Here is a 57,671-nt window from a genome sequence, read left to right on the forward strand (position 1 = left end):
CACCGGCAGCGCCCACAGCGCCAGCCACAGCAGCACGCCGCGGCTCACCAAGGCCTGCGCACGCTCGATCGCGCCGGCATCCGGCGCGGCGCCTTCGCCCAGCAGCGGCCGCTGTTCCCAGACGCCGTGATACGGCGCCGCGCCGCCCAGGCGCACGCGCAGGGCGCCCGCACCGGCGGCCATCACCGGCCCGGCATTCGGACTGTCCCAGGCCGGCGCCTGCGCGCGCCAGCAGCGCAGCGCGCCGGCCGCGTGGCCGAGAACGGCGTAAGTCAACGCGGTCAGGCGCGCGGGCAGATAGTTGAGCGCATCGTCGATGCGCGCCGCGGCCCAGCCGTAGCGTTCGTAGCGCGGCGTGCGATAGCCCCACATCGCGTCCAAGGTGTTGGCCAGGCGGTACAGCACCGCGCCGGCCGGGCCCAGCAGCGCGAACCAGAACAAGGCGCCGAACACGGCGTCGTTGCCGTTCTCCAGCACCGACTCGGTCGCCGCGGCGGCCACGCGCTCGGCGTCCAGCGCCTGCACGTCGCGGCTGACGATGCGGCCGACCGCCGCGCGCGCGGCGCCCAGATCGTTCGCGCGCAAGGCGCGCGCCACCGGCGCCGCGTGCTCGCCCAGACTGCGCAGGCCCACGCAGGCGTACAGCACCACCGCGGCGAACGCCGCAGCCGCCCACGGCGACCAGCGCGCCAGCGCCAGTTGCAGCGCCGCGGTCAGCGCCGTCGCCGGCAGCACGGCCAAGCTCCACGCCAGCACGCCGCGTAGGCGGCGGTCGCCGTAGCAGGCGCGCTCGATCGCCTGGGCCAGGCGGCCGAAGCCGACCAGCGGGTGCGCATGCCGCGGCTCGCCGAGCAGGCGGTCCAGCAGCAGCGCCGCCAACAGCGCGGCATAGGCCCATAGCGCGCTCATGGCGCCAACAGGCGCAGCGCCGCGTCCGGGTTGGACGGGAAATAGAAGTGGACGAAGCTCGCGGTCATGCGCCGGTCGCGGTACACCGCCTCGCGACTGGGGCCGCCATTGGGATTGCGCGCCAGGGCCAGGGGCGCGGCGGCGATCTCGGCCTGGGCGTAGTGGAAGGTGTGGCCGCGCAATTCGCCTTCGGGCAATTCCACGGCCTGCAGGCCCAAGCCGGCCAGGCGCGGTTGCAAGCGCGCGTGACCGGACAGCAGACCGGCCATCTCGCCGCGCTGTCCGTCGCGGTCGGCCAGCGAGTCCAGCGCGTACAGCAGGCCGCCGCATTCGGCCAGCAGCGGCTTGCCGGCGTCGCGGTGCGCATGCAGCGCCAGGCGCAGATCGTCGCGGCGCGACAGCGCGTCCAGGTGCAATTCGGGATAGCCGCCCGGCAGCCAGACCGCATCGCAGTCGGGCAACGCATCGCCGGCCAGCGGCGAGAAGAACGCGAGTTCGGCGCCCGCGGCGCGCAACAGGTCCAGGTTGGCCGGATACAGGAAGCAGAACGCGGCGTCGCGGGCGATGGCGATGCGGCGGCCGCGCAACAGCGGTGCGACTTGCGCGCTGGTTGCCGGCGCGAACGCGACCGGCGGCGGCAGCGCCGCATCGGCATGCGCGGCCCAGGCATCGGCCAGCACGTCCAGGCGCGCATCCAGATCGCCCAGTTCCTGCGCGGCCACCAGACCCAGGTGCCGTTCGGGCAGCGACAGCGCCGGATCGCGCGGCAGCGCGCCCAGCCATTGCAGCGACGGCGGCAGGCTCTCGCGCAACAGCTGCGCGTGATAAGCGCTGCCGATACGGTTGGCGGCCACGCCGTACATGCACAGGTCTTCGCGGTAGTTCGCCAAGCCCAAGGCCAATGCGCCGAAGGTCTGCGCCATGGCCGAACCGTCCAGCACCGCCAGCACCGGCAACCCCAGCGCGATCGCCAGATCGGCACTGCTGGGCTTGCCGTCGTACAGGCCCATCACCCCTTCGACCAGGATCAGGTCGGCCTGGCCGGCGGCCTGGTACAGGCGTGCGCGCACGTCGTCCTCGCCGCACATCCACAGGTCCAGCTGCTGCGCCGGCGCGCCGCTGGCGCGCTCGTGCACCATCGGGTCGAGGAAGTCCGGGCCGGTCTTGAACACGCGCACGCGGCGGCCTTGGCGGCTGTGCCAGCGCGCCAGCGCGGCGGTGGCGCTGGTCTTGCCCTGGCCCGAGGCCGGGGCCGACACCAGCAAGGCGGGACAGTGGCGGACGGCGTCGCTCATGCGCTTACAGCTCGATGCCTTTCTGCGCCTTGATCCCGGCCTTGAACGCATGCTTGACCACGCGCATCTCGGTCACGGTATCGGCCGCTTCCACCAGCGCATCGGGCGCGCCGCGGCCGGTAACGACCACGTGCTGACGCTGCGGCCGCGCGGCCACCGCGGCGAGCACCGCCTCGAGTTCGATGTAGCGATGGGCCAGGGCGATGTTGAGCTCGTCGAGCAGCACGAAATCGAAACTCTCGTCGGCCAGCATCGCCGCCGCCTTGGCCCAGGCGGCCTGTGCGGCCGCGATGTCGCGCGACTTGTCCTGGGTTTCCCAGGTGAAGCCTTCGCCCATGACGTGATAGGCCAATTGCTCGCCTTCGAACAGGCGGAAGAAGGCCTCCTCGCCGGTGGAGAAGCTGCCCTTGATGAACTGCACCACGCCGCAGCGGAAGCCGTGACCCAGCGAACGGGCGAGCATGCCGAAACCCGATGAGCTCTTGCCCTTGCCGTTGCCGGTGTTCACCACCAGCACGCCGCGCTCGATGGTGGCGCGCGCGATCTTGCGGTCCACCAGCTCCTTCTTGCGCTGCATGCGCTCGCGGTGGCGTTCTTCCGGACTGAGTTCGGTCTGGCTCATGCGCGGGCTCCGTGCTGGGCGGCGCGACCGGCGCCCAGCGCGCGCACGCTCGCCAGCAGCGCGAACGCGGCGCCGACGTAGCCGGCCAGGGTGCCCAGGTTACGCGGATAGTAATGGGCGATGCGCTCGGCGAAGCCGGTCAAAGTGGGATCGGGGTAGCGGCCGGAGAAGAAATAGAAGCCGCCGCCGGAGCACAGGTAGGCGACCAGCGCGGCCAGGGCCAGCATCAGCGCCAGCTTGGGCACGGTGGACCAGCGCTCGCGATGCAGGCGCGAGTAGTGGAAGCCGGCCAGCCACAAGGATGCGTAGGCCGGCGCGAGCGCCCAGTAGGCCGGCGACAGGCACCAGTCGCTGATGCTGCCGGTGCCCAGGCTGATCATGTCCAGCAGCGAGGCCAGCACGAACAGCAACGGCAGCATCCACATCGGCCGCAGCAGCGCCCCGGCGAGGAAGAAGATCGCCCAGGACGCGCTGGGCAAGCGGTCGACGGTGGCGAAGTGCTGGCCGCGGGTGGCGATCATCAGCGCGGCGAGAGCGACGCCAACGGCGATCTGGACCTTGCGCGAACTCAAGGGCAAGGTGGCGGCGGACAGGGTGGTGGCTGGGGACATGGCGGCGGCTCCGGGTTCAGGCCTGCGCCGCGCGCGGCGCGGTGCGGGCGGCGGTGAGGCGGGCGACGATGGCGTAAGCGGCCAGGCCGACGGCGATGTAGCTCAGCGTGGTGCGCACGAACAGCGGACCCCATTGCCAGACCCGCGACAGGTACTGGGCGAAGTTCGGGTCTTCGTAGCGCCCGCCCAGCCAGTAGAAGGCGGCATTGGAGATCAGGAACGAAACCGCCGCCGCGGCCAGGCCCGCGACCAGCGCGCCGAACAGCGCGCGCGGCGTGGTCTGCAGGCGCGGCGCGTACCAGCGCCCGCCGTACCACAGCGCCGCATAGGCCAGCAGCAGAAAGGCGTAGGACGGCGTCACGCAGTAATGCGCGAAGAAGCTCTTGCCCTGGGCCTGGATCGCGATCCAGTCGATCGCCACCGCCACGGTCAGGAACGCGGCGAAGCCCAGGTGCCGGCGCAGCCAGAGGCCGCCGAGGAAGAACACCGCCATCGACGCGTCGGGCAGATGCAGCGCGTTGCCGAAATGATGGAAGCGGGTGGCGACCATCAGCGCGGCGAGCGCGGTGAACAGACTGTAATAGACGGATCGGGCGGGTACGTTCATCGGCGGCCTCGGTGGCGTGGACGGGTCGGCGGGACGGCGATCAGTTCGCCGGGCGGTAACGCAGGGTCAGCAGGTAGTTGCGGCCGGGCTGGTTGTAATAGGCCGCGGTTTCGAAGCGTTGGTTGAACACGTTGTTGGCCGCCAGCTGCAGGCTCCAGGTGTCGTCGAAGCGCCAGCCCACGCGCAGGTCGGTGGCGGCGTAGCCGTCCAGGCGGCGGGTGTTGGCCAGATCGTCGTAGCGGCTGCCGGCCACGTAGACGCTGCTGCCCAGCGAGAACCGGCCGTAGCGACGGTCGGCGTCGAAGCGGGCGCTTTCGCGCGCGCGCCGCGGCAGGATCTTGTCGCGGCTGCTGCCGCGGCTGTCGTTGCGCGGATCCAGCCAGGTCGCGCTGGCACGCAGGTCCCAGCCGGCCAGGGTGGTGTCGACGGCGGCTTCGGCGCCGCGGATGCGCGCGCGGTCGATGTTGCCGGGCAGGCCGATCGACGCATCGAACGCGATCAGTTCGTCCACCCGGCTTTCGTAAGCATTGAGCGACCAGCCGCCCCAGGCGTGCTCGCCGCGCAGGCCCAGTTCGAAGCTGCGCGATTCCTCGGGCTTGAGCGCGGCGTTGCCGAAACCGGGAAAGTACAGTTCGTTGAAGGTCGGCGCCTTGAACGCGGTGCCGTAGCTGGCGGTCAGGCGCAGCTGCTCGCTGAAGTTCCAGCCCCACAGCGCGCTGCCGGTGGTCTGGCCGCCGAACTGGCCGTCGTCGTCGCGGCGCAGGCTGGCCTGCAGCGAGTGGGCGCCGAAATCGCGCTGGTACTGGCCGAACAGGCCGCGGTTGATGCGCCGGTTCTCGGCGTAGCGGGTGCTGCTTTCGATCTCGTCGCGCTGCCAGTCGTAGCCCAGGCTGAGCAGGCCGCCGCCCAGGCCGACATCGCCCTGCAACGAACCCAGTTGGCGGCGGGTGTTGAAGGTGCTGGAGTAGACGCCGTTGCGGTAGTTGTCGCTGAGATCGCTGCTGCGGCCCAGGTTCAACGTCAACGTGGCGCGCTCGCCCGGCGCGTAGCGCAAGCGCGCGCCGGCGACCTGCTGCACGCTGTCGGTTTGATTGTTGGTGCTGCCGTCGTACTCGTTGCGGCCCTCGGCGCGGAACAGCCGCGCTTCGGCGTCCCAGGCGTCGCTGAAGCGATAGCCACCCTGCGCGGTCAGCGACAGGTTGCGGTAGCCGTCGCGGTCGGGCGAGTTGGTGAAGCAACCGGCGCCGCCCGGCGAAGGCTTGCCTCGGCAGGCGTTGATGCCGTCGGTGTCTTCGCTGGCGGCGTTGACCGAGTACCAGCCGCGCTCGCCCTTGCCGCCCACGCCCACCGCGCCGCGCAATGTGCTCCAGCTGCCGACGGAGGCGCTGGCATAGGGCGCGAACGCGCCTTGCGGGCGGCGGGTGAAGATCTGGATCACGCCGCCCAGCGCTTCGGAGCCGTACAGGCTGGAGAACGGACCGCGCACGATCTCGATGCGTTCGACCTGTTCCGGCGGAATGTCCTGCAGCGAGGCGCCGCCGCTGGTGGCCGAGCCCAGCTTGATGCCGTCCACCAGCACCAGCACGTGGTCGGATTCGGTGCCGCGCAGGAACAGCGAGGTCGACTTGCCGGGGCCGCCGTTGTTGACGATCGACAGGCCCAGGGTGCCGCGCAGCAGGTCGGGCAGGTTGCCCGGCTGCAGGCGCTCGATGTCCTCGCGGTCGATCACGGTGACCGAGGCCAGGGTCGCGTCCTGGGTCTGGGCGGTGCGGGTGGCGGTGACCACGACCTGGTCCAGGTCGGTGGCGGCGTCCTTGGCCCAGGCGGGCGCGAACGCGGACAGCAGCGCCGACGCCAGCGCGCAGCGGCGTACGACGGAAACAGTGGAATTCAAAGCATGGCTCCTGGTCCGCGCCTACCCGCGCGGAATCGATGGGTCGGAGACAGGCGGGGACAGGGACGTGGGGCGGCGGAGCGCGGACGCAGGCAGCCCCATGACAGCGCCCACCGCGTGTCGGGTCAGCCTCAGGCCGGTCTCCGGGCTTGCAAGCGAGGGCCTCCAGCCCTCCGGTCCGCGCCTTCCCATGCCTGCGCACAGTGGCTTCGTTGCGGATCGTTCGTCTTGCTTACCGTTGCGGGGGCAGCTCCGGACTGGCCGCCGCTCCGTTCGGAGGGCTGGCGCACCGGATTCCCGTTTCAATCGCCGGCAGGGCCGGCAATCACCTCAAGCCCGGCCATGTTAGCAGCCGGCGCAAGCTCGCCCGCATGACGGTTCGGCATGAGCGCGGGGCCCTCGCCGGCGGCCCGATGAGCCACTGGACGGCACCTGGGCACACCCAATGTTCAAAACCATGACGTACGGCCATTTCCTCATAACCCTTCGCGTTTGACCCGATTGTTATGACCGTGTTAAACCCGAATGACATCGTTACCAATCCCATGCCGCAAGGAGCCGCGCACCATGTCCGTAGTCTTTCGCGCCGTCCGTCGTCCGCTCGCACTCGCCCTGCTCGCCGCCCTGACCGCCCCCGCCTACGCCCAGGACGCGGCCCCCGCAGAACCCGCCGCCGAGGCGCACAACCTGGATCAGGTGATCGTCACCGGCACCCGGGTCAGCGACCGCACCGTGGCCGAGTCCAGCGCGCCGATCGACATCATCACCCCCGAGGCGCTGGAGGCCACCGGCACGGTCGAACTGGCCACCGCGCTGGCGCGCGCCCTGCCCTCGCTGAACTTCCCGCGCCCGGCGATCACCGACGGCACCGACGCGGTGCGCCCGGCGCAGCTGCGCGGCCTGGCCCCGGACCAGGTGCTGGTGCTGGTCAACGGCAAGCGCCGCCACACCACCGCGCTGATCAACCTCAACGGCAGCCAGGGCCGCGGCTCCTCGCCGGTGGACCTCAACGCGATCCCGATCGCCTCGATCGAACGCGTGGAAGTGCTGCGCGACGGCGCCTCGGCGCAGTACGGCTCCGACGCGATCGCCGGCGTGGTCAACGTGGTGCTCAAGGGCAGCGACCACGGCGGCAGCATCGCCGCGCGCTACGGCCAGTACAGCGCCGGCGACGGCGAGCAGTACCAGCTTTCCGGCGACGCCGGCTTCAAGCTCGGCGACAACGGCAAGCTGCACCTGGCCGCGCAGGGCGGCCACCAGGATCAGACCAACCGCGCGCGCCCGTTCCAGGGCGTGGTCGAACAGCGCTACGGCGATCCCGAGATCGACCAGGGCGCACTGTCCTACAACGGCGAGTACAACCTGGCCGACTACCTGACCCTGTATTCCTTCGGCAGCTACAGCAAGCGCGACGTGCTCTCCAACGGCTATTTCCGCTTCGCCGCCGACCCGCGCAACATCCCCTCGATCTACCCCAACGGCTTCCTGCCGCAGATCCACAACATCAGCAAGGACCGCGCCGCCGTGGTCGGGCTGCGTTCGGAAACCGCCGGCGGCACCCAGATCGACCTGAGCTACAACTACGGCCATAACGAGCTCAGCTTCGACATCGAGAACACCCTTAACCGCAGCCTGGGCCCGACCTCGCCGACGCAGTTCTACGCCGGCGCGCTGGAAGTCACCCAGCACGTGTTGAACCTGGACTTCGCCAAGCCGGTGGATTTCGGCTGGCAGTACCCGGTGACCTTCGCCTGGGGCGCGGAATGGCGCGGCGAGGAGTTCACCCAGCACGCGGGCGAGCCGCTGTCCTACGCCAACGGCGGCGTGGCCGCGCCCAACGGTCAGATCATTCCCGGTGCGCAGGTGTTCTCCGGCTTCCGCGCCAGCGATGCCGGCGATTTCGACCGCCACAGCTATTCGCTCTACCTGGACGTGGAAGCGGACCTGACGGACAAATTCTCCGCAGGCATCGCCGCGCGCTTCGAGAGCTACAGCGATTTCGGAGACACCACCTCGGGCAAGCTGTCGGCGCGCTACGCCTTCACCGATAAGGTCGCGCTGCGCGCCACCGCCTCCACCGGCTTCCGCGCGCCCTCGCTGCAGCAGCAGTTCTTCCAGTCCATCGCCACCAACTTCATCAGCGGCGTGCCCTACGAGATCGGCACCTTCCGCGTCGACAACCCGGCCGCGGTCGCGCTGGGCTCGGAGTCGCTGAAGGCCGAGGAATCCACCAACTACAGCCTGGGCCTGGTGCTGCAGCCGCGCGAAGGGCTGTACATCACCGTGGACGCGTACCAGATCAAGGTCGACGACCGCATCCTGCTGTCGGAAAACCTGACCAGCACCGCGGTGCGCAACTACCTGCAGGCCAACGGCTATCCGGGCATCGGCGGCGGCCGCTACTTCACCAACGCCGTGGACACCAAGACCCAGGGCGTGGACCTCATCGCCACCCAGGCCTGGGAACTGGCCTCGGGCAAGTTCGACCTGACCTTGGGCTACAACTACTCCAAGACCGAGATCGAGCACATCGCGCCCAACCCGGCGCGGCTGACGGCGATCGACCCGGCCGCGGTGCGCATCGGCCGCACCGAGATCGGCCGCATCACCAAGGGCGCGCCCAAGGACAAGTTCTTCCTGGCCGGCGACTGGGACACCGGCAACTGGAGCTTCAACGCCACCGCCACCCGCTACGGCGAGTTCACCGAACTGCACGCCACCAACCCGGCGCTGGACCAGACGTTCAGCGCCAAGTGGACGCTGGACCTGGCCGCCACCTACCACCTGGGCAGCTGGGACTTCACTCTGGGCGGCGACAACGTGCTAGACGAATACCCCGACGAATCCAAGCTGGTGCTGGGCACGCGCAACTACCTGCCCTACAACACCGCTTCGCCGTTCGGCTTCAACGGCGCCTTCGTGTACGTGAAGGCCGGTTACAAGTGGTGAGTTGAACGGCGCAGGCAGCGCGCTACGGCAAGCTCCGACGGCCCGGCACCCCGGGCCGTCGTCGCATGAGCGGCCTGAGGGTTCGCAGTACCGCTCCACACCCCGTCATTCCGGCGCAAGCCGGAACCCGATCTTGCTCGGCCGCACGCCGTCGTGGCGGCAAAGCAAATGGGTTCCGGCTTGCGCCGGAATGACGGGAGAGGTGGCGGCGGCGGCACCCCGCTCAACCTTTGGCACGCCTGCGCGCCGCTGCGGATCGGCTATAAGAGGTAACCCTGCCGTGCCCGGCGCCGGGTTGCCGGCGCCGCCCGCGGCTGCGCCCAAGGAGGGCCGCCATGCGCGTCGCCGCTAGCCTGCTGCTGTCGTTCGCCTTGCCCGCCGTACTCGCGCTTTCGATCTCCGACGCCCTGGCCGCACGCCGCGAACAGCTGGTGCTGATGCAGGGCAACGTCGCCGGCAAACAGGTGGTGGACACCGCCGCCGACGGCAGCGTGCAGGTCGAATACCACTACACCGACCGCGGCCGCGGCGACCGCAGCAAGACCCGCTGGAAGCTCGCGGCCGACGGCACCCTGGCCGAGTACGAGGGCAGCGGCAACGACTACCTGCTCAATCCCTTCGAAGAGCGCTACAGCCAGCGCGACGGCCTCGCCAGTTGGAAGAACCCCAGCGAACAGGGCGAACGCGCGCTGGGCGCGCCGGCGTTCTTCCTACCGCTGCAATCGCCGCCGGAAATATCCGGCGCGCTGGCACGCGCGCTGCTGCGCACGCCCGGCCAACGCCTGCCGGTGCTGCCGGCGGGAGAAGCGCGGCTGGAAACCGTGGGCCAGTACGAAGTCGCCGGCAAGCAGGGCCCGGTCAAGCTCAGCCTGCAGCGCATCAGCGGCCTGGATTTCACCCCGAACTCGGCCTGGCTGCACGAAGACGGCTCCACCGCCGCGCTGATCTACGCCTCGGGCTGGTTCGTGGTTATCGACGAAGACCTCAAGGACGCGCTGCCCAAGCTGATGGAGCTGCAGGAACGCGCCGACGCGCAATGGGGCGCGCAGTTCGCCCAGCGTCTGACTCACGCGCCCAAAGGGCCGGTGCTGATCCGCAATGCGCGACTGTTCGATCCGCGCGATCTCAGCGCCACGCCCGGTACGAGCGTGCTGATCGAAGGCGAGCGCGTGATCCGCGTGGGTCCGGATGCGCAGGTCAAGGCGCCGGCCGACGCCGAAGTCGTCGACGCCGGCGGTCGCTTCCTGATGCCGGGCTTGTGGGACGTGCACAAGCACTACTCCTCGATCGCCGACGGCGCGTTGGACATCGCCAACGGCATCACCAGCTCGCGCGACATCGCCAACAACTTCGACACCTTCCCCGAGCGGGTCAGGCGCTTCGACGCCGGCAGCGAGATCGGCCCGCGCGTGCTCATGGCCGGCTTCATCGACGGCCCCGGCCCCTATGCCGGTCCGACCAAGATGTTGGTGGACACGCCCGAGGAAGCGATCAAGGCGGTGGATTTCTACGCCGACCGCGGCTACATGCAGATCAAGACCTATTCCTCGCTCAAGCCCGAGCTGTTCCCGCTGATCGCCGACCGCGCCCATGCGCGCGGACTGCGCGTGAGCGGGCACGTGCCGGCCTTCATGTCGGCCAGGCAGTTCATCGAGGCCGGCGCGGACGAGCTGCAGCACTTCCTGTTCGTCGAACTCAACTTCATGTACCCGCGCGTGCAGGACACCCGCACCAAGGCGCGCCTGACCGAGGTCGGCGAGCACGCGCACGAGTTCCCGCCGTCCAAACCGGAAGTGCGCGAGTTCATCGACTTCCTCAAGCGCCACCACACCGTGCTGGACCCGACCATGGCCTTGGCCGAAGACCTGTACGGCGGCGATCCCGACGCCAAGACCCCGCCCGGCCTGCGCGGCGTGGCCGAGCGCTTCCCGGCGCAGGCGCAGCGCAACCTGAGCTGGGGCGCACTGAAACCGCCGCACGGCAAGGAGGAGGCCTACGAGCAGGCGCTGCCGACCATGCTGCAGCTGTTGAGGGCCGTGCACGAGGCCGGCGTAACCATCCTGCCGGGCACCGATGCGCTGGCCGGCTACATGCTGCACGCCGAGCTGGAGGTCTACGCGCGCGCCGGCATTCCCAATGCCGAGGTGCTGCGCCTGGCCACGCTGACGCCGGCGCAGGTGCTGGGCGTGGACAAGGACCGCGGCGTCATCGCGCCCGGCAAGCTCGCCGACCTGGTCCTGATCGACGGCGATCCGCTGAGCGACATGCGCGACATCCGCAAGGTCGACGCGGTGTTCAAGGGCGGCAAGCGCTACGACCCGGCGGAGATCGAACGGGCGCTGGGGATCGTGCCCAGGAAGGAAGCGAAGGCGCAGGGAGGCGCTGCGCCGTGAGCGAGGACGCGTTCGATCTGGATCGCGCGGTGATGGAGTATCTGCGCGAGGACTACGGCCGCCATGGCAGCCGCATGGTGCCGGTCCAGGTTATCGCGCAGGCCCTGGAGCAGCGGCATCGGCGCGATGTCCTGGCCGAAGACGTCGCCGCCGAGGCGCTGCGCACGCGCTATGCGCAACGCGCCGCCGACGGCTCCGTGACCGGCATTTCGCCCTATGGTTTCGGCTTTCGGCTGGATCCACGCGCGCCGCATAGTGTGCAGTTGATGGCCGATGCGTATGAGCGTAGGGCGAGTTACGGGTACTGAGCGGGACTGCGTTAGCGACGGGGAGTTGCGCCTGCCCTCACCCCAACCCCTCTCCCGCAAGCGGGAGAGGGGCTAAAGCAGCAAGCGGCGTCGAATGTATGCCCTCTCCCGTTCACGGGAGAGGGCTAGGGTGAGGGGGTGAGCGCGAAGCGCGAATGCTCTTGATCGGGTGCCGAACTTGCAGTCCGAAATGAAGACCCAGAGGGCGGCGCACAGGATGTGCGCCGTTTTTCGCTGGCACAGGATGTGCCATCGAAAAATCCCCGCGCCAACTCCGCTCTCGCACGGGAGCTCTGGCGAAGCGTTTTTCTTTGGTTACTTTCTTTTGACGCTTATCAAAAGAAAGTGACCCGGCCGCTTGCGGACGGAAGCTGTTGTTGTTGCTCCTAAGCAAGAGCAACAGCCAAAGCAAATCCCCCTCAATCCCCCTTTTTCAAAGGGGGAAGACAAGCAAAGGCGGAAGAGCAGAGATGCGCCGCAGCTGCGGATTCGCGGTCGCAGCTTGCGCAGCTCCTACACGGATTTTGCGGCTTGCGCCGTTTCAATATCGAGGTCGCCGCCGCTTTCCGGACAGGGCTCGCAGCCTCACCCGCACCCTACGCCGCCGTTCATCGCCTGCCGCCGAGCGAGCGCGTTGGCGATCACAGATCGTCATGACGGGAGCCGATGCCAGGTCGCATGATGCGCCGCGCCAATGGCTAGCGTCTGGCGCTCCCCCGCACCCATCCCAAGGACGATCCCACATGAAACCGCAATCGCAGTTCCGCATCGCCTGCCTGGCCCTGGCCCTGCTGGCCGCGCCGGCCGCCGCCACCGAATGGAGTTACGAGCACGGCACCGAAAGCTGGGGCGCGCTAGATCCGGCCTTCGCCGCCTGCTCCTCCGGCACCCAGCAGTCGCCGGTCGACGTGGTCACCGGCAAGGCCCACAGCGGCACCCTGCCCGCGCTGAGCTTCCACTACGCCAGCAGCGCCGATTTCCACGTCGACCACCTCGGCCACACCGTTCAGGCCGCCGTACCGGCCGGCAATACGCTGACCATCGGCAGCAAGACCTACCAGCTGCTGCAGTTCCACTTCCACACGCCCAGCGAGAACTTCATCGACGGCGAGCAGTACCCGCTGGAGCTGCATCTGGTACACCGCGCCAGCGACCAGTCGCTGGCGGTGGTGGCGATCCTGTTCGACGAAGGCGCGGCCGATCCGCAGCTGCAAAAGATCGTATCGGTACTGCCGCAGGAAGAAGGCCAGTCCGGCACGGTCAGCGGTTTCAACCTGCGTGCGCTGGTGCCGCATGGGCGCGTCTATCGCTTCAAGGGTTCGCTGACCACGCCGCCCTGCAGCGAAGGCGTGTCCTGGCATGTGGTCAATGCGCGCCGCAGCGCGTCGCTGCCGCAACTGGCGGCGTTCGCCCAGCTGTTCTCCGGTCCGCACTTCCCCGGCGGCAACCGCCGCCCGGTGCAGTCCTTGCACGGCCGCCGGCCGAGCTACCGCAGCGGCGAGTGAGGCGCTACCCGGCATGGCGGATCGCTCCGCCATGCCGGTACCGGCGGCTCAGCCTTTGCGGAACACCAGGTGGCCGCCCTCTGCGTCCACCTGCACGGTATCGCCGCTGACGAACTCGCCGGCCAGGATGCGCTGCGCCAGCGGATTTTCCAGTTGCTGCTGCACCGCGCGCTTGAGCGGCCGCGCGCCGTACACCGGGTCGAACCCGACGTTGCCGATCAGCGCCAGGGCCTGGTCCGACAGCGCCAGCTTCAGCCCGCGCTCGGCCAGGCGCTTGTCCAGGCCGTGCAGCTGGATGCGCGCGATCTCGCGGATCTGCGCCTTGTCCAAGGGGTGGAACACCACGATGTCGTCCAGGCGGTTGATGAACTCCGGACGGAAGTGCGCCTGCACCACGCCCATCACCGCGGCCTTCATCTGGGTGTAGCCCTCGGCGCTGTCGTCGCCGCCCAGCTCCTGGATCATCTGCGAACCCAGGTTGCTGGTCATCACGATCACCGTGTTGCGGAAATCCACGGTGCGGCCCTGGCCGTCGGTGAGGCGGCCGTCGTCCAGCACCTGCAGCAGGATGTTGAACACGTCCGGATGCGCCTTCTCCACCTCGTCCAGCAGGATCACGCTGTAGGGGCGGCGGCGCACGGCCTCGGTCAGGTAGCCGCCTTCCTCGTAGCCCACATAGCCCGGAGGCGCGCCGACCAGGCGGCTGACCGAGTGCTTCTCCATGAACTCGCTCATATCGATGCGGACCATGGCGTCGGCGGAGTCGAACAGGAACTCGGCCAGCGCCTTGCTCAGCTCGGTCTTGCCCACGCCGGTGGGGCCCAGGAACAGGAACGAGCCGCTGGGGCGGTTGGGATCGGACAGGCCCGCGCGCGAGCGGCGCACGGCGTCGGAGACCACTCGGATCGCCTCATCCTGTCCGACCACGCGCCGGTGCAGCACCTGCTCCATCTTCAGCAGCTTTTCGCGCTCGCCTTCCAGCATCTTCGACACCGGAATGCCGGTCCAGCGCGCGACCACTTCGGCGATCTCCTCGGCGGTGACCTTGTCCTGCAGCAGCTTGAAGCCTTGGGTCTCGGCTTCCTGCGCGGCCTTGAGCTGCTTCTCCAGCTCCGGCAGCCGTCCGTACTGGATCTCGCTCATGCGCGCGTAGTCCTGCTGGCGCTGCGCCGCCTCCAGGTCGAGCTTGGCCTGCTCGATCTGCTCCTTGATCTTGGTCGCGCCCTGCAGGGTGGCCTTCTCGGCCTTCCACACCTCTTCCAGATCGTTGAACTCGCGCTCCAGGGTGGCGATCTCGGCTTCCAGGTCGGCCAGACGCTGCTTGGACGCGTCGTCCTTCTCCTTCTTCAGCGCCTCGCGCTGGATCTTGAGCTGGATCAGGCGGCGTTCCTTGCGGTCCAGCTCCTCGGGCTTGGAGTCGATCTCCATGCGGATGCGCGAGGCCGCCTCGTCCATCAGGTCGATGGCCTTGTCCGGCAGCTGGCGGTCGGCGATGTAGCGGTGCGAGAGCGTGGCCGCGGCGACGATGGCCGGGTCGGTGATCTCCACGCCGTGGTGCACGGCGTAGCGCTCCTTCAGGCCGCGCAGGATGGCGATGGTGTCCTCCACCGAAGGCTCGCCCACGAACACCTTCTGGAAGCGGCGCTCCAGCGCGGCGTCCTTCTCCACGTACTTGCGGTATTCGTCCAGCGTGGTCGCGCCGATGCAGTGCAGCTCGCCGCGCGCCAGCGCCGGCTTGAGCATGTTGCCCGCGTCCATGGCACCCTCGGCCTTGCCGGCGCCGACCATGGTGTGCAATTCGTCGATGAACAGGATCACCTGGCCTTCGTTCTTGGCCAGGTCGTTGAGCACGGCCTTGAGCCGCTCCTCGAATTCGCCGCGGAACTTGGCGCCGGCGATCAGCGCGCCCATGTCCAGCGACAGCACGCGCTTGCCGCGCAGGCCTTCGGGCACCTCGCCGTTGACGATGCGCTGCGCCAGGCCTTCGACGATCGCGGTCTTGCCCACGCCGGGCTCGCCGATCAGCACCGGGTTGTTCTTGGTCCGGCGTTGCAGCACCTGCACGGTGCGGCGGATTTCCTCGTCGCGGCCGACCACCGGATCGAGCTTGCCGGACTCGGCGCGCGCGGTCAGGTCGATGCAGTACTTCTCCAGCGCCTGGCGCTGATCCTCGGCGTTTTCCGATTGCACGCTTTCGCCTCCACGCAGTTTGTCGATGGCCGGTTCCAGCTTGGCCTTGTTCGCGCCGGCGGCCTTGAGCGCGCGGCCGGCGTCGCCGCCGTCGTCCAGCGCCGCGAGCAGGAACAACTCGCTGGCGATGAAGGCATCGCCGCGTTGCTGGGCCAGCTTGTCGGCGACGTTGAGCAGGCGCGCCAGATCGTTGCTCAGCGACACGTTGCCGGCCTGGCCGGACACCTTGGGCAGCTTGTCCAGCGCCTCGCCCAGGCGCTCGCGCAGCAGCGGCACGTTGACGCCGGCCTGGGCCAGCAGCGGGCGGGTGCTGCCGCCGCTCTGGTCGAGCAGGGCCGCCAGCAGGTGCACGGGTTCGATGAGGCTGTGGTCGCGCCCGACCGCCAGCGATTGCGCGTCCGCCAGGGCCTGCTGGAAGCGCGAAGTCAGCTTGTCCATCCGCATGGAGGGTTCTCCGAAAGGTAGGTGGCGGCTGCGGCGCGAGTGTCGCGCGGGGACCGCGAATGACCTGTTAATGCGGGCTGTGGCGGGTGTTTCAAGGCGCGGCGAGACGCGGGCGAGGCGGGGCTTCAGCGAAGGTGAGCTCGCCCATTCGCCCCTTTGGGAAAGGGGGCAGGCGCCTGGCGTTGAGGGGTGCAGGCAAGAGCGGCTGCGCGGGGGATTTGCTGTTTGCGGCGCTAAGAGCAAATCCCCCCTAGCCCCCCTTTTTCAAAGGGGGAGGGAACAAAAAGCGGGGAAACTTACACACGGCTCGTGGGCTGCAGGATTTCGACCCAATAGCCGTCCGGGTCCTTGATGAAGGCGATGTCCTTCATGCGCCCATCGGTGAGGCGCTTCTGGAACGGCACGCCGAGTTCCTCGAAGCGCGCGCAGGCCGCCTCCACGTCCGGCACCGACACGCAGATGTGGCCGAAGCCGCGCGGTTCGCTGTTGCCGTGGTGGTAGGCGAAGTCCGCGTCGTCTTCGGTGCCGTGGTTATGGGTGAGTTCGAGCACGCCGCGCTGGCTCAGCAGCCATTGGCCGCGGGCAGGCTCCTGCGCCGGAATCTGCGCCGGGTCGCCGACCAGCACCAGGAAATACAGGCTGAACTTGGCCTCGTCGAAATCGCGCTTGCGCACCAGGGTGAAGCCGAGCACGCGGGTGTAGAAATCCAGCGATGCGCGCGGGTCCTTGACCCGCAGCATGGTGTGGTTGAACACGAAATCGCGGGTGGCGGCATCGGGACGGGCGGTCACGCCGGGCACGGCGTCGAGTTCGTTCTGCAGGGACATGGCGCGGATCGCTGTCGTGGGGGTAGGCGGAAGCTGGGGCCGCGGCGCCGCGCTCTCAAGCCGGCGGCGGCGCCGGCACCGGGTCGCGCTGGAAAGACAGCAGCAGCAGCAAAGCCGCCAGGCCCAGGTAGGCGCCGATGAACTGCCAGGCGATGGTGCGCTGCAGCCCTTCCAGCGCCCAGGGCAGGTAGACCCCGCCCTGCGGATGCACCGAATGGATGATGCCGAACAGGCTCAGCGCGGCGCCGGCGAGCAGGAAGGCGGCGGCGCGGCGCAAGCGGCCGTCGACCATGGCCGCCACCGCCGAGGTCCAGATCATCGAGGTCATGATGAAGCCGTTGCCCAGGGTCACGATCACCGCCAGTTCGGGCAGGCCGTGGCCGTCCAGCGCGCTCATCAGCTGGGCATGGTGCTCCGGCGCGATCCAGCCGGGATTGCCGGTCTTGATCGCCAGCATGTAGGCCACCGAGGGCAGGAAGCCGAACACCATCGCGGTGGCGTGCTTGCTCGGCGTGGCCTGGAAGGCCTGAGTGGTGATGTCCAGGGCCACGTAGACGATGATCGGCGCCAGCACCGCCAACGGCAGCCACTGCACCAGCCCCGAGACGATGCCCAGGATGCCGCCCAGGCCGACGAACAGGCCGGTGAGCAGGGTGTAGCCGCTGCGCGCGCCCATGTGTTTGTACGCGGGCTGGCCGATGTAGGGCGTGGTCTGGGCGACGCCGCCGCAGACGCCGGCGACCAGGGTGGAAAAGGCCTCGGCCAGCAGGATGTCGCGGGTGCGGTAGTCGTCGCCGGCCGCGCGCGCGCTTTCGCTGACGTTGATGCCGCCCACCACCATCAGCAGGCCGAACGGCAGCAGCAGCGGCAGGTAGGGCACCGTCGCCGGCAGGCCCTCGACGAAGCCCAGGTTCGGCCAGGGCAGCACGATGCTCAGCGGCACCGCCTGCGGCCAGTGGAAACCCGGCGCGCCCAGACCCAGCGCGCCCAGGCCGTAGTAAAGGACGGTGCCGAACACGAAGGCCACGAATACGCCCGGCAGCCGCACCGGCAGGCGGCCCTTGGCGATCAGCACATACAGCAGCAGGCCCAGGGTGACGAAGCCCACCAGCGGCGAGCGCAGCGTCTCCACCAGCGGCAGGAAGCCCATCAGCACCAGGGCCACGCCGGCGATCGAGCCGAGCAGACCGGCGCGCGGGATCAGCCGGGTGACCGCGTCGCCGGCGAAGGACAGCACGAACTTGAGCACGCCCATCACCACCAGCGAGGCCATGCCCAGGTGCCAGGTGGCGATGGCCGCCGCCTGTTCGTCCAGGCCCTGCTGCTTGTAGGCGACGAAGGCCGGGCCCAGCACCAGCAGGGCCATGCCGATGCTGGTCGGCGCGTCCAGGCCCAGCGGCATCGCGGTCACGTCGTCGCGGCCGCTGCGTGCGGCCAGGCGCCGCGCCATCGCGGTGTAGATCAGGTTGCCCACCAGCACGCCGAAGGCGGTGCCGGGGAACATGCGCGTGTACACCACCTCGGCGGGGAAGCCGAAGATGCCGATCAAGGCCGCGGCGATGAAACCCAGGATGGACAGGTTATCCACCACCAGGCCGAAGAAGCCGTTGAGGTCGCCGGCGACGAACCAGCGGCGCGGAGCAGTAGCGGACATCGGCGGTTCCCGGGCGTAGCGTGGACGATGCGGTGATTGTGCGGGCTGGCGCGCCCGCGCGAACAGCACCCGGCTTAGAACGAAACGTCCGCCCGCTGCCGCGACCACAGCACCGACTGGTGGCCGGTGGCGCGCTTCCAGGCCGCGCGGATGGCCTCGATGTCGGCGCTGCGCGCGGCGCTGTCCTCGTGCAGCACCACCAGCACCTTGGCGCGCTGGCGCTCGGGCGCGGCGGCGCCGCGGAACAGCCATTGGCCGTAGCCGTCGAACACGGTCAGGCCGTCGGGAAAACGCGGGGTGACCTCGCGGTCCAGGAACGCGCGCCATTGCGCCTCGTCGACCTGGGTCTGCGGCTGGCCTTCGCTGCCGACGCTGAAGTACAGCTCGCTGCGGATCCAGGCCTGGGCCGCGGCCGGGCGCGCGGCGTCGCCGCGCAGGGCCGGATCGGTCGCGCCCGGCGGCAGCCAGGCGCAGGCGGCCAGGGCCAGGCACAGCGGCAGCAGCAAGGCGGGGCGCATGGCAGCGGCTCCAGTGGCGATGCCGGCATGGTTGCCGCCCCGTCGCCGTGGCGCAAGCCGCATCAATCGAGAAACCGCGCGACGTGCTCGGGCGCGGGCAGCAGGCACTGCTGGTGCCGGCCGAACCAGCGGTAGCGGTTGCGCGCGACCCAGCGGTACAACGGATCGCGCAACGCGCGCGGCAGCCAGGCCAGCGCGCGTGCCAGGCGCCAGACGCCGCCCAGGCCGGACAGCACGCGCGCGATCGCCTCGGTGTCGGTCCAGGCGCGGTCGCCGTCGACCAACAGGAACGACACCGGATCGTCCGGGTCCAGCCCATGCGCGGCCAGCAGCGAGCGACCGTGCGCGCCCTGCATGGCGGCGTAACGGTAGCGCCCGGTGCGGTCGCGGCGCAGCAGGAAACGCACCCAGCCGTTGCACAGCACGCAGATCCCGTCGAACACGATCACCGGGCCGGCGGCGGACACATCAGTCGACATCGAGCCAACCCCGGTAATGCACCAGCAGGCCGGCCAGCGGCAGCGCCGCGCGCACGTCGTAGCGGTAGCGACTTTCGCTTTCCGATTCGACGGCGCTCACTCCGTCGAACCAACTCAGCGGCAGAGGGATGCCCAGGGCATGCACCTTCCGCACCCGCCACCGCACCGCGCCGTGCTCCACCTCGAGCGCGAAGGCGAACCGCAGCAGGCCCAGACGCTCGCACAGCCAGCCGTCCTGTGCCCACAGCCGCGAGGGCATGGCGTGGCCGCCGAAGCGGCGCACCCAACGCTCGCCGCGCGCGTCGGCTTCGATCTCGACCTCGATCGCGCCGGCGGTGTCCGGCGGCAGCCGCGCGGCCCAGCAGCACAGGCGTGCGAGCCCGCTACGGCCGCGCACGGCGACGACTTCACCGCGGTAGCGCTGCAGCCCCGTGCGTTCGTGCAGCGTGCGCACGCGCGGCGACAGCTGGCGCATGCGCTCGCCCAACAGGCTCGGGTACAGGCCCTCGCCCGCGGTTTCCGCCTGCGCTGGCGCCACTGCGTTCAATCGCGCTTGCGCGCCGGTAGCGCGTACTGGCGGCCGTCGTAGGCCAGGCGCTGGCGGTCGCTTTCTTCCGAGTCCACCACTTCGTCGCATTGCCCGCCGCGCCAGACATTGCGCGTGACCTTGCTGACGCTGCGCAGGATCAGGCCGGCGTAGCCGTGGTCGCGCTTGGCGTCCACGGCCAGGGTGCTGCGGTCGCTGTGGAATTCGCCGGCGCACTGGGTGTCCCATTCGCCGCCGTCGGAAGCCACCTCCAGGTCGCGCAGCACCGGCCGGACCCGGTCGCCTTCGACTACGTACAGGCTCAGGCGCGTGGCGCTGTAAGGATTGGGCCGCGAGGAGTTGGCCACCGACACGCGCACGCCGAAGGCGGTGGTGCGCTCGTCCAGGCGGTAGCGCGCGGTGTCCAGGGCCACGCCTTGGACGGCGATGGCGTCGGAGAACAGCGCATCGTCCTCGCGGTAGCGCGCCAGGATGCGCGGGCGCGCGCTGTCGGCCACCAGCAGCTCCAGGTCGGCGCTGCCCTCGTCCGAATAGGCGGTCTGGTGCTGCAGGCGCACCGCCAGCAAGGTTTTGTCCGGCGCGGCCGGCCAGACCTTGCATGCCACTTCACCGAGCACGATCCAGCGCGGCTGCGCGCCCGGCAGGCGCAACAGCTCGCCGTTGTCGCCGGTTTCGCCGACCGCGTCGGGATAGGCCGCCTGCAGCAGGTCGTAAACGCGAGTTTCGCAGTCCTCCGCCGCGGCGGCCGCAGCCGGCAACGCGAACAGGCACAGCGACAGGGCGAGCGGGCGCAGGCGCATCAAGGGTCCATCCAGATCAGGCTGGCCATGCGCCCGGTGCGCTGGTCGCGGCGGTGGGAGTAAAAGCGTTGCGGGTCGGCGATGGTGCACAGGCCGCCGCCGTGGATGCGCTGCGGCGTCAGGCCGGCCGCGGTCAGACGCCGGCGCGCCAGCGCGTACAGGTCCACGCGCCAGTGCTGCGGGCGGGTCGCGGCGAAGGCGTGCTCGGCGCCGCGGTCGGCGGTCACGAAGGCGTCGAATACTTCGGCGCCCACCTCGTAATGCTGCGGACCGGCGGCCGGACCCAGCCAGGCCAGCAGGCGCGCCGGCGGCGTGCGCATGGCCGCGACCGTGGCCTCCAGGGCGCCGGCGGCCAGCCCGCGCCAACCGGCATGGGCGGCGCCGATCTCGCTGCCGTCCTCGGCCGCGAACAGCACCGGCAGGCAATCGGCGGTGAGGATGGCCAGCACCGCGCCGGGCAGTGCGGTAACCGCGGCGTCGGCCTCGGGCTCCTCGCCTTCGGGCGCCAAGGTCTCGACGCGGTGCACGCCCACGCCGTGCACCTGACGCAGCCAGTGCGCCGGCGCCGGCAGGCCGGCGGCGGCGATCAACGCGGCGCGGTTATGGGCCACTGCCGCTTCGGCATCGCCGGCGCGCGCGCCCAGGTTGAAGCGGTCGAACGGCGGCGCCGAAACGCCCGGCCCGCTGCGCAAGGTGGTCAGCCCATGCACGCCAGGCGGCGCGGGCCAGTCGGCGTGCAGCCAGTCGCCGGCCATGGCTCAGCGCGCCTTGGCGGCGGCCGCGACGCTGTCCTCGCGCAGCACGCGCACGAGTTCGCGCATGTCCGCCGGCACCGGCGCGCTGCAACGCACCGGCGCGCCGCCGATGGGATGGGCGAATTCCAGCGTTTCGGCATGCAGGGCCTGGCGCCTGAAGCCGCGCAGCGCCTCCACCAGCTCGTCGCTGGCGCCCTTGGGCAGCTTGAGCGGGCCGCCGTACAGCGGGTCGCCGACGATGGGGTGCTTGAGGTGCTGCATGTGCACGCGGATCTGGTGGGTGCGCCCGGTTTCCAGGCGGCACTCCAGCAGGGTGTGGGCGCGGAAGCGCTCGCGCAGGCGGTAATGGGTGACCGCGTCGCGGCCGTCCTCGCGCACCGCCATGCGGATGCGGTCGCGCGGGTGGCGGTCGATGGCGGCGTTGGCGGTGCCGCCGGAGACCAGCGCGCCCACCACCACGGCCAGGTACTGGCGGTGGACCTCGCGCGAGGACAACTGCTCGATCAGCGCGGTATGCGCCGGCAGCGTGCGCGCCACCACCATGACCCCGGACGTGTCCTTGTCCAGGCGGTGGACGATGCCCGCGCGCGGCAGCGCCGCCAGGCCCGGGTCGCGGTGCAGCAGGGCGTTGACCAGGGTGCCGGCCGGGTTGCCGGCGCCGGGGTGCACGACCAGGCCGGCGGGCTTGTCGATCACCAACACGTGCTCGTCCTCGTACAGCACGTCCAGGGCGATGTCTTCGGGCGCCGAGTGCGTCTGCGCCTCCAGCGTCACCTGCAAGGACACGGTCTCGCCGCCGCGCACCGGGTCGCGCGGGCGGACCTCGCGGCCGTCCAGGCGGGCGTCGCCGGACTTGATCCAGGCGGCCAGGCGCGAGCGCGAATAGTCCGGGAACAACTCGGCCAGGACCGCGTCGAAACGGCGCCCGGCGGCGCTGTCGGGGACCGTGGCCAGGAGGGGGTTTGCGGACTCGTTCATCGGATGGGCAGGATTCAGGGGCAAGGCGTCGGGACTGCTATTATCGGCGCTTCGTGCCTCCGGCGCCCGCGACCCCTGCCATGACCCTTCGTTCCGCCCGCTCCGCTCGCCTGCTCTGCCTGCTGCTGCTCGTCGTCGTCGCCGGTACCGGCTGCGGCCGCCTGGGCAAGATGTTCAAGGACAAGGACGCGGACGAGGGCCAGCCGGTGGAGGCGTTGTACGACAAGGCCCACACCTCGATGACCAACGGCAACTGGGCCGGCGCCGAAGCCACCTTCAAGCGCCTGGTCGCCCAGTACCCCTACGGTCCGTACACCGAGCAGGCCCTGGTCGAGACCGCCTACGCCCAGTTCAAGTCGGGCAAGCACGACGACGCGATCAGCAGCATCGACCGCTTCATCCGCACCTACCCGACTCACCGCTACGCCTCCTACATGTACTACCTGCGCGGCCTGGTGAACTCCAGCCGCGACACCGTGTTCCTGCAGCGCGTGTGGCGCCTGGATGCCAGCCGCCGCGACCTGGCCACGCCCACCCAGGCCTACAACGACTTCGCCATCGTCGCCGAGCGCTACCCCAACAGCCGCTACGCCGCCGACGCGCGCCAGCGCATGATCCGCCTGCGCGACATGTTCGCCCGCCATGAACTGGACTTGGCCCTGTACTACCTGCGCCGCACCGCCTACGTGGCCGCCGCCGACCGCGCCAAGTACCTGCTCGAGACCTACCCGCAGAGCAAGTACCAGAACGACGCGGTGGCGACCCTGGCCGTGGCCTACCACGGCCTGGGCAACGAGGCCCTGGCCAACGACGCCAAGCGCGTGCTGCAGCAGAACGAGCCCGAGCACGCCTTCCTGCGCAACGAGCGCAACTGGCCGGACTACCCGTCCAACTGGCGCAAGCTCAACCCGTTCGCGGGCGAGAAGTCGGCGCTGGACAACGTGGATCGCGACCAGGACTGAGTCGCGCTGCCGCCGTTATGGAAAACGCCGCCTTCGGGCGGCGTTTTTGTTTGGGGTGTGGCCTCAACCGTAGCAAGAGCAAATCCTCCCCAGCCCTCCTTTTCCCAAGGAGGGAGCAAGGCGCAAAGCAGAGAGCGACGAGCCGCTCTGGTCTCCCCCTTTGAAAAAGGGGATTAAGGGGGATTTGCTTTTACCCGGCCAGCACAAGCGCCGGCCGCGCCGCTACATCCGCGACACGCCCAGCACCACCGCTAAACGCCGCACCTTGCGCATCACGTCGGCCAGGTGGCGGCGGTCGCCGACTTCGATGGAGAAGCGCATCACCGCCACGTTGGCGTCGCGCTCCAGGTATTCGACCCGGTCGATGTTGGACTCGGCCTCGGCGATGGCCGCGGCCACCTGCGCCAGCGCGCCGGGGCGGTTGTCGACCTCGATGCGCAGGGCGGCGCTGAAGTCGCCGCTGACCTGGCGGTCCCAGCCGATCGGCACCCAGCGGTCGGGCGACTTGCGGTAGTCGGCGACGTTGGGACAGTCCAGGCGGTGCACCACGATGCCCTTGCCGGCGGTGTGGTAGCCCATGATCTCGTCGCCGGGCAGCGGCAGGCAGCAGTTGGCGAAGCTGATCACGCCGCGCTCGGCGCCGGTGATCAGGATCTTGTCTTCGGTGGGACGCGGGCGGTCGATGGCGCGGCCGCGCGGCTTGCCCGGGGTCTCGCGCGCCAGCGCCAGCGCCACCTGGTTGGGCATGCGGTTGCCCAGGGCGATGTCCGCCAGCAGCGCTTCCAGGCGCGGGTAGCGGTTCTCGCCCAGGTAGCCTTCCAGGCGCAGCGCCGGGACCCGGTCCAGCGAGGTTTCCAGCGCTTCCAGCGCGCGATCCAGCATGCGGTGGCCCAGCTGCACCGCGTCCTCGTGCTCGAGCTGCTTGAGCTGCTGGCGGATCGAGGTGCGGGCCTTGCCCGAGACCACGAACTCCAGCCACTGCGGCTTGGGCGTGGACGACTTGGCGGTGATGATCTCCACCCGCTGGCCGCTGGCCAGCTTGGTGCGCAGCGGCACCAGCTTGCCGTCCACGCGCGCGGCCACGGCGCGGTTGCCCACGTCGGTGTGCACGGCGTAGGCGAAATCCAGCGCGGTGGCGTTGCGCGGCAACGACAGGATGTCGCCCTTGGGCGTGAACAGGTAGACCTCGTCCGGGAACAGGTCGACCTTGACGTTCTCCAGGAACTCCAGCGACGAGCCGGTCGAGCGCTGCGACTCCACCAGGCTGGCGATCCAGCTGTGGGCGCGGCTCTGCGCGCTGTTGGGACCTTCGCCACCGTGCTTGTACGACCAGTGCGCGGCGATGCCGCGCTCGGCGATCAGGTCCATCTCCTCGGTGCGGATCTGCACTTCCACCGGCGAGCCGTAGGGGCCGAACAGCACGGTGTGCAGCGACTGGTAGCCGTTGGCCTTGGGAATGGCGATGAAGTCGCGGAAGCGCGCGTCCAGCGGCTTGTAGGCCGCGTGCACCACGCCCAGGGCGTGGTAGCAGTCGGGCACGCTGCGCACCACCACGCGGAAGCCGAACACGTCCATCACCTGGTTGAAGCTCTTATGCTCGTTGCGCATCTTGGTGTAGATGCTCCACGGCGACTTCACCCGGCTGATCAGGCGGTGCGGCAGTTTTTCCTTGGTCAGGCGCTGGGCCAGGTGGGCCTCGATCTGCACCAGCGATTCGCGCCGCACCACCGGCTGGGTGCGGATGCGCTTTTCGATCACCGCATGGCGCCAGGGGTGCAGCGCCTGGAAGCCCAGGTCCTGCAGCTCGGCCTTGATCAGGTTCATGCCCAGGCGCTGGGCGATGGGCGCGTAGATCTCCAGGGTCTCGCGGGCGATGCGCTCGCGCGCTTCCAGGCTCTGCGCGCCCAGGGTGCGCATGTTGTGCAGGCGGTCGGCGAGCTTGATCAGGATCACGCGCAGGTCGCGCGCCATCGCCAGCAGCATCTTGCGGAAGCTCTCCGCCGCCGCTTCCTGGCGGTCGCGGAACTGCAGCTTGTCCAGCTTGGTGACGCCGTCGACCAGTTCGGCCACGGTCTGTCCGAACTCGCTGGCCAGGCCCTCGCGGGTCAGCGGGGTGTCCTCGATGGTGTCGTGCAGGATCGCCGCGATCAGCGTCTCCACGTCCAGGCCCTGGTCGGCCAGCACCTTGGCCACCGCCACCGGGTGGGTGATGTAAGGCTCGCCCGACTTGCGGGTCTGGCCGGCGTGCGCGGCCGCGCCGATCGCCCAGGCCCGGCGCAGCAGCTGGCGCTGTTCCTGCGGCAGGTAGGCGGCGGACTGCTCGAACTCGCGCACGTAGTCCGGCAGGTCGGCGTCGTCGACGCGGACCGGATCGGATTTCAGCGCGGGCTCGGCAGGAGTCATATCAGGGCAATCTACGCGGGCGGCGGCGGCGCTGGCAACGCGCGGGCGGGCGTTGGCGGCGCCGAAAACATGAATATGGTGGCGATTGCCCGAAACGCCACGCGTACGGGGCGCCGGCGCTTGCGCCGCAGGCCGCATCGCGGCCGACGCCGCTCCCACAGGGGGCCGACCGGGCCTCCATGGGGAATAACGCGGGAACGCATACGAAAACGGCCCCGCCGAGGCGGAGCCGTTGGTACTGCGGACGCGGCCTGCGCGGCCGCGGCCGGGATCAGTCGTCGCCCTTGGACAGGTCGTCGTCGGCGACCACTTCGGCGGCGGCCCACTCCAGCGCCTCGCGCTCCTTGCGCTCGCGCTCGGCCTTCTCGACCGCGTCGATGTAATCCGGGGTGATCTGACGCGCGGCGATTTCACGCAGCGCCAGCACGGTGGGCTTGTCATTGGCTTCGCTGTTGTCCAGCTGCGGCTCGACGCCGTTGGCCAGCTGGCGCGCGCGCTTGGCGGCCATCATGACGAGTTCGAAGCGGTTGTCGACCACTTCCAGGCAATCTTCAACGGTGATGCGGGCCATGGGGCTCCTGGCGGCCGGTGGGCCGTCTTTACAGCGGATGGGGACCGGGAAGTTTAGGCCGAACCGCGCCCGAGAGCAAGATTTACGGCCGCCAGCCCTTAAGAATCAACAAGATAACAACCAAGGCCGCCCTGCTTTGGGGTAGGAGCGGCGTAAGCCGCGACCGCGACAACGGCGCTACGGCGTATCTCTGGTCGGATCGCGCGGTTCCGGGTCGCGGCTTACGCCGCTCCTACCCCAAGGCCAAGGCAGCCTGCCGGGGCAGATCAGCCCTCGTCGGCCAGCAGCTGCATCAGCAGGCGCGAATGGCGGGCCACTTGCGGCTCGCGGCGCAGGCGGCTGGCGACGAAGATCGCGCACATCTCGCTCACGGCGGTGTCGAAGTGCTCGTTGACGATCACGTAGTCGAACTCGCCGTAGTGCGACATCTCTTCGCGCGCGGCCGCCAGGCGCTGGCTGATCACGTCCTCGCTGTCCTGGCCGCGGGTGCGCATGCGCGTTTCCAGCGCCTGCCGCGACGGCGGCAGGATGAACACGCTGACCGCGCCGGGCACCTTGGCGCGCACCTGGCGCGCGCCCTGCCAGTCGATCTCCAGCAGCACGTCGCGGCCGGAAGCCAGCTGCGGCTCCACCGACTGGCGCGCGGTGCCCTTCCAGTCGCCGTGCACGCGCGCGTGCTCGAAGAAGTCGCCCGCCTCGACCATGCCCTCGAATTCCTCGGCGCTGACGAAGTGGTAGTGCTCGGCATGGCGCTCGCCCGGCCGCGGCTGGCGCGAGGTGAACGAGATCGACAGGCTGATGTTCGGATCGCGGGCCAGCACCGCGTTGACGATGCTGGATTTTCCGGCTCCGGAGGGAGCGGCGACGATGTAGAGGGTTCCGCGCATAAAGGCTGGGATTCGCGATTCGTGATTCGGGATTGGTTGAAGCGCAAAGCGGGATCGAGGCCAGAGCCGATTCGTTCCGGCTTTCGCCAATCCCGAATCCCTAAACTCGAATCCCGGCCTTACTCGATATTCTGGATCTGCTCGCGCACCTGATCGATCAACACCTTCAGCTCCACCGCCGCGGCCGAGCTGCGCGCGTCCACGGACTTGGAGCCCAGGGTGTTGGCCTCGCGGTTGAACTCCTGCAGCAGGAAGTCCAGGCGGCGGCCGACGGCTTCGCGCAGCTTGAGCACGCGCCGCGCTTCGGCCACGTGCGAGTCGAGCCGGTCCAGCTCCTCGTCCACGTCCAGCTTCTGCAGCCACAGCACCAGTTCCTGCTCGACCCGGCCCGGCTCGAAGCCGATGCCGTTGTTCTGGGCCAGGTCGGCCAGGCGCGTTTCCAGCTTGGTGCGCTGGCCGCTGCGGATGGCCGGCATCAGCGCGCGCACGTCCGCGGCGATGGCGGCGATGCCGTCGACGCGCTCGGAGATCACCGCGGCCAGCTTGCCGCCCTCGCGTTCGCGCGCGGCCAGAAACTCGTCCAGCACCGCCTCCAGCAGTTCCAGCGCGGCGGCGTGCAGCGCGGCCGGATCGGCGGCCTGCGCCTGCAGCACGCCGGGAAAGGCCAGCAGCTGGGTGAAGTCGGTGTGCAGGCCGGGGAAGCGCGCCTGCAGGTCGATGGCCAGATCGCCGAGTTCGCGCAGGCGGCTGGGGTTGAGCTGCAGCGCGCTGGCGCCCTCGGGCGCGCGCAGGCGCAGGGCCAGGTCCAGCTTGCCGCGGCTGACCCGGGCGGCCACGCGCTCGCGCAACGCCGGTTCCAGCGCGCGCAGCTCGTCGGGCAGGCGCAGGCCCAGCTCCAGGAAGCGGTGGTTGACCGAGCGCAGCTCGCAGCCGAGCGTGCCCCATTCGGTGACGCGTTCGCCGCTGGCGAACGCGGTCATGCTGCGGATCATGAGGAGGTCCAAGGCCTACAAGGGGCGAATGGTAAACTCGCCGGCCATCAAAACGGTAACCCCATGGCCATGACCGGCACTTCCGCCGCCCCTTCCGACGCCCCAGTCCGGCCCAGCGGGCGCACGCCCGGGCAGCTGCGCGAGGTCCGCATCGAACGCGGCTACACCGCCCACGCCGAGGGCTCGGTGCTGGTCAGCTTCGGCCAGACCCGGGTGCTGTGCACCGCCAGCGTCGAGAACAAGGTGCCTGCGTTCCTGCGCGGCAAGGGCGAGGGCTGGGTCACCGCCGAATACGGCATGCTGCCGCGCTCCACCCACACCCGCAACGACCGCGAGGCCGCGCGCGGCAAGCAAGGCGGCCGCACCCTGGAAATCCAGCGCCTGATCGGCCGCGCCCTGCGCGCCTGCATCGACCGCAAGGCCCTGGGCGAGCGCACCATCACCCTGGACTGCGACGTGCTGCAGGCCGACGGCGGCACCCGCACCGCCGCGATCACCGGCGCCTACGTGGCCCTGGTCGACGCGGTGCGCTGGCTGCTGGCGCGGCGCGAGATCGCCAAGGACCCGATCTTCGGCGCGGTCGCCGCGGTGTCGGTGGGCGTGTACCGCGGCGTGCCGGTGCTGGACCTGGACTACGCCGAAGACAGCGATTGCGACACCGACATGAACGTGGTCATGAACGACGGCGGCGGATTCATCGAGCTGCAAGGCACCGCCGAGGGCCACGCGTTCCGGCGCGAGGAACTGGACGGCCTGCTCGCCCTGGCCGAAGCCGGCATCGCCGAGCTGATCCAGCGCCAGCGCGAGGCGCTGGCGCCGTGAGCGCGGGCGGCCGCGCGCTGGGCGCGCTGACCCTGCTGGTGCGCGACTACGACGAGGCCATCGACTACTACACCCGCGCGCTGGGCTTCGCCCTGCTCGAAGACACCGACCTGGGCGGCGGCAAGCGCTGGGTGCGGATCGCACCGGCGGCCGCCAACCAGACCTGCCTGCTGCTGGCCCAGCCCGGCGACGCGGCCCAGGCCGCGCGCGTCGGCGACCAGACCGGCGGCCGGGTCGGCTACTTCCTCTACACCGACGACTTCGCCCGCGACCACGCGGCGATGACGGCGCACGGGGTGAAATTCCGCGAAGCGCCGCGCTACGAGGCCTACGGCACCGTGGCGGTGTTCGAAGACCTGTACGGCAACCTCTGGGACCTGTTGGAGCCGAAGCGATGAAACTGGTGCTGGCGAGCAGCAACCCCGGCAAGCTGACCGAGCTGCGCGAGCTGCTGGCCGACACCGGCATCGAGCTGATCGCGCAGAGCGATCTGGGCGTGGACGACGCCGAGGAAACCGCCACCACCTTCGTCGAGAACGCGCTGCTGAAGGCGCGCCACGCCAGCGCCGCCAGCGGCCTGCCGGCGCTGGCCGACGATTCGGGCATCTGCGTGGACGCGCTGGGCGGCGCGCCGGGCCTGTATTCGGCGCGCTATTCCGGCGTGCACGGCGACGCCCAGGCCAACATCGACAAGCTGCTGACGGCGATGGCCGACGTGCCCGATAGTCAGCGCGCCGCGCATTTCTATGCGGTGATCGTGCTGCTGCGCCATGCCGACGATCCGCAGCCGATCATCGCCGAGGGCGTGTGGCCGGGCCGGATCATCCGCGAGCGCCGCGGCACCGGCGGCTTCGGCTACAACCCGGTGTTCCTGGACGAAGACCACGGCCTGACCGCGGCGGAGATGGACACCGAACTGAAGAACCGCCTCAGCCACCGCGGCCGCGCCCTGGCGGCGCTGCGCGAGAAACTGCTGGCCCAGCTGCGGTAGACGGCCGTGTTCGTGGCGATCTGGCAGTACGAGGTCCGCGCCGGCGCCGAGGCCGAGTTCGAAACCTTGTACGGCGCCGACGGCGCCTGGGTGACGCTGTTCCGCGAACACGCCGGTTACCTGGGCACCGACCTGCTGCGCGACGCCGACAGCGGCCGCTACCTGAGCATCGACCGCTGGCGCAGCGAAGCCGACTACCGCAGCTTCCTGGCCGCCGACCCTACCCGCTACGCCAACCTGGACGCGCAGGGCGACGCGCTGACCCTGTCCGAACGCCGCATCGGCCACTACTCCCCCACCGCCGCGCCATGACCCCACGCCCGCTGTTCTTCACCGTCATCGCAGTCGCCGCCCTGGCCGGCTGCGCGCAGATGCAGGAAATCACCCCGCTGGCCTGCGGCCGCGACGACGTGCGCGAACTCGGCGATCCCACGCCCGCGCGCCGCAGCTACGCCTTCCCGCTGCGCCTGGAATACGAACAGGACGGCCGCCGCACGGTGGTCCAGGACACCCTGACCTGCCGCTACTGGGGCCGCGACTTCGACCCCGGCGGCTGCGACAACAGCAACCGCTGGCACAGCTCGCTCAAGGGAGCGCGCGGCCTGCGCGTCGCCCTGGGCGCGCCGCGCGGCGGCCGCCAGGTGGTGTTCGAACCCGGCGAATGCGAATCGCTGGTGAATTACGGCCGCGACGAGCCTTCCTACCTGCTGCTGGGCCGCGACGTGGGCGAGGCCGACGACGACACCGCGGTGATCGACGCGCGGCAGATGCGTGAGCAATACGGCCTGCGCATCGTCGACTACCGCATCGACCTGTCCGCGCGCGCACCGCGCGCCGCGCAGCCGCAGTGAGCGCGATGCTGACCACGCCGCCGCTGTCGCTGTACGTGCACCTGCCCTGGTGCGTGCGCAAGTGCCCCTACTGCGATTTCAACTCGCACGAAGGCCGCGGCGCGCTGCCGTTCGCGGCCTATGTGGATGCGCTGCTGGCCGACCTGGACCACGACCTGCCGCTGGTCTGGGGCCGCACCGTGCAGACCGTGTTCTTCGGCGGCGGCACGCCCAGCCTGTTTCCGCCCGAGGCCATCGACCGTTTCCTGCAGGCCGCCAGCGCGCGCCTGCGCTTCGCGCCGGGCTGCGAGATCACCCTGGAAACCAACCCCGGCACCGCCGAGCACGGCCGCTTCGAGCTCTACCGCGCGGCCGGCGTGAACCGGCTCAGCTTCGGCATCCAGAGCTTCGACGACGGCTGCCTGAAGCGCCTGGGCCGCATCCACGACAGCGGCGAGGCCGAAGCCGCGGTCAAGCTGGCCCAGGATGCGGGCTACGACAATTTCAACCTGGACCTGATGTACGCGCTGCCGGAGCAGACCCTGGCCATGGCCGAGCGCGACCTGGAGCGCGCGTTCGCGCTGCAGCCCACGCATGTCTCGCACTACCAGCTGACCCTGGAACCCAACACCGTGTTCGCCGCGCGCCCGCCGCAGGGCATCCCCGACGACGACGGCGCCTGGGACATGCAGGAGCACTGCCAGGCCCTGCTGGCCGCGCACGGCTACGCCCAGTACGAGGTCAGCGCCTACGCCCGCCCCGACCGCCGCTGCGCGCACAACGTCAATTACTGGCGCTACGGCGACTACCTGGGCATCGGCGCCGGCGCCCACGGCAAGATCACCCTGGGCGCGGAGCAGACCGTGCTGCGGCGCTGGAAGATCAAGCACCCCACCCAGTACCTGGTCCACGCCGGCAGCGCGCAGGCCATCGGCGGCGACGACCGCATCGAGCCGGCGCGGCGCCCGTTCGAATTCATGCTCAATGCCCTGCGCCTGGTCGACGGCTTCGCCCTGGCCGATTTCGAAGCGCGCACCGGCCTGGACCGCGCCGCCATCGCCGCGCCGCTGGCCACCGCGGTCGCCGAGGGCTGGCTGGAGCACGACGGGCAGCGGGTGCGGCCGACCGATTTGGGCCGCCGCTACACCAATAATGTGGTTTCGTTGTTCCTCGACGACTGAGCGCGACCGGGCGCGGCCCGCGCACGCGCCTTGCTGTCCCGCAGCATCCGGTCCGACCGCCCGGCAACGGCTTCTGGCCGCGGCCCCGCCCGCACTGCGTTCGAATCTGTGGCCGCTCCATTCCGGGCCGCTTGGCCGCGACAGGGCTGGCGAGTCTCAAGGGGGCGTGATTAGATCGCCCGGTCCGGTATTGGTGAAGCTGCATGTCCGTCACGTTCGAGCCCCTAGGCAGGTCCTACCCTCGGCCCACGCTGGCCTCGGCGGCCATGCCCAAACGCGTGCGCCGCGTGCTCGAGCACCTCTACGCCCTGGTCTCGGACGAGGTGGCGCGCACGCTCGATCACATGCTGGCCGAGTACGAGCAGCAGCTGTTCCGCCAGGCCGATCAGGCGCGCAATGCCAGCCTGCAGGCCGTGCACCTGGAAACCCTGCGCCTGGTGCGGCTCAACCGCGTCGATCTGGTGCCGCGCTATCTGGTCGGGCTGGAAGCGGCGCTGACCAAGGTCCGCGAGCCGGTGGCGAGCGCCGCCGAGCAGGCCGCGCTGCCGACCTTCCGCGACCTGCGCCTGGTCGACGATCAGGAAGTGGACGAAAGCACCGTGCTGCGCAGCATCGCCACGCGCCAGGAATCGCGCGCCAGCCTGCCGCTGATGCTGCTGGGCCAGCGCTTCGGCGTGCTCGCCGGCGCGCCGGCCTACGATGCCGAGCGCCTGCCGGTGGGCCCGCACAGCCTGGGCCGGATCCTGGCCGAGGCCTGCGCGACGCTGCAGATCAGCCAGGAAGCCAAGTTCGACCTGTACCGCGTCTACGACCAGCACGTGATGAGCGGCTACGCCCAGTTGGTGGAGGCGATGAACGCGCTGCTGGCGCGCGAGAACGTGCTGCCCAGCCTGTCGTTCGTGCCGATCCGCGCGCGCCCGACCGCGCAGAACCCCGAGCGCAGCGCCGACGCCGCACGCCGCGGTCGCGACGACGCCCAGCGCGGCCCGCGCGGCGCGCGCGCCTACACCGCCTGGAGCGGCCAGGCCGATGCCGGCGCAGCCGCGCCGATGGACGAAGGCGATTACGCCTCGCTGCAGCAACTGCTGTCCGGCCGCCGCGATCTGCTGGGCAAGCTGCGCCCCGGCGCGCCGCCCACGCCGCGGCCGCCGCTGGACACCGCCGACGTGCAGAGCGCGCTGCGCGCGCTGCAGGCCGCGCCGGCACCGACCGCCGGCAACACCAGCCGCAGCGTGTCCGACCTGCGCCAGAACCTGCTGGTGCAGGCGCGCCAGCAGCGCGGCGAAGCGGCCACGCTGTCGCGCGAGGACAGCGACGCGTTCGAACTGCTGGACCTGTTCTACGGCGAGATCGAGCGCGAATTGCGCGGCGACGCCGTCACCGCCGGCCTGCTCGGCCGCCTGCAGGTGCCGCTGCTGCGCCTGGCGCTGCAGGACCGCGCCTTCTTCGTGCGCAGCCAGCACCCGGCGCGGCAGCTGCTCAACGCCGTGGCCGAGGCCGGCGCCAGCTGGATTCCCAAGGAAGAGGCCGACCCGCAGCTCAACGACCAGCTGCGGCGCGCGGTCGACCACGTGGTCGAGCATTACGACGGCGACGCCACGGTGTTCGAGGCCGCCAACCAGAACCTGCAGGATCATCTCAAGTCGATGGCGCGCAAGGCCGAAGTGGCCGAACGCCGCCACGTCGAGGCCGCGCGCGGCAAGGAAAAGCTGGAGCTGGCCAAGCGCCAGGCCGGCGAGGCGATCGAGGCCGCGGTGCAAGGCCAGCCGCTGCCCAAGTTCGTGCAGGCGCTGCTGACCCAGGCCTGGTCCGACGTGCTCACCCTGACCCTGCTGCGCCATGGCGAGGAGTCGGAGGAATGGCGTCGCCAGCTCGAGGCCACCGGCCAGATCGTGTCGGCCAACGTGGTCGGCGCGTCGGTGCCGGCGCCCGGCGGGCTGGACGGCGACATCGAGCACTCGCTGACCCTGGTGGGCTACCACGCCGACGAGGCCAACGCGATCTCGCGCCAGCTCACCGCGGGCGCGGCCGCGGGCAACGACGACACCGCCTCGCGCACCGAGCTGGCGATGAAGCTCAAGGCGCGCGCGCGCCTGGGCGACGACGGCGGCAGCACGCGGCGCGAACTGCCGCCGCGCAGCGAGCACGAGCAGCAGTGCTGGGAGCACGTGCGCACCCTGCCCTTCGGCACCTGGTTCGAATTCGTGACCAACCAGCAGGGCGACGTGATCCGGCGCCGGCTGTCGTGGTTCAGCACCATCACCGACAACGCCCTGTTCGTGAACCAGCGCGGCCAGCGCATCGGCGAGCAGTCGCTGGACAGCCTGGCGCGGGCGATGGCGCAGGGCCAGGTGCGCGTGGTCACCGCCGAGAAGGGCCGCCTGGTCGACCGCGCCTGGAACGCCGCGCTCAACGTGCTGCGCAGCTTCGTCGGCAATAGCGCGCAGGAGGCCGAGGCATGAGCGAGGAATTCCGCCGCACCCGCCGCCGCCGCGTCGACGACGCCGTGCAGGTGGTGGACACCATGACCGACACGGTGATCGGCCAGCTCAGCAACCTGTCGGAAACCGGCATGCTGCTGATCGCCAACACCCCGCTGGTGGACGACGGCCTGTACCAACTGCGCTTCAGCCTGCGCGACGCACCGCACCGCGCCTCGCCGATCGAAGTCGGCGCCCATTTGCTATGGCAGGACCGCACCAGCATGCCCGGCCAGACCTGGAGCGGCTTCCGCTTCATCACCATGCTGGAAAGCGAGATGCTGCAGCTGAGGCAGTGGCTGGATTCGCCGGGCGGGACGTACGACTGATGCGCCGCTGCTCGCGCCCGCGGGTGTAAAGACCCGCAGAACCAGCGGACGACGCGAGATCGCGATCCCGCGTGCCCTCACCCCAACCCCTCTCCCGCAAGCGGGAGAGGGGCTAAAGCACAAGCGGCGTCGGATGCGTCCCCTCTCCCGCTTGCGGGAGAGGGCTAGGGTGAGGGGGTGAGCGCAGCGAATGCTCTTGCTCCCCGCTCGAGCACCGAACTCGCAGCCCCAATAGAAGACCCGGAGGGCGGCGCACAGGAGGTGCGCCGTTTTTCGCTGGCACAGGATGTGCCATCGAAAAATCCCCGCGCCAACTCCGCTCTCGCGCGGGAGCTCTGGCGTAGCGTTTTTCTTTGGTTACTTTCTTTTGACGCTTATCAAAAGAAAGTAACCCGGCCGCTTGCGGACGGAAGCTGTTGCTGTTGCTTCAACCAGCAGCCCCACACACCTGCGCGAGTTCGGAGCTGATCGCGGCTTACGCCGCTCCTACCCCAAGGCGCACCGCGAGCACGCCGCTCAGCGCCGGTGGAACGGCACCGGCTCGGGCTGGTGCAGGGCGTAGCCCTGAGCGTAGTCCACGCCCATCGCGCCCAGCTCCAGCAGGATCTCGTCGCTGGTCACCCATTCGGCAATCACCTTCAGCCCGCGCTGGTGGCCGATGTCGGTCACCGCCTTGACGATGGCGTGGCTCATCGGATCGGTGAGCAGGTCGCGGATGAAGGCGCCGTCGATCTTGATGATGTCCACCGGCAAGTTCTTCAGATAGCCGAACGAGGACATGCCGGCGCCGAAATCGTCCAGCGCGAAACGGCAGCCCACCGCGCGCAGGCGCTCGATGAAGCGCGCGACCTGGGCCAGGTTGCGCACCGCCACCGTCTCGGTGATCTCGAAGCAGACCCGCTCCGGCGCGACCTCGTGCTTGCGCAGCAGCGCCAGGATCAGGTCGGCCAGAGTCTCGTCCTCAATGCTGGCGCCGGACAGGTTGATCGTGGCCGTGCGCAGCTTGGCGCCGTTGGGGTGCAGGCGGTCGAAGTTGGCCAGCGCGGTCTCGATCACCCAGCGGTCCAGCATCGGCATCAGCCCGTAGCGCTCGGCCGCGGGAATGAAGGCGCCGGGCACCACCAGCCGGCCTTCCTGGTCGCGGAAGCGCAGCAGCAGCTCCAGATGCAGGCCGGTCTCGGCTTCGTCCGACAACGGCCAGACCTCCTGGTACTTCAGCAGCAGCCGGCCCTCGTCGATGGCCCAGCGCAGGCGGTTGGCCCATTCCATCTCGCTGCGCCGGCGCGCGGCATCGTCGTCGTGCTCGGAATAGAAATGCACGCGGTTGCGGCCGCTTTCCTTGGCCATGTAGCAGGCGGTGTCGGCCTGCGACAGCAAGTCCTTGAGCGTGGTGTTGGGGCGATCCAGCATGACCCCGCCGATGCTGGCGGTAATGGTGTAGGTACGCTGCTCCCAGACGAACACGTAGCCGTCGATGTGCTCGCGCAGACGCTCGGCAACCAGGGTGGCGCCGGCCAGGTCGTGGACCTCGGTGGCAAGCACGCCGAACTCGTCGCCGCCCAGGCGCGCGAGCACGTCGCCGCCGCGCAGGTGCTCGCTCATCATCGTCGCCAGCTGGGTCAGCAACTGATCGCCGGCGACGTGGCCGGAGGTGTCGTTGATGAGCTTGAACTGGTCCAGATCGATGTACAGCAGCGCACAGGGCGGTGCGCCGGCCGCGATGCCGGCCAACACCCGCTCGACCCGGCGCTCGAACTCGCGCCGGTTGTACAGCTCGGTCAGCGCGTCGTGACTGGCCTGGAAGGTCAGCAGTTCGGTGAGCTGGCGCTGCTCGGAAATGTCGGAGGCCACCATCAGCAGGCGCGAGCGCCCTTCCAGCACCACGCTGGTGATCGACACGTTGGCCCAGAAGCGGTCGCCGTTGACGCTGCGCAGCATGGCCTCCGCGTTGGCGCAGTCGACCAGATCGGCCGCGCGCAGCTTGTCGCGCAGCAACTGGTCCTCGAACAGCTCCGGCAGCGGCACTTCGTACACGGTCTCGCCCAGGCGCGCGCGCGAGGCCTGGTTGGCGTAGGAGATGCGGCCGTCGTCGCGGCGCGCCAGCAGCACCAGCGCCGGCAGCAGTTCGTTGAGCGCGCGGAAGCGTTCCTCGCTTTCGCGGTAGCGCCGGCTCATGCGCGAGCCCAGCTCCAGCGCCAGCCGGCGCGTACGCGCGACCGACCACACCAGCAGCGCCAGCAGCACGCTGGCGAGCAGCCCCGGCAGCAGCACCCAGTTGCGGCCGTCCGGGCGCGAGGTCACCGCCTCCAGCGCCTGCATGCGCACGCGCCAGCGGCGGCCGCCATAGTTCAGCTCGCGGGCGAAACGGAAGCCGGTGTCGTGCGCGGGCGTCGGGCCACTGGCGAACAGCGTGGCCACGGTGTTGTCGGTGACGTCGTCGACCTGGATGTGCAGGTTGCGGCGCACGTCCTCGTCCAGGCTGGCGTCGATCAGCTGGCCGGCGCGGAACGAGATCGCGATGGAGCCGCGCATGCGCGCGCGCCGTTCTTCCAGCGTGGCCGGCGGCGGGCCGGCGCTGAACACCGGCAGGCGCATGGTCACGCCGTCGCGCGAAGGGTCGGATGGACTTTGTTGGGCCAGGCGGAACGGCGCCGACAGCACCGCGCTGTCGCTGTCGCGCGAAGCCAGCACGCCTACCAGGTTGGTAGGCTGCAGGTTCACGTCCAGGCCCAGCACGCGCTCGTTGCCGGCCAGCGGCGCGACCAGGTCGGTGATGTAGTGGTCGCCGTCCACGCGCGTCTCGCGGCGCGAATAGCCCATGGCCTGCAGGCTGGGGAAACGCTCGCGCGGGCGCACGTTGGCGTAGAGGTTGGCGAACTCTTGCGCGGTGACCTCATCGGAGGTCAGGAACAGGGTCTGCACCGAACGCAGCAGCAGTTCGCAGGCGTGCAGGCGGTCGTTCAGGGAATGGAACACGCGTTGCGCGCCGGCATCCAGCGCGGCGGTGCGGTCGTCGACCACGCGGCGGTGCTGCGCGCCGCCCAGCCACAGGGTCAGGCCCACGCCCAGCAACAGCGCCAGCAGGCTCCAGCCCCAGGCCGGCAGGCCCAGCGGCTTGGGCCGCTGCAGCAGCGCGGCATCGGCCGGATCGACGGACGCGCCGAAGCCGTGCCGGCCCTCGGGGTGGTCGGACTGCGCAGACTCCGCGTAACCGTCTGAATCCCTGGTCGCCCCCAAGCGCCCTCCATGATGTCCACGACCCGGCGATCCTATACCCCAGCCGCCTCGCCGAACTCTAACGCCGTGCTCACGGCGCGCTCGGGCGCGGCGTATCGGGGGAAGCCTTCAGCGCAGGCGAACGTGGCGCGCCTAACTCATGCCTTACGCAATGCGGACGCGGCCAGCGGCCATGGCGGGGCGTGTGCAATACCCGGAAACGGGAGCGCCGTCACGGCTGCAAGGCCGCCGGTTGCGGATTCGAACAAGGACGGCGCCGGCCGAGCGGCGCCGCTAGGAAAGCGCTGCCTTCGCCCGCAGCATCACCCCCCCAGCGCTGCGCAGGCGTCCCAGCCCTGCTGCGTGCCGTCCGTGGATGCGCCGCTGAAATTCTCGCGCAGCGTCGTCTGCGCCCATTCCTCGGCTTGGTCGCGCTGTGCCGGGCTCAACGCCGCGCCGGCCTGGGCGAGCTGGCGATCGATCTGGGCGGTGCGGAAGCTCTCGGCGCCGAGACGGTAGAGCTTGAGGTAGCGATAGTGCTGATAGGGGTCGCTGCCGACCAGCCCCGCGAGCATGCCCTGCGCGCCCGGCTCGTAGGCGCCTTGCAGCAGGTCCACGACCCGCCAGTCGCCCGCGGCCAGGCCGACTTGGATCAGCCGGGTCGCCTGCTGGCGGTAAACGCTCAGCGCGCCGGGTTGCTTGAGCAGGCCGCGCGTGTCGTACAGCGGCCCGCGGCTCAGATAACAGGCGCGCGCGTCGGCGTCGCCCAGCCGCGCCGCCTGCGCCAGGTTCGCGTTCAAGGTATCGAGTACTTCGTCGCCGACGCCCTCGCATAGCGTCCGTCCTTGGTCGACGTCGCGCTGGCGAATCGCGGCGGTGTCGAGCAAGGCCTGGTAAGTGCGCAACTGCGCCGCGCTCAGGTTCTCGGTCTTCTGTTCGGTGAGATTGCGGGTGTTGCGCATGGTCGACCATTCGATCGCGCGCTGGCGGCTGCAACGGCTGAGATCGCGCAACAACCGCGCCGCCGCCCGGCCGTCGCCGGCATTGGCCTGCGCCTGCAGCTGGGCGTACACCGATTTGAGCGGCGCCCCCGCAGGCGGCAGCCGCGCGCCGCGATCGAAGCGCAGCGAAGCCTGGGCGACCATGTCCAGTTCGCTGCCCGGCGCCCCGCCGACCGGCTGCTCGGCCGCCGCGACCGGCGCCGGCGGCGCGGGCGCGTTCGCGCCTTCCTTGCGGCCGAACAGGTAGGCGCCGACGACGGCCCCCAGGGCCAGGACGGCCAGTAGCGGTAGTCGGTATCGGCTCATGTCGAAGCCTCGGGTGCGGGGGCCGGCACGGGCCGGATGGGGTGGCCGATTCGCGACAAGGCCCGCGATCGTAGCGAAAGCACGTTCATTCTTCGGACGCGGCAAGCGAGCACGGATCCCAGCCGGGCGCGGTCGATTCGGTGGAATCGCTGCCGCCGAACTGGCTCTGCAATGTTTCCTGCGCCCACCGGTCGGCGTCCGCGCGCTGTTCCGGCCGGATCCGCGCAGCCGCCAGGGCCAGCTTCCGATCCATGTCGGCGGTACGAGCGCCTTGCGCGCCGAGGCGGTAGAGCTTGAGATAACGGTAGTGCTGCACGGCATCCGGACCCAGCGTTCCGGCGAGCATGCCGTCCGCACCCGGCTCGTACGCGCGGCGGAGGATGTCCACCACCTTCCAATCGCCAGCGGCCATGCCGGCGTCGATCAGCGACCGCACGCCGGTGCGGTACTCCTGGATCCATTCCGGATGACGCATGAGCCCGCGTGCATCGTAGCCGGGTCCGCTGGAGAGATAGCAGGCACGCGCATGCTCTTCGCCCAGTTGCGCCGCCCTGCGCAAGCTCGGCAGCTGCGTATCCAAGATGCCGCGATCGAGTCCGTCGCAGAGCGTGCGGGCTTTGCGGATGGCTTGCTTGTGCGATTCCACCGCCTCCAGCTGCAGCCGGTAGCGCTCCAGCGATTGCGCGCTGCTGCCGTCGATCTTGTCGGCCAGGGTTTCGTCGGCCGCCCGCGTCAGGAACCACTCCAACTGGTCCAGACCGGCGCAGGTACGCAGGTCCTGATACAGGCGCGTGGCCGCGGCGACGTCGCCGGCATCGGCGCGCGAACGCAGCTCGCCGAACACGCGCCTCAACGGCACACTGCGTCCCGGCAGCGAGGCCGTTATCGGAACCGGGGCGGTCGATGCGGCATGGCCCCCGAGCTGCGACGCCCGGGCAGGAGCGGCGGGCGCGGCTGCCGCCGGCGCTGTCGGGCTCTGGCCTCGCCCCAGCACATAGGCGCCGATCAACGCGACCAATGCGAGCAGGGCGATCAGGATGTAACGCAATCGCATTCCAGCATCCACTCCAGAACCGCCGGTAGCGCCGGTAACGGGATTGCCGTCCCGGCCGCTGTTTCGCAAGACCCCATCCGATACCGAACCGACAGGGCGGCCCCTCGCGGAGCCGCCCTGCGTTTACCGCTGAACCCTTACTGGTACGGAGAACCGTCCCGCACGTACGCGGCCGCAGCAATGCCGGTGTCGCCCTGCAGGATCGCCTGGTTCTTGCCCGCGGCCGACGGCAATCCCACCTTGAGATTAACCGCACCGGAGACCAGCGAGTCCAGCAACTGCGTCAGGATCGGCAAACCCAGGGCGATGTTGCCGCATCCCTTGGCCGCCGGTACGGCGAACGTATTGTCGACCAGGATATTGCCGGTGTTCTGCAGGTACGCGTACGGATCGTTGCCGACCTGGATGAAATCCAAGCTGCCGGGGCTGCCCGAGATCGGCGCGGTGGGCGCCGGCGGAGCGGTGGTGCCGGTTTGCAGCTTGACCACGACCGGATTCTGCGCCGAACCGATGTAGCAGGAGTTGCCTAGGAACGGATTCTGCAGACGCACGCGCAGCGCCAGCCGCACCGCGGTCGGATCGCCGCCCCAGTTCGGGTTCAGCGCCGCGCCGAAATCGGTCTGTATCGTCTGCACCGGCTCCATCGTCGCGGTCACGTCGTTGACCGAATTGACCACGCTCCAGAACGCCTGCCACAGCGGAAGCGGCCAATTCGGCGCCGGGTTGACGATGCCGAGCAGACCGCCCGGGACCTTGCCCGGCGGGGAGTTGAGCGTGGGCGCACCGACGGCGTCGAACAGCGGCGAGGGCTGAATACCGGTGATGCCGCCCTGCAGGACGATCGCTTTGTCGATCGGCAGGGTGGTGGTGCCGATGGTGAACGAGCCCGAGCTCGTCACGCTGTGCACGCAAGCGGTCCCTTCTTCCTGAAGGGGCGGCGTTTCGTACGGGCAGAACTGGAACTTTTCGAAACCCGGGGCCGGTGGCGCCGCCGTCGCGGCGGGGGTGACGGCGGCTCCGGCCAACGCCGTGGCAAGGGCCGTGTATAGCAATGCCTTGGACATGATGAACTCCTGAAATCTGAGAAAGAATCCTGATCTGCGCCCAGCGGACGCCAGTCCGCCGCCCGTTGGCGATCGCCGCATCACCGGGCTATCGCTTGATACGCCGGTTTGATCGAGCCCATCCAACCGGAGGGGTCGGATGCTCCGCCCCAGCGCCTTCGATACCGCTCGTCAAGAACGCTGCATCAGGCGCGCGGATCGCGCGCCTGATGCAGCGGATGGCAAGGCGGTTGTTGCTGCGACATCCCCGCGCCGCTCGGCTGCCGCCGGGCAGCGAGGGATTCGCACCGACTTACATGTAGCGCAGGGGAGCGCTGGCCGTCAGCGTCGAGGTGGACCTGACGTTGGTGCAAGGCGATGGCGCCGGCAGGAACTGCGCGGTGAAGGTGAACGTGGCGTTGGTCGCGCTGTTGTTCAGATTGCCGAGCGAACCAGCGGCGACACCGCCCGTGCACACGCGCGCCGGCGTGTTGAACCTGACCTGGATCGGGTTCGCGTACGCACCGCCGATCGTCACGCTCGAGCTCGTCGCGCCCGACCCCACGCCAGGGGAAACGCCCCAGCTCAGGTTCTCCGCCGTGACGTTGCCCGTGCAGGCCGCGCCGCCGGTGAAGTTGGCGCTGACGATCGCCGCGGTGCCGCTGATCAGCTGCATGTAGAAAGTGGCACTGGAACAGGGAACCGCAATGCCCGAAACCGTAGCGGTGGTGCTGCCCGTGATCGTCACGAAAGTACCGGTGGGCGTGGTGTCCACCCAGGCGCTACCGTTCCAGTATTCCCAGCCGGCGAACGCGGGCGAGGCCACGAGCGGACCTGCCGCGATCAGGGAGGCGAGAAGGGTGGCTTTGAGCTTACTCATCGTAATTTGCTCCACAGTCGATTGTCGAAATCCCCCGAACGCCAGCGCGCGGAGGCCGTGCCACGAGGAAGCCAAGTGCCGTGGCGGCACCGAACCGAGGGGCACCGAACATCAGCCTGTTCGAACTCTTGCTCTCATTTGCCAGAGCGCTGAAACAGATGCGTCCTTGGTCTGTATCGACCGCCCGACGGCTGCGGGCGGTTGATGGGGTGAAGCTTGTCGGGTCGAGGCCTCAACTCAGAAGAACCCCTTTCGAACCGAGAGTCCGACGATGCGCGGGTCCTGCAGGAATACGTTGGACGTCAGGCCGCTGTCGTCGCTGTTGAGGAAAGTACCGGTGATCGCCTCGCCATCCAGCGCGTTCTTGACGTACAGCTGCACGGTCAGATTCTGGTCGGGCTTGTACCAGGTCAGCGACAGATTGAGGTTGCCCCAATCATGCAGGCGGTCGATCTTGTCCTGGTAGACGCGCGCCCAGCTCTTGCCCTGGTAGTACAGGTCGGCGCGCAAGGTCAGATCGCTTTCGGCCAGCGCGAACGTGTACTGCGGGCTGAGGCTGACGGTGATCTTCGGCGCGTTCGGCAGTTCGTGGCCGCCCACGTTCTTGGCGAACCCGGCGCCGCCGTTGGGCGCGTCGATCTCCGGATTGTAGAAAAGGCCGCCCAGCAACCACGCGTTGTCGCCGGGGCCGCCATTGAGGCCCCGGTCCTGGGTGAAGCCGCCCAGGCCCGTGGGAAGATTGACCGTGCAGAAGCTGTTCAAGTAGTTGGCCAGGCTGCTTTCGTCGAAGGTCTGGTAGAAGTTCTCGAAGAACCGTTCCACCATCGCCTTGGGCGCGATGCAGTTCGAGGCCAGTTGCATCCACGGCCGCACCACCACCCAATCGGGGTTGCCTGCCGTCCGGTCCATCACGTCGATGGAGTACTGGTTGGCGCCGATGCGCGTGCGCAGGAAGCCGAGGTTGCCGCTGATCTGGAACTGCGAGGTAGGCCGCCACACCGCCTCGATCTCGGCGCCCCAGGTCTTGGCGTCAAAGTTTTCGTTCACCGTCTGCCGATCGATGATCTGCGAGACCTGATAGCCCTTGTAATCGTTGTAGAACGCGGTGGCGTTGAGGATGAACCGGCCGCCGCCCATCACGTTCTTCATGCCGATTTCCAAGGCATTGACGTACTCGGCCTTGAACCGCGGATCCTTGGGAATGAAGGACAGCACTTCCGGATTGGCGCCGATGCCCGGAGAGTTGGTGCCGCCGGCCTTGTAGCCTCGCGACAGCGACGCGTAGACCATGGTGCTGTCGGTGAAGGACAGATCGGGCGACCAGTCCAGCACCAGGCGCCCGGTCGGCTCGTTCCAGGTCTGCTGGATCTTCTCGCCGGACGGATAGCCGTAGCCGACGTAGCCGCCGCCCAGCAGCGGGAAGTCCGGATCCGTGGAGCTGGCCAGCAGCAGCTGGCTGGGCACGGGCGTGGTGGTCTTGACGTCGCGGGTCCAGCGCAGGCCGGCCGTCAGCTTCCACTTGTCGTTGATCTGCCAGTAACCCTCGCCGAAGACCGCCGAGGAGCGGGTGTTGGCGATGTTGCGGCTACGGAAGTAGTTGTGGCCCTGGCCGTTGATGGAGCGCAACGGGTTGGGGTCGATGTAGACGCAAGGAAAATGCCGCCCGAAAAAATCCGTCTCCGCCGACAGAGCCGTCCCTGGCATACAAGTGGCTGGACTCAGCACACCGCCTCTTCCATTGAAAAAGTTTTGAGCAGCGGCGGTAAAGAGGTTACTGAAAACGTAGTAGCTTTCGTCGATCTTGAATTCCAGATAGTTCGCGCCGACGCTGAAATTGAACGGCCCGTCGTAGGAGGACTGCAGGCGGAACTCCTGCGACCATTGCCGGCTGTCGGCATCGACCAGATCGACCAGCATCAGGCGGTCGGAACAGCCCAGCTGCGGGTCGCAGAACACGCCGCCGGGCGTGAGCGGGTAGGCGGGAACGAGGTTTCCGTCCGGATCGAACTGAACCACCTTGTTCGAATCGGTGAAGATCGGGTTGGATTGGAAGCGTCCGTAGTCTTGCGTTGAATAGTATTGGTCGCGGGTATACAGCGATTGCGACACCAGGTTCAGGTGATCGCCGATGCCGACATCGAAGTTGAATTGCAGGACGTCGTTGGTGGCATGGAACTTCGGATCGTAGCTGGTGGCGATCTCGCGCATATCGCGCGATTGCTTGACCCCGGAGTACGGATCGATGCCCTGCGCGATCAGGTACGCGGGGTTGAACGTGTCGGCGAAGAAGCCCAAAGCACCGGCCGTGGTTTGCGCGGCCAGCACCGACGGCAGGCTGTTGCCGTTGGGCACGCCGAACGCGTCGTCGTCGTACAACGACCCGTCCTTGCACGCCTGGCTCAGGAATCCCACGTCGTTCGGCCGCAGCGTCACGTTGCCGATCGAGGTCGGCCCCGCGTCGTTGTGGCAGAGCTGCTTGCCCGTGCGCGCGCGCATGTCGTCTTCTTGGAAGTGCTCCCATACCAGGCTGGCGTTGAAGCGGTCGCTGGGCCTATAGCTGGCCGACAAGCGGGTCGAGAGCAGGTCGCGATCGTTGACGTCCTTGCCGGTGACCGTGTTGTGGTCGTATCCGTCGCGCTTGGTGTACTGGGTCGCCAGGCGCAGCGCGAAGGTATCGCTGAGCGGCACGTTGACCATGCCGTTGATCCGGCGCGTGTTGTAGTTGCCCACCTCGGCCTTCACGTCGGCCTCGAAGCCGTCCGGGTTGGCCAGATTGGGAATCATGTTGACCACGCCCGCGGTGGCGTTGCGGCCGTACAGCGTTCCCTGCGGGCCGCGCAGCACCTCGACCCGCTCGACGTCGAAGTACTCCTGCTCGAACAGGCGGTTGCGGATCATCGGCGTGCTGTTGAAGCTGATCGCCACGGCCGGGTCGGTGGTCACCGACAGCGCCTGCGTGCCGATTCCGCGGATCTGGAAGTTGTAGCTGGCGAAGTTGGTCTTGCTGAAACTCACGTTCGGCGTCGCGGTGACCAGGTCGCCGCCGGTCTCGATCTTGCGGCTGCCCAGATCGTCGCCGCTGAAGGCGCTGATCGCGATCGGCACCTTCTGGATGTTCTCGACCTTTTTCTGCGCGGTAACGACGATGGTGTCGAGGTCGGTCGCCGCCTGCTCGCTGGCCGTGGCGGTGGGACTGGGCGCCGTCGGCTCTACCTGGGAATCCGCCGCCGGCTGCGTGTCAGCGGTCCCCTCTGCGTTTCCCGGTGGTGCCGGTTCGGCCGCCTTGGCGCCGCCCGCGGCCGGGCTGGCGCCCGCGCCGCCGCTAATCAGGATCGCGCCCGAAGCGCTGGTCGAGTACTGCAGACCGGTGCCCGCGAGCAGTTCGTCCAGCGCCTGCAGACTGCGCTTTTCGCCGCGCACCGCGCGCCCGGTCTTGCCCACCGCGAGTTCCGGCGCGTACAGCAATTGCTTGCCGCTCTGGCGCGCGTACTCCGACAGCGCGGCGTCGAGCCGCTGCTGCGGAATGTCGAACCTGGCCGAGACCGCATCGCCGCGCGCGTACGCGCTCAGGCAGGGCAGCAGCGCCAGCAACAGCACGCAGGGCTTGAGCACACGTCTCGTCAGGCGCTTCTGATCTCGCATCGGTTCCCCTCCGGTGGCGGGCCGTCTTTGCGCGGCCTCGTGTTCATAGGGACGCAGGCGTTCGCGAAACCCGAACCTGCCCCGAATATTTCTCTTCGAACTGCGCACCGGCGTGCCGATTTATTTTTTGCGGCGCAGCAAAAAATCCGGCTTCGCGCCGAAGCGGAGCCGGTTTTTCCAACTGGAGAGCGCCGCCTCGCAGGCTGCGAGGCGGCGGCTGTGTCAACCGCGCTCGGGCGGGCGCGACTTCAGCACGATCGCATCGCCCTGATGGCTGGCGCGCTGGATCGGGAAGTAGGCCGTGACCGCGTCGATGAAGGTCTCGGTGTCGCCGGTGTTGAACGCACCGCTGATCTTCAGCGCCGCCAGGTCGGCGTCGCCGAGCACGATGCGCTGGCGCGAGTAGCGGTTGATCTCGGCGACGGCGTCGGCCAGGCTTTCGTTCTCGAACACCACTTGACCGTGGCGCCAGCTGACTTCGCGCTTCACGTCGGCCGCGCGTACCTGCGGCGCGGTCGCCGCGAGGGCGACGAACTGCTGGCCTGGGTGCAGCTCGGCGGTGGCCGCGGCGGCGATGCTGGTGGGCCGGGTGCGCTCGCGGGTCACGGTCACCCGGCCTTCGAGCAGGGTGACCTCGAACAGGCGCTCGGACATATGCACTTCGAACTCGGTGCCCAGCGCGGTCACCTGACGGCCATCGGCGGTGACGATGAAGGGCCGGCTGCGGTCCTTGGCCACCTTGAACAAGGCCTGCCCGCGCTCCAGCGTAATCGCGCGCGTGCCGGCGCTGTAATGCACGGCGATGCGGCTGTCGGTGTTCAAGGTGATCACCGAGCCGTCGTCCAGCGTGACCTCCGAACGCTGGCCCACGCCGGTCTGGTGCACGTTGCCGGCGATTGCGTCCTGCACGTTGCGGTACATCAGTCCGGGGGCGTCGGGCCGCACGATCAGCAGGCCGGCGACCACCGCCAGCAGCGAGGCGGCGATCGAATAGCCGTAGGTACGCGCGCTGCACCAGGGCCGCGGCTTGGCCGCGCGCGCCAGGGTCTCGCGCCGCAGCGCCAGCATGTCGGGCGCGTCGGCCAGGGCCTGCGCCAGCGCGCGCGCGGACTCCACGCGCCGGAACGCGGCCGCGTGCGCGGGCGAGCGCGCGCGCCAGGCGTCGAAGGCGGCCCGCAGCGGGCCGTCGCCGTCGGCGGCGTCGTGCAGCACCTCGCTCCAGCGCGCGGCGGCTTCGTCGATGTCGTCCGGCAGCGGGCCGGGACCGGGCATGGCCGGGGTGGCTTTCCAGGTCATGGCACGCCTCCCGCCCGACGGCACGCCCGAGTGCTTGCGTCGCGGCTCATTCGGGCGCCCCTCCGTCCATCGCGCGGCCCAGCTGGGCCAGCGCTTTGGCCATATGCTTTTCGGCGGCACGCACCGAAATGCCCAACATGTCCGCAATTTCCATATATTTTCGCCTCTCCATGGTGCGCAGCACGAACACGTCGCGCGTGCGCTGCGGCAGCGCGCGCAAGACGGCGACAGCCAACTTCATCGCCTCCTCTCCCAGTAGGACGCGCTCCGGCGAGATTTCCGTAGCGGGCTGATGAATTTCTTCGTCGAAGGACTCGTGCGCGTCCTGGTCGCGAGCCTGGCGGCGACGGCCCCAGTCGCGCAGGGCGTTGGCGGCGATCTGGAACACATATTGCTTGACGTGCTCGATCGGCCCGCCGCGCGCGCGCCGGACCAGGTGCAGGAACACCTCCTGGGTCAGGTCCTCGACCTCGGCGGGATCCTTGACCCGCTTGGCGAAGAACCCGCGCAAGGGCGCACGGTACTGCAGGGAGATGTTCTCCCATTGGCTGCTGCAATCCTCGCCGTAATCGGCGAGCGAAGCCGGTTCGCGCGTAGACGGCGCCGGATCGGCCATCGGGTCCCTCCCCATACGCGTTGGTATGCGCAAGGCCGGCAGCATACCCCGTCACGCCGCTGTCGGTGTGGAGGCCCGGGTCGGCGCCGCTGCGGCGATGCACAGTGCGGTTTTTCCCGGCGAAAACGCGATTTTCCGCGCACGCGGCGATGCGGCAGCGCAGCATCGGGCTGCGCTGAACGCGGCCATGCGGCCACGCGGCGCGGCGCCGTCGCGGACCGGCCGATCCGGCAAAGCGCACTGCGCGCGCCGGCCTGCGCCGATGGGGAGAATCCGTCAAAATCGGCGTTCGCCCCCAAGAGACTTCCCTTCGATGTCGCACGATCCAGCGGTCCTCTACCCCGCCCACTTGGCCGAGCTGCAGCGCCGCACCCACGAGGCCCTGGAGCGCGCCGGTTTCGATCACCTGGTCGTGCCCAGCGGCAGCCTGCACTATCAGGTCTTCGACGACCGCGACTATCCCTACGCGGTCAATCCCCAGTTCAAGGCCTGGCTGCCGCTGACCCGCAATCCCGGAAGCTGGCTGGTGGTCACCCCGGGCCGCAAACCCAAGCTGATCTACCTGCAGCCGTTCGACTACTGGCACGTGGTGCCGCAGGCGCCGAGCGGCTACTGGGTCGAGCATTACGACATCGTGGTGATCCGCACGCCGGACGAAGCGGCCGCGCACCTGCCGGCGGACCCCGCGCGCTGCGCGATCCTGGGCGAGCCGCAGAGCGCGCTGGGCGCCTATGTGCCCAACAATCCGGCCGAGGCCATCGCCTACCTGGAGTTCCACCGCGCCTACAAGACGCCGTACGAAGTGCAGATGATGCGCGCGGCCACCCGCCGCGGCGTGCGCGCGCACCGCGCCGCCGAAGCCGCGTTCCGCGACGGCCGCAGCGAGTTCGACATCCACCTGGCCTACTGCGCCGCCGCGCGCCAGGACGCGGGCGAGCTGCCGTACAACAACATCGTCGCGCTGAACCAGAACGGCGCGGTGCTGCACTACACCGAACTGGAGCGCGAGGCGCCGGCGCAGCTGCGCAGCTTCCTCATCGACGCCGGCGCCAGCCACCACGGCTACGCCTGCGACATCACCCGCACCTACGCCGCCGACGCCGGCAGCGAATTCCAGGCCCTGATCGACGCGGTCGACGCGGCGCAGCTGAAGATGTGCGACCAGGTCCGCGCCGGCAACGACTACAAGCGCATCCACCTGGACGCGCACCTGGCGCTGTCGGGCATCCTCAAGGACTTCGGCGTGATCAAGGTGACGCCGGAAACCGCGCTGGAAACCGGCGTGAGCAACGTGTTCTTCCCGCACGGCATCGGTCACGGCATCGGCCTGCAGGTGCACGACGTGGCCGGCTTCGCCGCCTCGGACCGCGGCGGCAGCATCGCCAAGCCCGAAGGCCAGCCCTACCTGCGCCTGACCCGCGAGCTGGCGCCGGGCATGGCGGTGACCATCGAGCCGGGCGTGTACTTCATCGACCTGCTGCTGGACGGCCTGAAGCAGGGCCCGCACGCCGACTCGGTCGATTGGGCGCGCATCGACCGCTTCCGCCCTTACGGCGGCATCCGCATCGAGGACGATGTGGTCTGCACCGAGGCTGCGCCGATCAACCTCACCCGCGACGGCTTCGCCGAAGCGGCCTGAGTCCGGCCGGCGCCCGCGCCAAGACGGCGCGGGCGCATCGCTTCACCAGACGCGGTACACGCGCCCGCTTTGCACGCCTTCCACGCTGCGCTGGTAAGCCAGCGCGGCGCGCGCGGCGGTCACCGGCTCGAAGCCGGGGAAGAACGGGCCGTAGTCGGCCCAGGATTCGGTCAGCACGCTGGGGCTGACCGCGTTGATGCGCAGCCCGCGCTGCAGCTCGAACGCCGCGCCCTGCACGAAACCTTCCAGCGCGCGGTTCACGGCGCTGGCGTTGGCACCGGCGCGGATCGGCTCGTCGGCGACGATGCCGGTGGTCAGGGTGATCGAACCGCCGTCGTTGAGCGCGTGCTGGCCCAGCAGCGCCAGGCGCACCTGCCCCAGCAGCTTGTCGTTCAGGCCGATCGAGAACTGCGCCGGGCTCATCTCCGGCAGCGGGCCGAAGTGCAGCACGCCGGCGGCCGAGACGATGGCGTCGACCTTGCCGGTCTTGCGCAGCAGCGCGCTCACGCTGGCGTCGTCGGTGATGTCGACCGGAAACTGCGCGCTGTTGCGGCTGGCGGCCAACACCTCGTGGTGGGACAGGGTCTGGGCGATGGCGCGGCCGAGCGTGCCGCTGGCGCCTACGAGCAGGATCTTCATGGCGGAAACTCCGGTGTGGGGAATGGCGACCAGTCTGCGCGCCGGATCCGCGCCGGGGTATGCGCTAGCATTTCCGGCACCCCTAACTCCGGGTTAGCCATGGACCTGCTGCGCGCGATGGCGGTATTCGTTTCGGTCGCCGACCGCGGCAGCTTCGCCTCGGCCGCGCAGGCGCAACGCCTGTCGGCGGTGATGGTCGGCAAGCACATCCGTCAGCTCGAGGAACACCTGGGCGCGCGCCTGCTCCAGCGCGACACCCGCAAGCAGCGGCTGACCGAAGCGGGCGCGGCCTTTCTGGAGGAAGCGCGGCTGGCGCTGGAACAGGTGCGCCGCGCCGAGACCGTGGCCGAGCGCCTGCAGGACCACAGCCGCCCGCGCGGCCGCCTGCGCATCACCGCGCCGCTGACCCTGGGCACGCATGCGGTGGCACCGGTGGTCACCGCCTTCCTGCGCGCCTATCCCGAGGTGTCGGTGGACCTGGCCCTGGCCGACCGCATGAGCGACCTGATCGCAGAAGGTTTCGACGCGGCGATCCGCATCGGCCCGCTGTCCGACTCCGATCACCTGGTCGCGCGCCCGCTGCGCCCCTACCGCATGATCGTCTGCGCCTCGCCCGACTACCTGCGCGAACGCGGCACTCCGCGCAGCCCCAGCGAGCTGCCGCAACACAGCTGCCTCAATCACCTGCTCTGGCACCCCAACACCGGCTGGCGCTTCGCCAGCCTGGGCGGCGAACCGCTGCGCCTGAGCGGCCGCTTCGCCTCCAACCACGGCGAGGCTCTGCGCCGCGCCGCGCTGGACGGCTGCGGCATCCTGCTGCAGCCCGAAGTGCTGCTGGCCGAAGACCTGGCCGCCGGCCGCCTGGTGCCGCTGTTCGAAAACGACCTGCCGCCGCCGCGGCCGGTGCATCTGCTGTATCCGCGCGATCGACAGCCGCCGCCGAAACTGAGCCGCTTCGTGGAGGCGGTGATGGAGGCGATGGGGGCTTAGGAGACGAACGCGCACCGCGACCTGCCGCTTCGCGTGCCCTCACCCCAACCCCTCTCCCGCAAGCGGGAGAGGGGCTAAAGCAACAGCGGCGGCGGATGCGTCCCCTCTCCCGTTCACGGGAGAGGGCTAGGGTGAGGGGGTGAGCGCAAAGCGCGAATGCTCTTGATCCTCGCTCGGGCACCGAACTCGCCATGCCAATAGAAGACCCGGAGGGCGGCGCACAGGAGGTGCGCCGTTTTTCGCTGGCACAGGGATGTGCCATCGAAAAATCCCCGCGCCCACTCCGCTCTCGCACGGGAGCTCTGGCGAAGCGTTTTTCTTTGGTTACTTTCTTTTGACGCTTATCAAAAGAAAGTGACCCGGCCGCTTGCGGACGGAAGCTGTTGCTGTTGCTTCAACCAACACACCCAAACACCTTCGCGAGTTCGGAGCGGATCGCGGCTTACGCCGCTCCTACCCCAAGGTGCCAGAGGAGCCCCCCGCCGACCGCAACTGCGGATTCGCGGTCGCAGCTTGCGCAGCTCCTACACGGGCGTGCGTAGCTTTCGTCGTGGGTGCGGATCCGCGGTCGCGGCTTACGCCGCTCCTACCCCAGAGCGGGCAGGCGGTGGGCTACTTGGCCATGAACGCTTCGATTTCGTCGGCGCTGCGCGCCAGCTTGTCGGTCAGCACCTGATAGCCATCCTTGGTCACCAACACGTCGTCCTCCGTGCGGATGCCGATGCCGCGCCACTTCGGGTCCACGCTGGTGTCGTCGTGCGACACGTACAGGCCCGGCTCGATGGTGAACACCATGCCCGGTTCCAACAGACGCGACTCGCCGTCGATGCGGTACTCGCCCACATCGTGCACGTCCAAGCCCAGCCAGTGCCCGGTCTTGTGCCGGTAGAAACGCCGGTAGCTGCCGTCGGCGATGTTCTTCTCCAGCTTGCCCTTGAGCAGCCCCAGGCGCAGCAAGCCCTCGGTCAGCGTCTCCACTGCCGCGTTGTGGCCGGCCTCGTAGGACACGCCCGGGCGCGCCTGCGCCAGCGCCGCGGCCTGGGCCGCGCCGACCAGATCGTGCAGCGCGCGCTGCGGCTCGCTGAAACGGCCGTTGACCGGGAACGTGCGGGTGATGTCGGCGGCGTAGCCGCGGAACTCGGCGCCGGCGTCGATCAGCACCAGATCGCCGTCGCGCGCCTGGCCGTTGTTGGCGCGGTAATGCAGCACGCAGCCGTTGGCGCCGGCGCCGACGATGCTGCCGTAGGCCGGCTCGGCATCGTGCATGCGGAACACCCGTTCCAGTTCGGCCTGCAGCTCGTACTCGCGCACGCCGGCGCGCGCAGCGCGCATGGCCGCCTCGTGCGCGAGCACGCTGATATCGGCCGCGCGCTGCATCAGCTTGAGCTCGTCGCGGTCCTTGAACAGACGCATCTCGTCGAGCAGGTGGCCCAGCTCCAGGAACTCGTGCGGCGGCTGCGCGCCCTGGCGCACCATCGCGCGCACGCGGTTGAGCCAGCCGATCAGCTTGAGGTCGAACTCCTGGTCGCGGCCGAAGTGGTAGTACACGCGCGAGCGGCCTTCCAGCAGGCCGGGCAGGATGTCGTCCAGATCGGCGATGGGGTAGGCGTCGTCCAGGCCGAAGGCCTCGACCGCGCCTTCCGGGCCGAAGCGCGGGCCGTCCCAGCCTTCGCGCTCCAGGTCGCGTTCGCGGCAGAACAGCAGGGTCTCGCCGTGCTTGCGGCCGGGCACCAGCACCAGCACCGCTTCGGGTTCGGGGAAGCCGGTGAGGTACCACAGGTCCGAATCCTGCCGGTACGGGTAATGGGTGTCGCGGCTGCGGATGAGCTCGTTGGCCGCCGGCAGCACCAGGATGGCATCGTCGCCGGCCATGCGCATGAGCTGCTTGCGGCGGCGGGCGTAGGCCTTGGCGGGAATGTTCGAAGCTAGCGTCATCGCAGCGGTGTCGCTCCGGGTGCGGTCAGTTCAGGCGCTGCCGGTGCTGCGCGGCCAGCACGATATCGCCGTGCAGCAGCAGCGCGGCCACGCGCACGAATTCCTCGATCTCGGCCAGCGCTTCCTCGTCCTCTTCGTCGCCGTCGTCCTGCGGCTGCGCGGCGGCGAGCTTGGCCAGATCGCCCAGCGCTTCGCGGCCTTCCACCGACAGCGCATTGGCCGAGGCGCCGGCCAGGCCGAAGGCGCTGAGAAAACCGCGGCACCAGTCGAACAACGCGCCGCTGCGCTCGGCGAGCGAGGCGTCGGCATCGGGCAGCAGCAGCGAGAATTCGAAACTGCGGTCGGACAACTGCGCGGCGCTGGCCAGGCGCAGCTGGTCCAAGGGGCTGCCGTTGTCGGGCGTGCCCAGGTCGTTGTCGGCCAGCACCTTGCCCGGCCAATCGCGCACGGAGGCGCCGCCGCCGGCGAGCCAGCCGCACAGGGCGCCATGGAGTTCGGAAGGCGTAGCGGCTAGGGCCAGTTGGCGGCTCTGGGCGTCGACGGCGGACAACGCGGGCAGTTCGATGGCGGACACTGGCATCACAGGCAGGGGGTTGCGGCAGTTTAGCAATGCAGCGGCGCGCTTGTTGCGGCCGCGCGCGCCTGCCTACACTGCGCGCTGCCACGCCCAGCTTGCCGGTGTCCGTGCGTCCATTCCTACCCGCCGCCATTCGCTCCTTAGGCCTGCTCAGCCTGATGCTGGCGCTGGCGGGCGTGGCGTCGGCGGCGGCCGCGGCCACGCGCGACTACTACTTCACCCGCCTGGGCAGCGAGCTGGGCCTGGCGCAGAACTCGGTCACCGCCCTGGCCCAGGACAGCCAGGGCTTCGTCTGGGTCGGCACCCAGGGCGGCCTGCACCGCTACGACGGCCAGCGCTTCGTGCCCTACCGCCACGACCCGCGCGACCCGGCCAGCCTGCCCGACAGCTACATCACCTCGCTCGCGCTGGAAGGCGAGCGCGCGCTGTGGGTCGGCACCTATTCCGAATACCTGGCCCGGCTGGACCTGGCCAGCGGCCGCATCCGCCGCTACCAGCCGCCCGCCGGCAACCATGCCGCGCGCCAGGTCATGACCCTGCTCTACCGTGGCGGCCGGGTCTGGATCGGCACCGTGGCCGGCCTGGAACGGCTGGACCCGGCCACCGGCCGCCGCGAGACCCTGCTGCGCCTGCCCGCCGAAGTGCGCGACCGGCCCTGGCAGAAGCTGGTGTCGGACCTGCGCGGCGACGTCTGGTACGGCAACGCCACCGGCCTGTACCGCATCGGCGCCGACAACCGCGCCGAGCGCGTCGACGAGCGCCCGGCGGCCAGCCTGTTGCGCGATCACCGCGGCCAGATCTGGGTGGGCCGCGGCGACGGCCTGTTCCGCCTGCACAGCGACGGCCGCAGCCTGATCGCGGTGTGGCCGGGCGCGGCGGGCGCGGTGCCCGGCGAGTCCACCGACGTGCGCGCGATAGTCGAAGCCCCCGACCGACGGCTGTGGTTCTCCGCGTTCTCCGGCGGCCTGCGCCGCTACGACCCCGACACCGGCGAGCTCAACGTGGTGCGCGAGGACGGCGGCATCGACGCCAGCCTGCCCGAGGACACCATCGCCAACCTGATGATCGACCACGGCGGCCTGCTCTGGGCCGGCGGCACCTTCCGCGGCGTGGCCCTGACCGACCCACGCGGCAGCCGCTTCAGCTACGTGCTGGACCTGGACAGCGGCAGCCCGCGCAACGCCGCGGCCGACGACAGCATGCGCGCCCTGATCCAGGACGCCGCCGGCGGCCTGTGGCTGGGCAGCGACAACGCGCGCCTGCTGCGCTACGACCTGCAACGCGACCGCTTCGACGACTACACCGCCCTGGTCGGTGCCGGCGTGCGGGTGATGGCCTTCGGCCGTGCCGACCGCGGCCGGCTCTGGCTGGCCACCACCCAGGGCCTGCGCCGCCTGGACCCGGTCACCCGCGCGATCGAACGCATCGACCTGGGCCCCTATCGCGACCTGTCGCTGCGCAGCCTGATCGTGGCCCGCGACGGCCAGCTGTGGCTGGGCAGCACCGGCCATGGCGCGCTGCGTTACGACCCGGCCAGCGGCGCCATCGCCCACTACGACTACCGCGAGGGCGACGCCCAGGGCCTGAGCCACCCGGTGGTGCATGCGCTGCTGGAGGACCGCGCCGGCCGCATCTGGTTCGGCACCGGCGACGGCCTGGACCTGCTGGAGCCCGGCAGCGGCCGCATGCGCCACTACCGCCACGTCGCCGACGACCCGTCCAGCCTGCCCGGCAACCTGGTGCGCGCGCTGCACCAGTCCGCCGACGGCACGGTCTGGATCGGCGGCCACGCCGGGCTCAGCCGCGCCGTGGAGCGCGGCGGCGTGCTGCGCTTCGAGCACCCGCTGGCCGCGGCCATGAACGACCGCCCGGTACCGGTGGTGTTCACCATCGCCGAATCGCCGAACGGGCGGCTGTGGCTGGGCACCGACGCGGGCATCCTGCGCTTCGACATCGCCCCGGGCTGGGTACGCCGCTACGGCCTGGCCGACGGCCTGCAGGACCTGGAATTCAACGGCGGCGCCGTGACCCAGCTCAGCGACGGCCGCCTGGCCTTCGGCGGCGTGCGCGGCCTCAACCTGTTCGCGCCGGCGCGCATGGCCGACTCGCGCTACACCCCGCCGGTGCGCCTGCTGGGCGCCTGGATCGGCGCCGAGGCCACGGTCGACAACGGCGCGCTGTGGCAGCCGGCGCGGCTGGACATGCCCGCCTCGGCCGGCATCCTGCGCCTGCGCGTGGGCGCGCTGGACTTCGCTCCCGATTCCAGCATCCGCTACCGCTACCGCATGGACGGCTTCGACCGCGGCTGGATCGAAAACGGCATGCGCCGCGACATCACCTACACCCGCCTGCCCGCCGGCCGCTACACCTTCCGCGCCCAGGCCACCAACCGCGACGGCGTGTGGAACTCGCGCGAGCTGGTGATCCCGGTGCACGTGGCGCCGCCGCTGTGGCGCCACCCGATGGTGATGCTGGCCGCGGCGCTGGCGCTGATCGCCCTGATCGCCAGCCTGGGCTGGCGCTGGCATCGCGCGCGCCAGCGCGAGCGCGGCTACTTCGAACAGATCCGCGAGCGCGAGGAGCGCCTGAAGCTGGCGCTGTGGGCCTCGGGCGAGCAGTTCTGGGACTACGACCTCAGCCGCCGCGAAATGCACCGCATGCGCGTGGACGACGAGCACGCGCAGACCCCGGACATCGGCGTGCAGACCCACGTGGTCGACGACCACGAGATCCACAGCGACGACCAGCAGCGCGTGCTGGAACTGCTCAAGCGCCACCTGCGCGGCGACGCCGCCCTGTTCCTGTCCGAGCACCGCCTGCGCAACGCCGCCGGCGGCTGGAGCTGGGTGCGCGCGCGCGGCCGCGTGGTCGAGCGCGACGGCAAGGGCCGCGCCCTGCGCGTGGCCGGCACCGCCCGCGACATCACCGCCAGCCGCAGCGCCGAGCGCGACCGCCGCATCTCCAGCGAGGTGCTGCGCTCCATGGCCGAGGCGGTGGCGGTGATCGATCGCGACTTCAACTTCGTCTCGATCAACCCCGCCTTCACCCACATGACCGGCTACGGCGACGCCGAGGTGATCGGGCGTTCGGCCAGCCTGCTCGACAGCCGCCAGCACGACCCCGAGTTCTACCAGGAGATGCGCGCCGAACTGCAGCGCAGCGGGCGCTGGTCGGGCGAGATCTGGCAGCAACGCAAGGACGGCGGCGAATTCCTGTGCTGGCTGCAGGGCAGCGCCGTGCTCGACGCCAGCGGCCAGCGCAGCCACTACGTGGCGGTGCTGGGCGACATCACCGACCAGAAGCGCGCGGAGCAGGAACTGCGCTACCTGGCCAACTACGACACCCTGACCAGCCTGCCCAACCGCACCCTGCTGTCGGAGCGGCTGTCGCGCGCGATCGTGCGCGCGCGCCGCCAGGGCCACCGCATCGCGGTGCTGTTCCTGGACCTGGACCGCTTCAAGGACATCAACGACTCGCTGGGCCATGCCGCCGGCGACCGCATCCTGCGCGCCGCCGCCAATCGATTGCAGGACACCGTGGGCGCCGAGCACACCGTCGCCCGCCTGGGCGGCGACGAGTTCACCGTGGTGCTGGAGGCCATCGACACGCCCGAGGAAGCCGAGGCCATCGCGCGCAAGCTGATGCGCGCGTTCGAAGCGCCGCTGGATTTCGACGAGCGCCACGACGTGCAGATCTCGCCCTCGATCGGCATCAGCCTGTACCCCGACCACGCCCAGGTGCCGACCGACCTGCTCAAGCACGCCGACACCGCGATGTACCAGGCCAAGGCCGCCGGCCGGCGCACCTACATGCGCTACACCGAGGCCATGGACGTGGAGATCCGCCGCCGCGCGACGATTTCCGCGGCGCTGCGCAAGGTGCTGGACCGCAACGAGCTGCGCCTGGTGTTCCAGCCGCGGCTGTCGTTGCCCGAGCAACGCATCACCGGCGTCGAGGCCTTGCTGCGCTGGCGCAGCGCCGAGTACGGCGACATCTCCCCGGCGCAGTTCATCCCGCTGGCCGAGGAAAGCGGGCTGATCCTGGACATCGGCGAATGGGCCATGCACGAGGCCTGCAAGATGCTCGAGCGCTGGCGCGCACACG

At 69.7% G+C, this 57,671-nt stretch carries 46 protein-coding genes and 1 riboswitch (2 of these 47 only partly in view); of the genes, 16 read left to right on the forward strand and 30 right to left on the reverse strand.

Features of this window, described 5'->3' with window-relative positions:
- The 6 genes in view from cbiB to btuB are tightly spaced (at most 40 nt apart) and all read right to left on the reverse strand, a layout consistent with a single transcriptional unit that may run on beyond the window.
- Positions 1 to 909, reverse strand: partial view of an adenosylcobinamide-phosphate synthase CbiB gene (cbiB, locus tag DX914_RS11010; RefSeq protein ID WP_115859009.1) — the 5' portion only. 30 nt of this gene lie to the left of the window's left edge; only the first 909 of its 939 coding nucleotides appear in the window; it begins with the start codon at positions 907 to 909; its stop codon lies off the left edge, out of view.
- Positions 906 to 2,204: a cobyrinic acid a,c-diamide synthase CobB gene (locus tag DX914_RS11015; RefSeq protein ID WP_115859010.1), complete on the reverse strand. Its 1,299-nt coding sequence runs from the start codon at positions 2,202 to 2,204 to the stop codon at positions 906 to 908. Before DX914_RS11015 ends, cbiB begins: the two co-directional genes overlap by 4 nt.
- A 4-nt stretch (positions 2,205 to 2,208) precedes the next feature.
- Positions 2,209 to 2,826: a cob(I)yrinic acid a,c-diamide adenosyltransferase gene (gene cobO / locus DX914_RS11020; RefSeq protein ID WP_115859011.1), complete on the reverse strand. Its 618-nt coding sequence runs from the start codon at positions 2,824 to 2,826 to the stop codon at positions 2,209 to 2,211.
- On the reverse strand, positions 2,823 to 3,437 hold the full coding sequence (locus DX914_RS11025) for a hypothetical protein (RefSeq protein ID WP_115859012.1): 615 nt from the start codon (positions 3,435 to 3,437) through the stop codon (positions 2,823 to 2,825). Before DX914_RS11025 ends, cobO begins: the two co-directional genes overlap by 4 nt.
- A gap of 16 nt (positions 3,438 to 3,453) precedes the next feature.
- Positions 3,454 to 4,044, reverse strand: a complete 591-nt coding sequence (locus DX914_RS11030; protein WP_115859013.1) for a hypothetical protein — start codon at positions 4,042 to 4,044, stop codon at positions 3,454 to 3,456.
- A 40-nt stretch (positions 4,045 to 4,084) separates the two neighbouring features.
- Complete coding sequence (gene btuB / locus DX914_RS11035) at positions 4,085 to 5,938, reverse strand: TonB-dependent vitamin B12 receptor (protein ID WP_115859014.1); 1,854 nt, start codon at positions 5,936 to 5,938, stop codon at positions 4,085 to 4,087.
- Between the two features lie 117 nt (positions 5,939 to 6,055).
- A riboswitch (cobalamin riboswitch) is annotated at positions 6,056 to 6,286 on the reverse strand.
- Positions 6,287 to 6,505: 219 nt separating this feature from the next.
- Between btuB and DX914_RS11040 the strand changes: the two genes are divergently transcribed.
- From DX914_RS11040 to DX914_RS11055, 4 genes are all read left to right on the forward strand, one after another.
- Positions 6,506 to 8,887, forward strand: coding sequence for a TonB-dependent receptor plug domain-containing protein (locus DX914_RS11040; protein WP_115859015.1), 2,382 nt, complete (start codon positions 6,506 to 6,508; stop codon positions 8,885 to 8,887).
- A 335-nt stretch (positions 8,888 to 9,222) separates the two neighbouring features.
- Positions 9,223 to 11,280, forward strand: a complete 2,058-nt coding sequence (locus DX914_RS11045; RefSeq protein ID WP_115859016.1) for an amidohydrolase family protein — start codon at positions 9,223 to 9,225, stop codon at positions 11,278 to 11,280.
- Entirely contained in the window at positions 11,277 to 11,588 is a 312-nt protein-coding gene (locus tag DX914_RS11050; protein ID WP_115859017.1) for a hypothetical protein, read from the forward strand. Before DX914_RS11045 ends, DX914_RS11050 begins: the two co-directional genes overlap by 4 nt.
- Before the next feature lie 743 nt (positions 11,589 to 12,331).
- Positions 12,332 to 13,093 (forward strand): carbonic anhydrase, encoded by a 762-nt coding sequence (locus DX914_RS11055; RefSeq protein WP_158549241.1) that lies wholly within the window; start codon positions 12,332 to 12,334, stop codon positions 13,091 to 13,093.
- Between the two features lie 48 nt (positions 13,094 to 13,141).
- On the opposite strand, the gene clpB is transcribed toward DX914_RS11055, so the two are convergent.
- The 9 genes from clpB to rluD all read right to left on the reverse strand — a co-directional run bounded on the left by clpB (position 13,142) and on the right by rluD (position 22,285).
- A complete protein-coding gene (gene clpB / locus DX914_RS11060) occupies positions 13,142 to 15,727 on the reverse strand; it encodes an ATP-dependent chaperone ClpB (RefSeq protein WP_115859019.1) in 2,586 nt (861 codons plus the stop codon).
- A gap of 296 nt (positions 15,728 to 16,023) precedes the next feature.
- Positions 16,024 to 16,554 carry a lactoylglutathione lyase gene (gloA, locus tag DX914_RS11065; RefSeq protein ID WP_115859020.1) on the reverse strand — a complete coding sequence of 177 codons (531 nt, stop codon included), beginning with the start codon at positions 16,552 to 16,554 and terminating at the stop codon, positions 16,024 to 16,026.
- A gap of 55 nt (positions 16,555 to 16,609) precedes the next feature.
- Positions 16,610 to 18,208 (reverse strand): SulP family inorganic anion transporter, encoded by a 1,599-nt coding sequence (locus DX914_RS11070; RefSeq protein WP_115859021.1) that lies wholly within the window; start codon positions 18,206 to 18,208, stop codon positions 16,610 to 16,612.
- A 74-nt stretch (positions 18,209 to 18,282) separates the two neighbouring features.
- A complete protein-coding gene (locus DX914_RS11075; protein ID WP_115859022.1) occupies positions 18,283 to 18,726 on the reverse strand; it encodes a DUF3574 domain-containing protein in 444 nt (147 codons plus the stop codon).
- Positions 18,727 to 18,788: 62 nt separating this feature from the next.
- Positions 18,789 to 19,205: a thiol-disulfide oxidoreductase DCC family protein gene (locus tag DX914_RS11080; protein WP_115859023.1), complete on the reverse strand. Its 417-nt coding sequence runs from the start codon at positions 19,203 to 19,205 to the stop codon at positions 18,789 to 18,791.
- On the reverse strand, positions 19,195 to 19,743 hold the full coding sequence (locus DX914_RS20235) for a DUF4166 domain-containing protein (protein WP_231118246.1): 549 nt from the start codon (positions 19,741 to 19,743) through the stop codon (positions 19,195 to 19,197). Before DX914_RS20235 ends, DX914_RS11080 begins: the two co-directional genes overlap by 11 nt.
- Before the next feature lie 5 nt (positions 19,744 to 19,748).
- Complete coding sequence (locus DX914_RS20240) at positions 19,749 to 20,552, reverse strand: PA3715 family protein (protein ID WP_158549243.1); 804 nt, start codon at positions 20,550 to 20,552, stop codon at positions 19,749 to 19,751.
- On the reverse strand, positions 20,552 to 21,307 hold the full coding sequence (gene pgeF / locus DX914_RS11090) for a peptidoglycan editing factor PgeF (protein WP_115859024.1): 756 nt from the start codon (positions 21,305 to 21,307) through the stop codon (positions 20,552 to 20,554). The genes DX914_RS20240 and pgeF overlap by 1 nt, the downstream gene beginning before the upstream one ends.
- 3 nt (positions 21,308 to 21,310) lie before the next feature.
- Positions 21,311 to 22,285, reverse strand: coding sequence for a 23S rRNA pseudouridine(1911/1915/1917) synthase RluD (rluD, locus tag DX914_RS11095; RefSeq protein WP_115859025.1), 975 nt, complete (start codon positions 22,283 to 22,285; stop codon positions 21,311 to 21,313).
- An 80-nt stretch (positions 22,286 to 22,365) separates the two neighbouring features.
- Here rluD and DX914_RS11100 point away from each other — a divergent pair, with 80 nt between their 5' ends.
- Positions 22,366 to 23,247 carry an outer membrane protein assembly factor BamD gene (locus tag DX914_RS11100; protein ID WP_115859026.1) on the forward strand — a complete coding sequence of 294 codons (882 nt, stop codon included), beginning with the start codon at positions 22,366 to 22,368 and terminating at the stop codon, positions 23,245 to 23,247.
- A gap of 222 nt (positions 23,248 to 23,469) precedes the next feature.
- Here the strand turns inward: DX914_RS11100 and DX914_RS11105 are convergent, their stop codons facing one another.
- The 4 genes from DX914_RS11105 to DX914_RS11120 all read right to left on the reverse strand — a co-directional run bounded on the left by DX914_RS11105 (position 23,470) and on the right by DX914_RS11120 (position 28,100).
- A complete protein-coding gene (locus DX914_RS11105) occupies positions 23,470 to 25,650 on the reverse strand; it encodes a RelA/SpoT family protein (RefSeq protein WP_115859027.1) in 2,181 nt (726 codons plus the stop codon).
- 271 nt (positions 25,651 to 25,921) lie between these two features.
- Positions 25,922 to 26,221, reverse strand: a complete 300-nt coding sequence (gene rpoZ / locus DX914_RS11110; RefSeq protein ID WP_115859028.1) for a DNA-directed RNA polymerase subunit omega — start codon at positions 26,219 to 26,221, stop codon at positions 25,922 to 25,924.
- A 266-nt stretch (positions 26,222 to 26,487) separates the two neighbouring features.
- Positions 26,488 to 27,108 carry a guanylate kinase gene (gene gmk / locus DX914_RS11115; RefSeq protein WP_115859029.1) on the reverse strand — a complete coding sequence of 207 codons (621 nt, stop codon included), beginning with the start codon at positions 27,106 to 27,108 and terminating at the stop codon, positions 26,488 to 26,490.
- Positions 27,109 to 27,227: 119 nt separating this feature from the next.
- On the reverse strand, positions 27,228 to 28,100 hold the full coding sequence (locus DX914_RS11120) for a YicC/YloC family endoribonuclease (protein WP_115859030.1): 873 nt from the start codon (positions 28,098 to 28,100) through the stop codon (positions 27,228 to 27,230).
- A gap of 69 nt (positions 28,101 to 28,169) precedes the next feature.
- Between DX914_RS11120 and rph the strand changes: the two genes are divergently transcribed.
- The 8 genes from rph (at position 28,170) to DX914_RS11160 (ending at position 34,733) form a co-directional block, all read left to right on the forward strand.
- Complete coding sequence (gene rph, locus DX914_RS11125) at positions 28,170 to 28,922, forward strand: ribonuclease PH (RefSeq protein WP_115859233.1); 753 nt, start codon at positions 28,170 to 28,172, stop codon at positions 28,920 to 28,922.
- Entirely contained in the window at positions 28,919 to 29,320 is a 402-nt protein-coding gene (locus tag DX914_RS11130; protein WP_115859031.1) for a VOC family protein, read from the forward strand. Before rph ends, DX914_RS11130 begins: the two co-directional genes overlap by 4 nt.
- On the forward strand, positions 29,317 to 29,913 hold the full coding sequence (gene rdgB, locus DX914_RS11135; protein WP_115859032.1) for an RdgB/HAM1 family non-canonical purine NTP pyrophosphatase: 597 nt from the start codon (positions 29,317 to 29,319) through the stop codon (positions 29,911 to 29,913). The genes DX914_RS11130 and rdgB overlap by 4 nt, the downstream gene beginning before the upstream one ends.
- 12 nt (positions 29,914 to 29,925) lie before the next feature.
- Positions 29,926 to 30,225, forward strand: coding sequence for an antibiotic biosynthesis monooxygenase family protein (locus DX914_RS11140; protein ID WP_158549244.1), 300 nt, complete (start codon positions 29,926 to 29,928; stop codon positions 30,223 to 30,225).
- On the forward strand, positions 30,222 to 30,764 hold the full coding sequence (locus DX914_RS11145) for a hypothetical protein (protein WP_115859034.1): 543 nt from the start codon (positions 30,222 to 30,224) through the stop codon (positions 30,762 to 30,764). The genes DX914_RS11140 and DX914_RS11145 overlap by 4 nt, the downstream gene beginning before the upstream one ends.
- Positions 30,765 to 30,769: 5 nt before the next feature.
- Positions 30,770 to 31,924 (forward strand): radical SAM family heme chaperone HemW, encoded by a 1,155-nt coding sequence (hemW, locus tag DX914_RS11150; RefSeq protein WP_115859035.1) that lies wholly within the window; start codon positions 30,770 to 30,772, stop codon positions 31,922 to 31,924.
- A 203-nt stretch (positions 31,925 to 32,127) separates the two neighbouring features.
- On the forward strand, positions 32,128 to 34,386 hold the full coding sequence (locus tag DX914_RS11155; RefSeq protein ID WP_115859036.1) for a DUF1631 domain-containing protein: 2,259 nt from the start codon (positions 32,128 to 32,130) through the stop codon (positions 34,384 to 34,386).
- Entirely contained in the window at positions 34,383 to 34,733 is a 351-nt protein-coding gene (locus DX914_RS11160) for a PilZ domain-containing protein (RefSeq protein WP_115859037.1), read from the forward strand. Before DX914_RS11155 ends, DX914_RS11160 begins: the two co-directional genes overlap by 4 nt.
- Positions 34,734 to 35,249: 516 nt before the next feature.
- On the opposite strand, the gene DX914_RS11165 is transcribed toward DX914_RS11160, so the two are convergent.
- The 8 genes from DX914_RS11165 to DX914_RS11200 all read right to left on the reverse strand — a co-directional run bounded on the left by DX914_RS11165 (position 35,250) and on the right by DX914_RS11200 (position 47,787).
- Positions 35,250 to 37,970, reverse strand: a complete 2,721-nt coding sequence (locus tag DX914_RS11165; protein WP_231118199.1) for a bifunctional diguanylate cyclase/phosphodiesterase — start codon at positions 37,968 to 37,970, stop codon at positions 35,250 to 35,252.
- 302 nt (positions 37,971 to 38,272) lie between these two features.
- On the reverse strand, positions 38,273 to 39,256 hold the full coding sequence (locus tag DX914_RS11170) for a hypothetical protein (RefSeq protein WP_115859038.1): 984 nt from the start codon (positions 39,254 to 39,256) through the stop codon (positions 38,273 to 38,275).
- 85 nt (positions 39,257 to 39,341) lie between these two features.
- Positions 39,342 to 40,304, reverse strand: coding sequence for a hypothetical protein (locus tag DX914_RS11175; protein WP_147300652.1), 963 nt, complete (start codon positions 40,302 to 40,304; stop codon positions 39,342 to 39,344).
- A gap of 143 nt (positions 40,305 to 40,447) precedes the next feature.
- Complete coding sequence (locus DX914_RS11180) at positions 40,448 to 41,374, reverse strand: hypothetical protein (protein ID WP_147300653.1); 927 nt, start codon at positions 41,372 to 41,374, stop codon at positions 40,448 to 40,450.
- A gap of 292 nt (positions 41,375 to 41,666) precedes the next feature.
- Positions 41,667 to 42,233 carry a hypothetical protein gene (locus tag DX914_RS11185; protein WP_115859041.1) on the reverse strand — a complete coding sequence of 189 codons (567 nt, stop codon included), beginning with the start codon at positions 42,231 to 42,233 and terminating at the stop codon, positions 41,667 to 41,669.
- A gap of 237 nt (positions 42,234 to 42,470) precedes the next feature.
- Positions 42,471 to 45,875 carry a TonB-dependent receptor gene (locus tag DX914_RS11190; RefSeq protein WP_115859042.1) on the reverse strand — a complete coding sequence of 1,135 codons (3,405 nt, stop codon included), beginning with the start codon at positions 45,873 to 45,875 and terminating at the stop codon, positions 42,471 to 42,473.
- Between the two features lie 222 nt (positions 45,876 to 46,097).
- Positions 46,098 to 47,171 carry a FecR family protein gene (locus tag DX914_RS11195; protein ID WP_115859043.1) on the reverse strand — a complete coding sequence of 358 codons (1,074 nt, stop codon included), beginning with the start codon at positions 47,169 to 47,171 and terminating at the stop codon, positions 46,098 to 46,100.
- Between the two features lie 46 nt (positions 47,172 to 47,217).
- On the reverse strand, positions 47,218 to 47,787 hold the full coding sequence (locus tag DX914_RS11200) for an RNA polymerase sigma factor (RefSeq protein WP_158549246.1): 570 nt from the start codon (positions 47,785 to 47,787) through the stop codon (positions 47,218 to 47,220).
- A 313-nt stretch (positions 47,788 to 48,100) separates the two neighbouring features.
- Between DX914_RS11200 and pepQ the strand changes: the two genes are divergently transcribed.
- Positions 48,101 to 49,426 carry a Xaa-Pro dipeptidase gene (gene pepQ, locus DX914_RS11205; protein WP_115859045.1) on the forward strand — a complete coding sequence of 442 codons (1,326 nt, stop codon included), beginning with the start codon at positions 48,101 to 48,103 and terminating at the stop codon, positions 49,424 to 49,426.
- A 42-nt stretch (positions 49,427 to 49,468) separates the two neighbouring features.
- On the opposite strand, the gene DX914_RS11210 is transcribed toward pepQ, so the two are convergent.
- A complete protein-coding gene (locus tag DX914_RS11210) occupies positions 49,469 to 50,065 on the reverse strand; it encodes a short chain dehydrogenase (protein ID WP_115859046.1) in 597 nt (198 codons plus the stop codon).
- 99 nt (positions 50,066 to 50,164) lie between these two features.
- Between DX914_RS11210 and DX914_RS11215 the strand changes: the two genes are divergently transcribed.
- On the forward strand, positions 50,165 to 51,055 hold the full coding sequence (locus DX914_RS11215) for a LysR family transcriptional regulator (RefSeq protein ID WP_115859047.1): 891 nt from the start codon (positions 50,165 to 50,167) through the stop codon (positions 51,053 to 51,055).
- Positions 51,056 to 51,667: 612 nt separating this feature from the next.
- On the opposite strand, the gene DX914_RS11220 is transcribed toward DX914_RS11215, so the two are convergent.
- On the reverse strand, positions 51,668 to 52,990 hold the full coding sequence (locus tag DX914_RS11220; protein ID WP_115859048.1) for an aminopeptidase P N-terminal domain-containing protein: 1,323 nt from the start codon (positions 52,988 to 52,990) through the stop codon (positions 51,668 to 51,670).
- Positions 52,991 to 53,015: 25 nt separating this feature from the next.
- Complete coding sequence (locus tag DX914_RS11225) at positions 53,016 to 53,555, reverse strand: UPF0149 family protein (protein WP_196778896.1); 540 nt, start codon at positions 53,553 to 53,555, stop codon at positions 53,016 to 53,018.
- Positions 53,556 to 53,668: 113 nt separating this feature from the next.
- Between DX914_RS11225 and DX914_RS11230 the strand changes: the two genes are divergently transcribed.
- A protein-coding gene (locus DX914_RS11230) for an EAL domain-containing protein (protein WP_158549248.1) crosses the window boundary here: on the forward strand, positions 53,669 to 57,671 show its 5' portion. 542 nt of this gene lie beyond the right edge of the window; only the first 4,003 of its 4,545 coding nucleotides appear in the window; it begins with the start codon at positions 53,669 to 53,671; its stop codon lies off the right edge, out of view.

The organism is Lysobacter silvisoli, from assembly GCF_003382365.1.
Lineage (GTDB): Bacteria > Pseudomonadota > Gammaproteobacteria > Xanthomonadales > Xanthomonadaceae > Lysobacter > Lysobacter silvisoli.

Coding starts and splice junctions, on each gene's coding strand:
- DX914_RS11100 (WP_115859026.1), top strand. CDS start 22,366: ATGACCCTTCGTTCCGCCCGCTCCGCTCGCCTGCTCTGCCTGCTGCTG.
- DX914_RS20240 (WP_158549243.1), bottom strand. CDS start 20,552: ATGCGCCTGCGCCCGCTCGCCCTGTCGCTGTGCCTGTTCGCGTTGCCG.
- hemW (WP_115859035.1), top strand. CDS start 30,770: ATGCTGACCACGCCGCCGCTGTCGCTGTACGTGCACCTGCCCTGGTGC.
- gmk (WP_115859029.1), bottom strand. CDS start 27,108: ATGCGCGGAACCCTCTACATCGTCGCCGCTCCCTCCGGAGCCGGAAAA.
- rph (WP_115859233.1), top strand. CDS start 28,170: ATGACCGGCACTTCCGCCGCCCCTTCCGACGCCCCAGTCCGGCCCAGC.
- DX914_RS11080 (WP_115859023.1), bottom strand. CDS start 19,205: ATGTCGACTGATGTGTCCGCCGCCGGCCCGGTGATCGTGTTCGACGGG.
- pgeF (WP_115859024.1), bottom strand. CDS start 21,307: ATGGCCGGCGACTGGCTGCACGCCGACTGGCCCGCGCCGCCTGGCGTG.
- DX914_RS11070 (WP_115859021.1), bottom strand. CDS start 18,208: ATGTCCGCTACTGCTCCGCGCCGCTGGTTCGTCGCCGGCGACCTCAAC.
- DX914_RS11045 (WP_115859016.1), top strand. CDS start 9,223: ATGCGCGTCGCCGCTAGCCTGCTGCTGTCGTTCGCCTTGCCCGCCGTA.
- DX914_RS11155 (WP_115859036.1), top strand. CDS start 32,128: ATGTCCGTCACGTTCGAGCCCCTAGGCAGGTCCTACCCTCGGCCCACG.
- DX914_RS11025 (WP_115859012.1), bottom strand. CDS start 3,437: ATGTCCCCAGCCACCACCCTGTCCGCCGCCACCTTGCCCTTGAGTTCG.
- clpB (WP_115859019.1), bottom strand. CDS start 15,727: ATGCGGATGGACAAGCTGACTTCGCGCTTCCAGCAGGCCCTGGCGGAC.
- DX914_RS11210 (WP_115859046.1), bottom strand. CDS start 50,065: ATGAAGATCCTGCTCGTAGGCGCCAGCGGCACGCTCGGCCGCGCCATC.
- DX914_RS11195 (WP_115859043.1), bottom strand. CDS start 47,171: ATGACCTGGAAAGCCACCCCGGCCATGCCCGGTCCCGGCCCGCTGCCG.
- DX914_RS11180 (WP_147300653.1), bottom strand. CDS start 41,374: ATGTCCAAGGCATTGCTATACACGGCCCTTGCCACGGCGTTGGCCGGA.
- rdgB (WP_115859032.1), top strand. CDS start 29,317: ATGAAACTGGTGCTGGCGAGCAGCAACCCCGGCAAGCTGACCGAGCTG.
- DX914_RS11145 (WP_115859034.1), top strand. CDS start 30,222: ATGACCCCACGCCCGCTGTTCTTCACCGTCATCGCAGTCGCCGCCCTG.
- DX914_RS11105 (WP_115859027.1), bottom strand. CDS start 25,650: ATGACTCCTGCCGAGCCCGCGCTGAAATCCGATCCGGTCCGCGTCGAC.
- DX914_RS11220 (WP_115859048.1), bottom strand. CDS start 52,990: ATGACGCTAGCTTCGAACATTCCCGCCAAGGCCTACGCCCGCCGCCGC.
- DX914_RS11055 (WP_158549241.1), top strand. CDS start 12,332: ATGAAACCGCAATCGCAGTTCCGCATCGCCTGCCTGGCCCTGGCCCTG.
- DX914_RS11030 (WP_115859013.1), bottom strand. CDS start 4,044: ATGAACGTACCCGCCCGATCCGTCTATTACAGTCTGTTCACCGCGCTC.
- rluD (WP_115859025.1), bottom strand. CDS start 22,285: ATGAACGAGTCCGCAAACCCCCTCCTGGCCACGGTCCCCGACAGCGCC.
- gloA (WP_115859020.1), bottom strand. CDS start 16,554: ATGTCCCTGCAGAACGAACTCGACGCCGTGCCCGGCGTGACCGCCCGT.
- DX914_RS11120 (WP_115859030.1), bottom strand. CDS start 28,100: ATGATCCGCAGCATGACCGCGTTCGCCAGCGGCGAACGCGTCACCGAA.
- pepQ (WP_115859045.1), top strand. CDS start 48,101: ATGTCGCACGATCCAGCGGTCCTCTACCCCGCCCACTTGGCCGAGCTG.
- DX914_RS11160 (WP_115859037.1), top strand. CDS start 34,383: ATGAGCGAGGAATTCCGCCGCACCCGCCGCCGCCGCGTCGACGACGCC.
- DX914_RS11040 (WP_115859015.1), top strand. CDS start 6,506: ATGTCCGTAGTCTTTCGCGCCGTCCGTCGTCCGCTCGCACTCGCCCTG.
- DX914_RS11170 (WP_115859038.1), bottom strand. CDS start 39,256: ATGAGCCGATACCGACTACCGCTACTGGCCGTCCTGGCCCTGGGGGCC.
- DX914_RS11200 (WP_158549246.1), bottom strand. CDS start 47,787: ATGGCCGATCCGGCGCCGTCTACGCGCGAACCGGCTTCGCTCGCCGAT.
- DX914_RS11215 (WP_115859047.1), top strand. CDS start 50,165: ATGGACCTGCTGCGCGCGATGGCGGTATTCGTTTCGGTCGCCGACCGC.
- DX914_RS11075 (WP_115859022.1), bottom strand. CDS start 18,726: ATGCGCCCCGCCTTGCTGCTGCCGCTGTGCCTGGCCCTGGCCGCCTGC.
- cobO (WP_115859011.1), bottom strand. CDS start 2,826: ATGAGCCAGACCGAACTCAGTCCGGAAGAACGCCACCGCGAGCGCATG.
- rpoZ (WP_115859028.1), bottom strand. CDS start 26,221: ATGGCCCGCATCACCGTTGAAGATTGCCTGGAAGTGGTCGACAACCGC.
- DX914_RS11190 (WP_115859042.1), bottom strand. CDS start 45,875: ATGCGAGATCAGAAGCGCCTGACGAGACGTGTGCTCAAGCCCTGCGTG.
- DX914_RS11185 (WP_115859041.1), bottom strand. CDS start 42,233: ATGAGTAAGCTCAAAGCCACCCTTCTCGCCTCCCTGATCGCGGCAGGT.
- DX914_RS11015 (WP_115859010.1), bottom strand. CDS start 2,204: ATGAGCGACGCCGTCCGCCACTGTCCCGCCTTGCTGGTGTCGGCCCCG.